The following is a 57,184-nucleotide window of genomic DNA, read 5'->3' on the forward strand; positions in this document are numbered from 1 at the left end:
CCACAGGATGGCGCCGTGAATGCCGTCGCCTTCTCGCCCGACGGGCGCCTGCTCGCGACCGGCGGCGACGGCCGGCGCGTGCATTTCCATCCGCTCGACCCGGGGCAAGTCGCGACCGCGCTGCACGAACGCGTCGGCAACGGCTTCACGGACGCGGAATGCGCGCGATACCTCAACCGCACCCCCTGTCCGCCCTGAGCCGCACTGCGTGCTAAGCTGGACGGCCATGCCGGATTCATTGCCTGCGGAGCCCGAAGAAGATGCCCAGCCTGCTGCCCCAACCCGATCCCGACGGTTTGCTCGAATACTCGGTCGTGTATACCGACCGCGCGCTCAATCACATGTCGCAGCGTTTCCAGGGCGTCATGCGCGACATCTCGCGCGTGCTGAAGAAGGTCTATGGCGCGCACGCGGCGGTCGTCGTGCCCGGCAGCGGCACCTTCGGCATGGAGGCGGTCGCGCGCCAGTTCGCGACCGGGAGGAAGTGCCTGGTGATCCGCAATGGCTGGTTCAGCTACCGCTGGACGCAGATCTTCGACATGGGCGGAATCCCGTCCGAATGCACGGTGCTGAAGGCGCGACCGGTCGCAGCCGGTCCGCAGGCAGCGTTCGCACCTGCGCCGATCGCCGAGGTCGTCGCGGCGATCCGCACGCACAAGCCTGATGTGGTGTTCGCCCCGCACGTCGAGACCGCGGCCGGCATGATCCTGCCCGACGACTATCTGCGCGCCGTCGCCGATGCCGTGCATGAGGTCGGCGGCCTGTTCGTGCTCGACTGCATCGCCTCCGGCACGATCTGGGTGGATATGGCCACGAGCGGCGTCGACATCCTGATCAGCGCGCCGCAGAAGGGTTGGAGCGCGCAGCCGTGCTGCGCCCTCGTGATGCTGGGCGAGCGCGCGCGCGCGCGGATCGAGGCGACGACCAGCACCAGCTTCGCGTGCGACCTGAAAAAGTGGCTGCAGATCATGGAAGCCTACGAGAAGGGCGGCCATGCCTACCATGCGACGATGCCGACCGATGCGCTGACCGCGCTGCGCGACGTGATGCTGGAGACCGAGGCCTACGGCTTCGACAAGGTGAAGGCGGAGCAGCAGGAGCTGGGCCGGCGCGTGCGCGCGCTGCTCGCCGCACGCGGCTTCCGCAGCGTCGCCGCACCGGGCTTCGAGGCGCCGGGCGTGGTCGTGTGCTACACGGACGACCCCGAAATCCAGTCCGCGCGGAAATTCATCGCGCAGGGCCTGCAGACCGCCGCCGGCGTGCCGCTGCAGTGCGACGAGCCGGCGGACTTCCGCAGCTTCCGCATCGGCCTGTTCGGCCTCGACAAGCTGCATGCGGTCGAGCGCAGCGTGGCCTCGCTGGAAGCAGCGCTCGACGCGATCCGCCCCGCGTAGCCGACACGGCCTGACACGACCGCCGCTGTATCCCTGCCTGCCCGGGGAACTCTCCGAGTTCCTCGGTTACAATTCCTTCCGCATATAACGGGGGAATTGCATGCGGTTCGGAAAGGCAGGATCGAGGGGTTTCGGCGTTGCGCCGGTGGCGCTCGTCATCGTTCTGGTGGCCGCACTCGGCGGCTACTTCTTCGCCACGCGCGACCGGACGGGCGCGGACGCCGAGGCCGGCAACGTGCCCTTCGAGGTCGTGGACGGCGCCCCGCGCGAGCTCGACGGATCGCCCGCCCTCGCGCTGTCGTTCAGCCTTCCGCTCGACGCCCGCGGCGATCACGACAAGTTCCTCCAGGTGCTGGAGATGCCGTCTCCCGCCCACGCGGCAGAAGGTTCGTCGGCGGGCGTGCACTACGAAGAAGAGGAAGACGGAAGCACGACGGCCGGGGTCAGCAACGCGAGCAGCCGCGAGCCGGTCGACACGGTGACCGAGGGCGGCACGCCGGTCGCGGGCGCCTGGGTCGTCGGCGAAAACCCGCGACTGCTGTTCTTCCCGCACGTCAAGCCGCAGACCCGCTACGTCGTGCGCGTGTTGGCCGGCCTGCCGGCGAAGGACGGCAGCAAGCTCGATGCGGAAGCGCGCTTCTCGATCCGCATGGGCACGGTCGCCCCGGCGTTCTACTTCGCCAGCCGCGGCATGGTGCTGCCTGCCGGGCAGAACGGCGGCCTGCCGGTCACGACCGTGAACGTGCCCGAAGTCGACATCCAGTTCCTCAAGGTCAAGCCGGAGCACCTGTCCGAATTCCTCGACCAGGTCGTGGCCGGTCCGGCCGGCCAGCCGACCCGCGACGCGTCCGCCGACGCGGAAGGCGGCGAAGCCGACGACGAGGAAAGCTACTACTACGGCGATGCGGGCACCCGCCTCAAGGGCGCCGTCGACGGCTGGCAACTCGACCAGCTGCACCGCCTCACGACCAGCGCCTTCATCGGGCGCTTCGTCACCGAACAGAAGTCCGATCGGCGCCGCGTAACCTTCATTCCCGTCGAGGACATCCCCGCGCTGCGCGAACCGGGCGTCTACGTCGCGGTGATGTCGCAGCCGAACCGCTTCCGCCACGAGTTCCAGACCACCTATTTCTACGTCAGCGATCTCGGCCTGCACGTGCGCCAGTACGCCGCCGGAGCCGACGCCTACGTGAGTTCGCTGGCCAGCGGCAAGGCCGTGAGCGGCGCCGAGCTGAGCTGGATCGACGGCGAAGGCAAGACCCTGGCGCGCGGCGAGACCGACGGCGACGGGCGGGCGAACTTCGCCGAACGCCCCAAAGGCGCGCGCGTGCTGACGGCACGCAAGGGCGAGCACCTGTCGCTGATCGCCCTCAAGGAGCCGGCGCTCGACCTCGGCGAGTTCGACATCGCCGGCACGCCCTTCGTCCCGGTGCGCCTGTTCGCCTACAGCGGACGCAACCTGTACCGCCCGGGCGAGCGCTTCGACGTGTCGGTGATCGCCCGCGACGCCGACGGACGCGCCGTGCCGCCGCAGCCGATCCAGGCCGCGCTGCGCCGGCCGGACGGCAAGCTGCAATGGACGCGGACGTGGAAGCCGCTCGAACTCGATCCCGGCTACTACACCCAGGCGATCGAGCTGCCGATCGACGCCGCGACCGGCTCGTGGGCGCTGGAATTGCGCACCGACCCTGCGGCCAGCACGGCGGCGGCGGTGATGCGCTTCGGCGTCGAGGAATTCCTGCCGGAACGGATGAAGCTCGACCTGACCAGCACCGAGGCCAGTCTCGCGGACGGTGCGAGCTGGCGCATCGACGTCAGCGGGCGCTACCTGTACGGCACCCCCGCCGCCGGCAACAGCCTCGTCGGCGTCGTGAACACCGAGCGCAACCGCAATCCGCTCGCACACAAGCTGCCCGGCTTCGTATTCGGCGATGCGGACGAGGATACGGTCAAATCGCGCACCGAGCTGTCGGAAACCGCGCTCGACGACGCGGGCAAGGCGAGCATCGACGTGGATCTCGAACCGGTCGCCGGCCGGCGCTCGCCCTTCACCGTGCGCGCCACCATCGGCCTGCTCGAGAGCGGCGGCCGGCCGGTCATCCGCAGCATCGAGCGCGTGCATTGGCCCGCGCCGGTGCTGGTCGGCGTCCGCCCGCTGTTCGTCGGCGCCTATGCGCGCGAAGGCGCCGCGGCGGAGTTCGAAGTGGTGCGCGCCGACACCGCCGCCACCCTCAAGGCGGGCACCGCGCTGCCGGTGCGGCTGTTCCGCGAGAACCGCAACTACTACTGGCGCTTCGACGACCAGCGCGGCTGGAATTCGGGTTTCACCGAAACCGATGAGCTGGTGTCGACCACGCAGGTGTCCATGCCCGCCGGCGGCCGCGGCAAGCTCGCGCTGCCGGTCAAGTACGGCCGCTACCGGCTCGAGGTGTTCGACCCGGAAACGCAGCAGACCGCACGCTACCGCTTCTACGCCGGCTGGTACGCTCAGGACGACGAAACCCGGGGCGTGCGCCCGGACCTCGTCGCGCTGAAGCTGGACAAGGCGGGCTACGCCGACGGTGAAACGGCGCGCCTGACGATCACCCCGCCGCATGCCGGCGAGGCGCTCGTGACCGTCGAGGGCGACAGGGCGCTGTGGGTGCGCCGCCTCTCGGTCGGCGCCGACGGCACGACGATCGACATCCCCGTCGACAAGGAATGGAAGCGCCACGACCTGTATGTGTCGGTCATGGTGCTGCGGCCGGGCAGCAGCGGCGACACGGTCACGCCGGCGCGCGCGCTGGGCCTGATTCACCTGCCGCTCGAACGCAGCCAGCGCAAGCTCGACGTGGCGCTCGAAGCGCCACAGAAGATGAAGCCCGAGCAGCCGCTGAAGGTTCGCGTGAAGGTGCCGGAGGCCAAGGGCCAGAAGGCGATGGTCACGCTGTCCGCGGTCGATGCCGGCATCCTCAACATCACCGCGTTCAAGAGCCCCGACCCGTTCGGCTTCTTCTTCGCCAAGCTGCGCTACGGCGCCGACGCGCATGACGTGTACGGGCGCCTGATCGAGAAGATGGCGGGCGACAAGGGACGGCTCAAGTTCGGCGGCGACGCGGCGCCCAAGCCGACCAAGAGCCTGCCCAAGAAGGTGCGCCTGGTCGATCTCTTCAGCGGCCCGGTCGCGCTCGACGACAAGGGCGAGGCGGAGATCTCGCTGCCGGTGCCGGACTTCAACGGCAGCCTGCGCCTGATGGCGGTGGCGACCAGCGGCGAACGCTTCGGCATGCAGGAGGCCGAGGTCGTCGTCGCGGCGCCGTTGGTCGTCGAACTCGCGACCCCGCGCTTCCTGTCGGTCGGCGACAGCGCCGTGCTCGCGATGGACGTGCAGAACCTCTCCGGCGCCGCCCAGGACGTGCGCATCAGCGTGACCAACGGCGACGGCCTTGTGATCCAGGCCGGCGAGCAGCGCATTGCGCTCAAGGACCAGCAGAAGCGCATCCTGCGCATCCCCGTCGAAGCCGGGACGGCGCTGGGACTCACGGAGGTGCGCGTGCATGTCGAAAGCGAGGCGCTGAAGCTCGACCGCAGCTTCCCGCTGCAGGTGCAGGCACCGACGCCGCGTCAATCGGTGATGAAGCGCGTCGTCGTCGCACCGGGCGAAACGGTGGAATTGCGCGACGCCGAACTGGGCGGATTCCTGAAGCACAGCGTCGCGGCGACGCTGGCAGTATCCGACAAGGCACCGATCGACGTGCGCGGCGCCGTGCGCGGACTGCTGACCTACCCCTACGGCTGCGCCGAGCAGACGACGAGCACGGCATATCCGCACGTATTCATCGACGAGACGGCCGCGAAGCAGTTCGGCCTGAAGCCCTACACGCAGGCCCAGCGCGCCGAAATGCTCGAAAAGGCGATCGGGCGGCTGGCCGGGATGCAGGCGCCGAACGGCGGCTTCAGCCTGTGGGGCAACGTCGGCAACTACGAGTACTGGTTGTCGGCCTACGTCACGAACTTCCTGCTCGACGCGCGCGAACAGGGCTTCAACGTCCCGCCCGAGATGGAGAAGCGCGCCGTCGAGTTCCTGCTGAAGGGCCTGCAGGAAGGCGTCGCCGGCCTGCCGCGCGAAGCGGTGAGATACAGCGCCGATTCGGTGTGGGCCGACCACCGCTACGCCGGATCGGGCCGCTTCGCGGTGCTCGCCTACGGCGCCTACGTCCTCGCCCGGCAGGGCAAGGCCCCGCTAGCGACGCTGCGGCAGCTGCACGAGTCGCAGGCCGCGGCGCACTCGGGCCTCGGCCTGGTGCACCTCGGCATCGCACTGAAGCTCATGGGCGACGAGGCGCGCGCAACGAGCGCGGTCGAAGCCGGCATCCGGAAGAACCGTCCGGACAATTACTGGTGGGGCGACTACGGCAGCACCCTGCGCGACTGGGCGCTGATGTACGTGCTGCTCGAGAAGCACGGCCTCAAGCCCGAAGGCCGCGAGAACCTCGTGAACCTCGTCGCCGGCGAGCTGGAGCGCGGCCGCCACCATTACCACAGCACCCAGGAGAAACTCGCACTGTTCCTGCTCGGCCGCAGCTTCGTGACCGGAGCCGGCGGCAACTGGACGGCCGAAACGGCCAGCGGCGGCAGGACGCAGGCGATCGGCGGCAAGGGCACGCAGTTCCTGTCCCTGTCCGCCGAGGACGTCGCCGGCGGCGTCCGCCTCACCAATACCCATCAGGAAAAGCTCTTCGCCGAGTTCAATCTCGCGGGCAACCCCGCGGCGATGCCCGCGGCACGGCGCGATGCCTTCGACCTCAGGCGCGAGTGGTACACGCCGGACGGGCAGCCGCTCGGCAAGCGTCCGCTGCGCGTCGGCGAGACACTGGTCGTCCGCGTGCGCGTCAGCACAGCCGGCCGCCACGCCAACGGCCTGGTCGTCGACTACGTGCCGGCCGGGGTCGAGATCGAGAACGCCAACATCGTGCAGGGCGAGCAGTCGGCGATCAGCATCGGCGGGATCGACCCGCGCCAGGCGATGCAGGACGGCGCGATCCAGCACGTCGAGTTCCGCGACGACCGCTTCGTCGTCGCCGCGCGGCTGCGGGGCGAGATGAACTTCTTCTACCGCGTGCGCGTCGTCACGCCGGGACGCTTCGTCGTGCCGCCGACCTACGCCGAGGACATGTACCAGCCGCACATCTACGGCATCGCCGGAGGCGAGGAAACGCTGCAGATCAGCGACGGACACGGCGACGGAGCCGGCAGCGGGCAATGAGCCGCCGCCTGCGCCTTGCGCTCGCGGCGGCGCTGGCCCTGCTGCTGCTGGCGGACCAGCTCTTCCCGCCGCCCCTCCCCGGGCGCGCGGCACCGCATGCGCAGGTGGTGCTGGCGCGCGACGGCACCCCGTTGCGCGCCTTCCCCGACCGCACCCACATCTGGCGCCATCCCGTCCGTAAGGACGAGGTGTCGCCACGCTACCTCGAGGCCGTGATCGCCTACGAGGACCGCTTCTTCCACTGGCATCCCGGCGTGAATCCGCTGGCGCTGCTGCGCGCCGCGGGGCAGTGGGCCACCAGCGGCCGCGTCGTCTCGGGCGGCTCGACGCTGACGATGCAGGTCGCGCGCATCCTCGAGCCGACGCCGCACACGCTGCGCGGCAAACTGCGCCAGATGGTGCGCGCGCTGCAGCTGGAACTGCGGCTGTCCAAGCACGAGATCCTCGAGCTCTACCTCGGCTACGCGCCGATGGGCGGCGTGCTCGAAGGGGTCGAGGCGGCCAGCCGGGCCTATCTCGGCAAACCGGCGGCACGCCTGACGGAATCCGAGGCCGCGCTGCTGACGGTGCTGCCGCAGGCCCCTTCGCTGCTGCGCCCGGACCGCTATCCCGAACGCGCGCGGGCGGCGCGCGACAAGGTGCTGGCGCGCATGGCGCCGCACTGGGGCGCCGACGTCGTGCGCGAGGCGCGCCAGGAACCGGTGATCGCGCAGACGGTGCGCGAACCGCTGCTCGCGCCGCTGTTCGCCGAGCGCGTGCGCCGCGAGCACCCCCGTCAGCTGCGCGTGGAGACGACCCTGGATGCGGGCATGCAGGGCATGGTCGAACAGCTCCTCGCGTCGCGGCTGTCGGTGCTGCCGCCGCGCGTGTCGATGGCGGCGCTGGTGGTCGACAATGCGACGCTGGAAGTGCTCGCGTACGCGGGCTCCGCCGACTTCGCCGACGAAAGCCGCTTCGCGCACGTGGACATGGTGCGGGCGATGCGCTCGCCCGGCTCGACGCTGAAGCCTTTCCTGTACGGACTGGCGCTCGACGAGGGCCTGATCCACTCCGAATCGCTGCTGGCCGACGTGCCGCAATCCTTTTCCGGCTACCAGCCGGGCAACTTCCAGGCGAACTTCAGCGGCCCGGTCGGCGTGTCGCAGGCGCTGCAGAAGTCGCTGAACGTGCCGGCCGTGGAGGTGCTGGACCATCTCGGGCCGCAGCGCTTCGTCGCGCAGCTGCGCCGTGGCGGCCTCAGGCTCGAGCTGCCGCGGGGCGCCGGGCCCAACCTGAGCGTGATCCTGGGCGGCGCCGCGACGAGCCTGGAAGGCCTGGTCGGCGCCTATACCTCGTTCGCGCGCGGCGGCATCGCCGCCCGGCCGCGCTACGCGCAGGACGCCCCGCTCGAGGAGACGCGCATGATGAGCGCGGGCGCGGCCTTCATCGTACGCGACATCCTCGAATCGGGCGGACCGCTGGCGCGCGCGGTCGAAGGCGGCGTCGGGGTGCGCCGCGGCATCGCCTTCAAGACCGGGACGAGCTTCGGCTTCCGCGACGCCTGGTCGGTCGGCGTCAGCGACCGCCTGACGGTGGGCGTGTGGGTCGGCCGACCCGACGGCACGCCCAACCCGGGCTTCTTCGGCGCGAACATCGCCGCGCCGCTGCTGATCGACGTGTTCGCCGCGGTCGATGGCGCGCCGCCCGGACCGCGCGTCCCGCCCGAGGGGGTATCGCAGGCGAAGATCTGCTGGCCGCTGGGCACCTGGAGCGCGGACCTCCCGCCCGGACTGTGCCACGAACAGCGCACCGCCTGGATCCTCAACGGCGCCGCGCCGCCGACCTTTCCCGACCGCCTGCGCGGCGGCACGCCGCGTTACACGGACTACCGCGACGCGGAAAGCGGCCTGCGGGTGCGTGCCGGCTGCGCGCCGGGCGAGATGCGCGCGGTGGAGATGGCGCGCTGGCCGGCCGCGCTCGAACCCTGGCTGGACAGCGGAACGCGGCGGCACGCCCTGCCCCCCGCATGGGCGCCGGCGTGCAGGGACGCCGTCGCGCCCGAGGCGGGACTGAAGATCGTCGGCGTCACCGACGGCGAGACGATACGCCGCGCCGGCACCGGCCCCGCCCCCGAGCTGCGGCTGGAGGCCCGCGGCGGGCAGGACAGCCTGACCTGGCTGGTGAACGGCGTGCAGGTCGGGCGCGTGGCGGCCGGCCGCTCGCTGCTGTGGCAGTTTCCTGTCGCCGGCCCGCACCGGATCACCGCGATGGACGACGCGGGCCGCTTCGACAGCGTGGAGATCAGCGTGCGCTAGCGAGGCGCTGGGTCAGCCGTGCGCGCGCTGCGCGAAGTACGCGAGGTTCATGCGCGGGTTGAGGTATTCGACGACCGGGCGCGGCAGCGCGCGTGGCTTGAGCACCGAATCGATGGTGACCTCGTCGGAGTCGACGAGGCTCAGCACCAGCGCATCGCGGCGCGGCACACCCGGTTCATACACCAGCACGGTCGGCTTGAGCGTGTTGCCCGGCGTGACTGCCACAACGATCGCGATCGAGCCGGTCGACAGGCGCACGAAGGAGCCTGGCGGGTACACGCCCAGCTCCTTGATGAAGGCCGACAGCATCAAGGCGTCGAAGTGCGCCGATTCGCGCGCGTACATGTGTGACAGGGCTTCGGCCGGCGTCAGGGCCTCGGCGAGCGAGGGCGGGTTGCACAGGTTGTCGTAGCGGTTGGCGATCGCGACCATGCGCGCGAGCGGGTTGATGTCCGGGCCCTTGCGCCCGGCCGGAAAGCCGCTGCCGTCTACGCTTTCATGGTGGTCGCGGATGATCGCGCGCACCGGCACGGAGACGTGCTTGCCGACGATCTGCAGGCCGTATTCGCCGTGCAGGCGGTACAGCGATTCCTCCGGACGGCTGCGCTCCTTTGCGCGCAGCACGATGGGGCTGATGCGGCTGGCGCCGATGTCGTGCAGCAGCGCACCCATGCCCGCCGCTTCGAAGACTTCGCGCTTGAGGCCCAGCCCCTTCGCGAGGATCATCGTCAGGATCATGACGTTGAGCGAATGCTGGTGCGTGGCGTCGTCGCGCTTGCGCGAGGCGACCAGCATCACGGTCGCACCGGCATCCTCGAGGAAGGTGGACGCGAGTTCGCCGACCATCACCCCAGCCTGCGCAGTCGCGCCGGCGGGATCGCGCAGCAGGTCGGCGAGGAGGTTGCGGGTCGAGTCCACACAGGTGCCGTAGGCCTTCTCGCAGCTCTGGATGCGGTCGCGGTGTTCGAGCATGCGCGCGGCGCGGCGGCGCTTGGCTTCGATCTGCGCCTGGTCCTCGGCTTCGGGCGCGGGCGGCGGGGCGGACGGGACCTCGCCGCCGGGCGGCAACGGATCCGCTTCCGAGCGTGCCGGATCGTACGCGATCTTGCGCAGGCCCAGCTCGCGTAGCGTCGCGAGCTGCTTCTCGCTGGTGATGCGGAAGGAATTGACCATGAACGGATGGTCAAGCCAAGGCAGATCCAGCGACACGAACATGCCCACCTGCAGTTGTTCGACGCCGACTTTCGGCAGTGAGTCCGGCATCTCTTCAGAACGGGTGAGGGATGGGTGAGCGGCTGCTACCGCCAGCCGGATGCGGGGCGGCGGCGGCCGGAAGCCGGCCGCGCACCTTGCCCGCATGATAAACCCATTTTTACAAATGGGTTTCGCGGGGTGCCTACTTCAGCGCAGCGAGCGCCGCCGCGTAGTCGGGTTCGTCCTTGATCTCGCCGACGAGCTGCGAGTGCAGCACCTTGTTGTCGGCATCGAGCACGACGACGGCACGCGCGGTGACGCCCGCTAGCGGGCCGGAGGCGATCTCGACGCCGTAGTCCTTCATGAAGTTGCGCCCGCGCATGGTCGACAGCGTGACGACGTTCTCCAGCCCTTCGGCGACGCAGAAGCGCTTCGACGCGAAGGGCAGGTCGGCGGAGACGATCAGCACGACGGTGTTGTCGAGCTTGCCGGCTTCGGCGTTGAACTTGCGCGTCGAGGTCGCGCAAGTCGGGGTATCGAGACTGGGGACGATGTTGAGGACCTTGCGCTTGCCGGCGTAGTCGGCGAGCGTCACGTCCTTGAGGTCTGCGCCGACCAGCGACAGCGGCGGGGCGCTGTCGCCCTTCTGCAGGAATTTGCCGGCGACTTCGATCGGGTTGCCACCCAGGGTCACGGTGCTCATAGGTACGTCTCCTCCGTTGAGATGTCGGGGCCGGCGGCGGGCGCCGGGCTTATCGGATCAGTCTAGTCGGGAATTCCGCGCAGGGGAACCGCGCGGACGGAGGGGTCTTCGCGGGAGGCGGCCGGGGGGCACACCTCCCGCATGCCGCGGCTCAGGGACGGCCCGAGCGGCCGGCCTTGACTTCGTCGTACCAGAACTCGTGGTGCTCCCTGGCCCAGGTCTCGTCGACGTAGCCAGTCTTCATCGACTGGTAGGCACCTTCGACGCCTATCGTGCCCATGTAGATATGGCCCAGCGACAGGGCGATCAGGACGATCGCGCCGACGCCGTGGACGATGTTCGCGAGCTGCATGGTCGCGCGCGTCTGGCCGAAGTTGGGGAAGTCCATCACGAGGCCGGAGCCGGCGACGATCAGGCCGAGGAAGGTCACGCCGATCCAGAACCAGGTCTTCTCGCCGAAGTTGAAGCGCCCCGAAGGCACGTGCTCGCCGCTGGCGATGCCGCCGGCCTTGCGGATCCACACGCTGTCGACCGCCTGCCACACGTTGTCGCGCAGGAAGGCGACGATCATCAGCAGCGTGAACACACCGAACACCGGGCCGATGTAGTTGTGCACGGTCTTGCCCGCCCACAACAATCCGCCGAGCACCGCATTGCCGAACACCGGCTCGATGAAGTGCTTGCCGAACAGGATCAGCACGCCGGTGATCCCGAGCACGACGAAGCTGATCGCGGTGCCCCAGTGCACGACGCGCTCGAAGGTGCTGAAGCGCTGCATCCTGCGCCCGGTCGGCGCGCCGTGCAGCTTCACCGCGCCCTTCACCGCGAAGAACAGCCCGATCGCGGTGGGCACGACCAGCAGCAGGACGCCGCCCCAGAACGTGATCGGGCCGTTGCGCCACTGGCGCCACGCCTGGCCTTCGGTCTGGATCAGCACGCCGGTTTCGGGGCCGCGCACGGTGGTGAAGTGCGCCTCGCCCGAGCGCACCTCGCGCCACACCGGTGCGTTGTTGAGCGGCTGCGCCTGCTGGCGCTCGACCTGCGCGGCGGCCGGAGCGGCCTGCGCCAGCACCGACCCGCTGCCCAGCATGAACAGCCATGCCACCAGCGCCAGCAGCCCGAAGCCGCTGCGCCGTCCGAGGATTGTGCTCATGGCCGCCTCCTCATTCGACACGCTTGTATTCATTCTGCGCGCGGACGCGGTTGCGCTGGGCCTGCTCCCAGGCGCCCTTGTCGCCCTTGAACGTTCCGCCCTCCCACGGCCGCGTGTCGGCCTTGCCGGCATACTTGCCCTGCTCGAACTTGCCGACCTGCGGCTGCTCGCTGCAGCCGGCGAGGAAGGCGGCCGCGAGCGCGGCAGCGATCACGTACGGAATGCGCGTTGTCATTTCGCCTCCTCCTTGTCCTTGCCGTAGGCGGTCATCCATCCCCAGGCCTCGACACCCTTGCCACGGCGCAGGACGCGGTCGCGGAAGATGTCCGAGAGTTCGGTCGCGTCGCCCGCGAGCAGCGCCTTGGTCGAGCACATCTCGGCGCACAGCGGCAGCTTGCCTTCGGCCAGCCGGTTGCGGCCGTACTTGTCGAACTCGGCCTGCGAGCCGTTCTCCTCGGGCCCGCCGGCGCAGAAGGTGCATTTGTCCATCTTGCCGCGCGCGCCGAAGGCCGCCGGGCCGTTGGGGAACTGCGGCGCACCGAAGGGACAGGCGTAGAAGCAGTAGCCGCAGCCGATGCAGCCGTCCTTGTCGTGCAGGACGACGCCTTCCTCGGTCTGGTAGATCACGTTGGTCGGGCACACCGCGATGCACGGCGCGTCCGAACAGTGCATGCAGGCGACCGACATCGAGCGCTCGCCCGGCACCCCGTCGTTGATCGTGACGACGCGCCGGCGATTCACGCCCCACGGCACCTCGTGCTCGTTCTTGCAGGCGGTGACGCAGCCGTTGCACTCGATGCAGCGCTCGGCGTCACACAGGAATTTCATGCGTGCCATCTAATTATTCCTCCTAGGCCTTCCGCCGGGCCGCCCCAAGGACGGCCGCAGCCCCCTTGGGGGGCAGCGAACAAAGTGAGCGTGGGGGTCGTCATCTATGCCTTGGATACGCGGCACAGGGTGGTCTTGGTTTCCTGCATCATCGTCACCGAGTCGTAGCCGTAGGTCGTCGCGGTATTGACCGCCTCGCCGCGCACGATCGGGGCCGCCCCCTCGGGGTAGAACTTCAGCATGTCCTCGCCCTGCCACCAGCCGGAGAAGTGGAAGGGCAGGAACACCGTGCCCGGCGCAACGCGCTGCGTGACCTGGGCGCGCACTTTCAGCTTGGCCTTGGTCGGCGATTCGACCCAGATGTAGTCGCCGTTGCGGAAGCCGGCGTCGTTGGCGTCCTTGGGGTTTACCTCGGCGAACATCTCCTGCTGCAGCTCGGCGAGCCAAGGGTTGGAACGCGTTTCCTCGCCACCACCCTCGTACTCGACGAGACGCCCCGAGGTCATGATCAACGGGTAGTCCTTCGAGATGTCCTTGACCTTCTCCTGCAGCGACTTGTACAGCGTCGGCAGGCGCCAGAACTTCATCTTGTCGTCGTGCGTGGGGTACTTCTCGACCAGATCCGGGCGCGGCGAGTAGATCGGCTCGCGGTGCAGCGGCACCGGATCGGGGAAGTTCCACACCAGCGCGCGCGCCTTGGCGTTGCCGAAGGGGTGCATGCCGTGGTTCTTCATCGCGACACGGATGATGCCGCCCGAGAGGTCGGTCTTCCAGTTCTTGCCTTCGGCGGCGGCCTTCTCGGCGTCGGTGAGCTCGTCCCACCAGCCGAGCTTCTTCAGCAGCACGTCGTCGAACTCGGGATAGCCCATCTGCAGCTCGGCGCCCTTGGAGGCGGAGCCTTCCTCGGCGAGCAGCGACACGCCGTCGCGCTCGACGCCGAAGTTGGCGCGGAAGTTGCCGCCGCCGTCCATCACGTGCTTCGACGTGTCGTACAGGTTGGGCGTGCCGGGGTGCTTGAGTTCCGGCGTGCCGTAGCACGGCCAGGGCAGGCCGAAGTATTCGCCGTCGCACGGGCCGCCGTTGGCGCGCAGCGTCTTCACGTCAAAGGTCGCCATGTTCTGCATGTGCAGCTTCAGCCGCTCGGGCGACTGGCCGCTGTAGCCGATCGTGAAGGTGCCGCGGTTAATCTCGCGCAGGATGTCCTCGGGTACCGGCTCTTCCCAGCCCTGCTTGTCCTTCACCAGCGGGATGTTCTTCACCAGCTCGTCGGCGAAGCCGAACTTCTTCGCGAAGGCGTACATGATGGTGTGGTCGGGCTTGGACTCGAACAGCGGCTCGATGACCTTCTCGCGCCACTGCAGCGAACGGTTCGACGCGGTAGCCGAGCCGGAGGTCTCGAACTGCGTGCACGCCGGCAGCAGATACACGCCGTCCTTCCTGACCATCGCCGCCATCGACGCGGTGGCCGACGGGTAGGGGTCGATGACGACCAGCGTGTCGAGCTTCTTCATCGCCTCGACCATTTCGGCGCCGCGCGTCTGCGAGTTCGGCGCGTGGCCCCAGTAGACCACCGCGCGCAGGTTGCCGCCGGGCTGGTCGATCGCGTCCGGGTTCTCAAGCACGCCGTCGATCCAGCGCGACACCGTGATGCCGGATTTGGTCATCAGGTCTTCCGACGCGTAGCGCGCCTTGACCCACTCGTAATCGACGCCCCACACCTTGCACCAGTGCTTCCACGAGCCCGCGGCGAGGCCGTAGTAGCCGGGCAGCGAGTCGGGGTTGGGGCCGACGTCGGTCGCGCCCTGCACGTTGTCGTGGCCGCGGAAGATGTTCGTTCCGCCGCCCGCGACGCCGACGTTGCCGAGCACCAGCTGCAGGATGCACATCGCGCGCACGTTGGCGTTGCCGACGGTGTGCTGGGTCTGGCCCATGCACCACACGACCGTCGAGGGGCGGTTCTTCGCCAGCGTCTCGGCGACCGTACGCACCTGCTCCTCGGGAATGCCGGTGACTTCCTGCACCTTGTCCGGCGTCCACTTCGCGACTTCCTCGCGCACCTTGTCGAGGCCGTACACGCGCTGGCGGATGTATTCCTGATCCTCCCAGCCGTTCTGGAAAATGTGGTACAGCATGCCCCAGATGAAGGAGATGTCGGTGCCCGAGCGGATGCGCACGTAGTAGTCGGCCTTCGCCGCGGTGCGCGTGAAGCGCGGATCGACGACGACCATCTTCGCGCCGTTCTCCTTGGCGTGCAGGATGTGCAGCAGCGACACCGGATGCGCCTCGGCCGCGTTGGAGCCGATGAACAGCATCGCCTTCGCGTTCTGCATGTCGTTGTAGGAGTTCGTCATCGCGCCGTAACCCCAGGTGTTGGCGACGCCGGCGACGGTGGTCGAGTGGCAGATGCGCGCCTGGTGGTCCATGTTGTTCGTGCCGAAGAAGGACACGAACTTGCGCAGCAGATAGGCCTGCTCGTTGCTGTGCTTCGACGAGCCGATCCAGTACACGGCATCCGGGCCGGACTCCGTGCGGATCTTCAGCAGGCGGTCGCCGACTTCCTGGATCGCCTGGTCCCACGTGATCTTCTGGTACTTGCCGTCGACGAGCTTCATCGGGTATTTCAGGCGGTGCTCGCCGTGGCCGTGCTCGCGGATCGAGGCGCCCTTGGCGCAGTGCGCGCCGAGGTTGATCGGCGAGTCGAACACCGGCTCCTGGCGGATCCACACGCCGTTCTTGACCACGGCGTCGATCGCGCAGCCGACCGAGCAGTGCGTGCACACGGTGCGCCGCACGCTCGTGTCGCCGGCCGCGCCCGCCGCTTCGGGGCTCGCCGCGTCGGCGCTGCCGATCAGGTTGTAGGGCAGCTGCGCGGCCAGCGCGCCGGCGCCCACGCCGAGGCCCGAGCGCTTGAGGAAGGTGCGCCGGTCCATGGTCTGGCCGAAGTGCCGTGCCGCCGAGCTGCGCAGCTGACGGGCGGCGCCCGTCGCCTGGGTGGATTTCCTCGTAAGCATCGCCTGTCCCCCGCCTAGATGCGCGCAGTGCGGTAGTAGTTGCGCGCGTGCTCGCTGACGCCGCGCTCCGCCCCGGTGTCGCCCGCCGCCTGCGCGAGCGGGGCGGCGACCGCGGCCGGCTTGCCGGCAACCGTCGCGACGGCCGCTGCGGCAGCGGCGCCGCCGGCGCCGAGGGTCAGCAGGAAATGACGGCGCTGCAGGCCGGATTTCTTGTCTTCCATGGTCCTTCTCCCGTATCGGATCGCTCGGCCGGCCCAGCGGACCGGAGGCGACCTACTCCATTGCGAAAGCTTCGCTCTCGATGTCGAAAAACGCCCGCATCAGTGCACCGGCGCGGGCATAGAACCGTGCCTGCGGCGCCGCGGCGAGGGCGTCGGCGAGGCGCACGTACCAGGGCTGCAGGTGACGGATGAAAAAGCGGCGCTGCCGCGCGAGGCCGGCCTCGTCGGGGCCGGTGAGCACGAGGTGGCGCATGACCTCGGCGAGCGCGGCGATGTGGTCCTCGGTCTCGGCGACGCCGGGACGGCGCGCGAGGCCGAGTTCGGCGAGATCGTCGCGCAGCTCGGCGAGCGGCTCCTCCATCAGGAAGCCCGCGAGGTAGAAGGACCCGAAGAGCATCACGTCGGGCCGCCCGATGCCGTAGAACAGGGCGTCGTATTCGGCATGCACGGCGGCCGCGTCGCTGCCCGCGGCGATCTCGCCGAGCCCCGTCCAGGCGGCCGCGAACGGCGTGTCGCCCGTGCCGAGCACGCGCGCCGAGGCGACCAGCGCGCCGAGCAGCGGGGCCTCCGGCGCGGCGAAGAAGAGATTGCCCAGCAGCGCATAGTGGTGCGCGCGCGCGCGGTCCTCGTCGCTGAGCACCGGTACGTCGTCGGGCGCCGGCTGCTGCGGCTGGAAGATCGTGGCAGGGGCGTTCATTCGGTCATGTCCCAGGCTTTGGTGCCGTTCTCGTTTTCCATCAGGTCGATCACGCGGCAATCGGCGCACATCTGCAGGCGCCTGCGCTGCGCCTCGGCGGCGAACATCGAGTGGCCGGCAAGGCGCGCAAGCATCGTGTCGATGATCGGCTTCGCGCCCATCGCCGCGCCGCAGCGCACGCAATGGAAGATCTCGGCCTCCTTCAGCGGCACCACGCGGCGCGCCGCGTCGTCGAGCAGCAGGCGCGGCGTGAGCGCGATGGCGTTCTCGGGACAGGCGTTCGCGCATAGTCCGCACTGCACGCAGCTCTTCTCGAGAAAGCCGAGGCGCATCGCGTCCGTCGCGGCACTCAAGGCCCCGGTCGGACAGGTGCCGACGCAGGCCATGCACAGCGTGCAGGCATCGCTGACCGCGACGGCGCCGAAGGGGGCGCCGGCCCGCAGCGCGATTTCAACGACCGGCACGGGTGCCAGCGCGTGCAGGTGGCGCAACGCGAGGTCCAGCGTGTCGCGCTTGCGCGCCACGAGGCGGAAAGTCGCCGGGCGGCTCACGCCCTGCGCGGGCGTCCAGTCCCACAGCGCGGATTCGAGTTCGGGCCAGTCGCCGGCGTCGATCACGCGGACGTGCTCGCCGCCGTAGCCGAGGCCGGAGAGGATCGCCTGCGCATGCGCGGCCTGCGCGCGCAGCGGCGCCGCGTCGTGCGTGCCGGCCGCGAGCACGGCGACCTGGCAGGCGCCGAGCGCGAGACTGCCGAGCATCAGGTCGAGGCCCACCGCGTCGGCGCTCCAGGTTTCGAGCGGAATCACGCGCGCCGGTAGCCCCTTGCCGCGGCGCGCGAGCCGCTCGATCAGCGCGCGACCGGCCTCCGCCGAATGGAACAGCAGCGCGGGCGCCTCGCCGCCGGCGTCGCCGTACTCCCTATAGCGCGTCAGCACCGTCTTCACGCGCAGGCCGAGGTCCTCGACGCGCGGATACTGCGACGCGAGCGCACCCGTCGGACACACCGTGGAACAGGTGCCGCAGCCCTGGCACAGGTAAGGATCGACGCGTACCGTGTCGCCCGCCGACGTGATCGCCTCGGCCGAACAGGACTCGATGCAGGCCGTGCAGCCGATCTTGCGCGAGCGGCTGTGCGCGCACAGCTTGGGGTCGAGCGCGACGTAGCGCGGCTTCTCGAATTCGCCAATGAGATCGCCCAGCGCCTGCGCCGCGAGCGCCTGGTCGAGCGGGTCGCGCCCCGGCGCGGCGTAGCCCTGCGGCGGCGAGACGCGCTGGATGAGCGGGTCGGGCGAGAGGTCCAGCACGAGGTCGAAGCGCCCTTCGCGGCGCGTGTCGGTGCGCGCAAAATCGATCGCGCCGACCGTGCCGCAGGCGCTCACGCACGCGCGGTGCGAGCGGCAGCGCGCCGCGTCGACCTGGTAGTCCCAGCCGATCGCGCCCTCGGGACAGGCGCGGATGCAGGCGTTGCAGCGCACGCACAGGTCGAGGTCGATGGGGTTGTGCTGCGACCACACGGCGTCGAAGGCGCCGAGGTGGCCGGAGAGCGTCACGCCCGCGCCGGACCACACCGGATAGCGCCGTTCGGTCGGCAGTTCGGCATCGCCGCTCGTGCCGGTGAGCAGCACGGACACGCCGAAGCGCACCGCCAGCCGCTCGGCCCAGCCCAGCGCCGCGCCCGCCTCGCCGACGATCAGCAGGCGATTGCCCGCCGCGAGCGTCACGCCCGCGACCGGCTCCGGCTCGGGCAGCATCGCCGCGGCGATCAGCGCCGCCATCTTGGGCGTCGCGCCCTGGCCTTCGGCGGACCAGCCGGCGTTCTCGCGCAGGTTGAAGAAATCGATGCGCATCATCGGCCGCTCCGCCGCCACTTCGGCGAACAGCGCAGCCTCCTGCGTACAGCCGACGAGCACGTCGCCGCACGCGAGCGCAGACTCGAACTCGCCGATCTCACGCCGGCACAGTTCGTGATGGACTTTGAGCGGCACCGTGCTGCCCGCCGCGAGGGCTTTTTCATCGACCGCGAAACTGCGATTGCAGTCGCACAGCCTGAGCTGTCTCTCCACTTTGGATGGTCTGCCTGGCTGATTGAGGTGAACCAGGCCAAGCAGAGGACGTACCAGTGAAATGGTAGTAAAAGGACGCAGGAATCCCTGATTTACCGTAGAGAAAAGCCCGAAACCGGGTCAGCCGCGACAAAAAGTCGCAGCGTCCCCAAAATGTCGCATTTGCTACGCGCGATCCGCGGGCGTCGGGCCGCCGCTGCCGGGCTGCGCGGATGCTTCACCGTGCCTGCTCGGCGTCGCTCCGGCCGACGGTGCGCCGGGCGCCCCCTCCGCCGCCTGCGCATCCGACGTCGCCGCGGCAGGCGACTGACCGGCATCGGCATCGCCCACGGCCTGCGAAGCTGCAGGCTGCGCGGCGCTCTCCTGCGCATCCTCTTCCTTGAGCAGCATCTCGAACTGGCCCAACTTCTGCAGCATGTCGGCCGGGATCGGATCGCTGCCCGAGTAGTCGTCGATGTAGATGTCGAGCTTGTCCATGCGCTCGAAGTGGAAGTGCGGATCGCTGAAGAGCTTGCGCAGCGCCGCGCGGCGCAGCGACTCGCTGACCTCCTTCTTCATGAAGGCGCTGAAGTCCGCCGCGAGATCCAGGCTGTCGATGGGCGGCAGCGCGGCCTCCGCGGGCGAAGCCGGGGATCCGGCGTCCGCGGTCGGCGCCGCGGTCGGCGCCGCGGCGGGCGCGGCGCGGCCTTGCGCGGCCGGGGTCGCCGGCACCACCGGGGCCACGGGCTCGGCGGCGGCAGCGTCGCCGCGCTTCAGCCGCGACCAGCGTTCGAGGAACCGGCTCACGACTGCTCCCGGTCCTGCGCCAGCGGGTCGTTGCGGCGCACCTTCTTGCGCGGTGCCGGCTTGTAGTGCAGGTTCACGAACGCACCGACCCAGTCGGCGATCTCGCGCGGCATCGCGACCCCATCGACCTGCTCGCCCGAGTCGAGCAGGCGCGCCGCCTCGCCGTAGCTCACGGTGACGACGAGCGGCTTCACGACGCCGTCCTCCTTGCGCCACATCACGAACACCTTGGGCACCGGTGAGCTCAGGTTGAGGAAGTAGTTGTCCGCCTCGTCGCGGAACAGCTCCAGCGCAAAACCGCCGACGAGGTACTGGTCGCGGTCGGTCTCGGCGACCAGCTGACGCGTCGCCGCCGGGTTGTCGCCGAAGGCCGGCACGACGCCGACGGCCTCCCAGGCCTCGTCCGCCCAGCGGCTCTGCAGGCGGCGGCGCTCCATGATGACGGCGACGGGAAAGCGGTCCATGCGGCGAACTCCGGGTGACTCGGTCTCTCATAGGATAGGCGATGCGGCCACGGCGGGCGAACCGCGCGGCCGGCGCCTGCGGCTAGAATACCCCCTCGAACCTACCCGTCCACCTCCATGCCCCCAGCCCCCGCCACGCCACGCCGTCCGCTGCTGAGCCACGCGAGCCACCCGCTGACGGTGACGATCCCGGCCGTCGACGAGAACGGCGAACAGGTGCCGACGCAGATCGCCGGCGAGTTTCCGCTGACGATCTATGTCGACCGCCGCGAGATCGTCACGCTGATGACGCTGGGCGCCGCGCCCGAGGCGCTGACGATCGGCTGGCTGCGCAACCAGCGCCTGGTCGCGAGCCTCGACGACATCGAGGCGGTGCAGGTCGACTGGGAGGTCAATGCCGTCGCAGTGAAGACGCGCAACGGTCTCGTGGACGCCGACGAGCGCCTCGGCAGCCGCACCGTCACCACCGGCTGCGGCCAGGGCACGGTGTTCGGCGGGCTGATGGACGAGATCGACGCGATCCGCCTGCCGGCCGAGCGCACGCTCACGCAGGCGACGCTGTACGCGCTGATGGACGCGGTGCGCCACCACGAATCGATCTACAAGCAGGCCGGCGCCGTGCATGGCTGCGCGCTCGCACGCCCCACGGCGGACGGCTGCGACATCCTCATGTTCGTCGAGGACGTCGGCCGCCACAACGCCGTGGACGCCATCGCCGGGCAGATGTGGCTGGACGGACTCGACGGCGGCGACAAGATCTTCTACACCACCGGCCGGCTCACCTCCGAGATGGTCATCAAGACCGCGCAGATGGGCATCCCCTTCCTCGTCTCGCGCTCCGGCCTCACGCAGATGGGCTGGGAGATCGCGCGCCGAATCGGCCTCACGATGATCGGCCGCGCGCAGGGCAAGCACTACCTACTATTCACCGGCGAGGAGCGATTCACGCGATGAGCACGCGCGAAAAAATCACCGGCGTCATCCTCGCCGGCGGGCAGGGACGGCGCATGGGCAGCGTCGACAAGGGTCTTGTCGAGCTGCGCGGGCGGCCGATGGTGGCTCACGTGATCGAGCGTTTCGGCCCGCAGGTCGACGAGCTGATCATCAACGCCAACCAGAACGCCGAACGCTACGCCGCCTTCGGCCATCCCGTCTTCCCCGACGACATCGGCGGCTTCGCCGGCCCGCTCGCCGGACTGCACGCGGCCCTGTCGCGCGCGCAGCATCCGCTCGTCGCGACCGCGCCCTGCGACTCGCCCTTCCTGCCGGCGGATCTCGTCGCACGCCTGTATCGCGGCCTCGCGCAAGCCGGCGCCGAGCTCGCCGTCGCGCGCACCTTCGACCAGCCGCACCCGGTGTTCTGCCTGTGCCGGCGCGACGTGCTGCCGCACCTCGACGAATTCCTCGCCGGCGGCGGCCGCAAGATCGACTTCTGGTATGCGACGCTGAAGGTCGTCGAAGTGCGCTTCGACGACGAGGAAGACGCGTTCCGCAACATCAACACCCGCGACGAGCTCGACGACGTCGGACGATGAGCGCACCCGAGCCGCCAGTCATCGAACACCTTGCGCCGCAGAGCCCCTGCCTCACCGCGAAGCAGGCGGCGGCCTACCTGCACCTCAACGAGAAGAAGCTGTACGAGCTCGCCAACAGCGGCGAAGTCCCGGCCGCGCGCGTCGGCGGCAAGTGGCTCTTTCCGCGCCGCCTGCTCGACGACTGGCTGCTCGAACAGGCGCACGGCGGCGTGCTCATCGACCGCCTGCTGATCGCCGGCGGCGACGACGCCTTGCTCGCCGCGGCGGTGCGCACACTGGCCGTCGAACTCGGCGCCGAAGCCTTCGTCGCCTACAGCCCGACCGCAACTCTGCCCGGCCTCGAACAGCTCGCCCGCCGCCGCGCCGACATCTCCGTCGTGCACTGGGGCGACGCGCAGCACAGCGCCACCCTGCACGCCACGCTGCTGCGCGCCCATCCCGGTCACGCCCGCTGGACGCTGGTGCGCATCGGCCAGCGCGAGCAGGGCGTGCTGCTGCGCCCCGGACTGGGCATCGACCAGCTCGAAACGCTCGCCGCCTTCGACGTGCGCTGGGCGATGCGCGAAGCCGGTTCCGGCGCCGCACACTTCCTCGCCTCGGCCCTCAAGGCGCGCGGCCTGCACGCGGAAGACTGCAGCGCCGTCGCGACGATCGCCGGCGAACGCGAAGCCGCGGCACTCCTCGTGCGCGACGCCGCCGACTGCACCCCCGGCACGCGCGCGACCGCGAGCGAATTCGGCCTCGACTTCCTGCCGCTGGGCTGGGAAGCGCTCGACCTCGCGCTGCCGAAGGAGATCTACTTCCGCCACCTCTTCCAGCGCCTGCTCGCGCGCCTCGGCAGCGCCGAGATCCGCGATCTCGCGCAGCAACTGGGCGGCTACGAACTTACGGCGCTGGGACAGGTGCTGGCTGCATCCTGAACGCGTAATCCACGACGAAATCCGCCACCGCCTGCGGATCGTTGATGTCGAGTTGCGGCAGCGCCGTGTCGAGTGCGACGTCGGTCGCGACCGCGACGATGTGCGGGTCCTGCAGGTAGAACGGCGCCTCGCGCACCGCGGTGCGGCGCACCTCGATCTTGGGGATCGGCGCGCGCTTGAAGCCCTCGACCAGCACGAGGTCACAGGGCGAGAGTTTCTGCAGCAGTTCTTCCAGCGGCAGCTCGGGGTCGCCGCGCAGCTCGTGCATCAACGACCAGCGCCGCCCCGAGCTGACCAGCACCTCGCGGCAGCCGGCGTTGCGGTGGCGCCACGAGTCCTTGCCCTCGTGGTCGATGTCGAAGCTGTGATGCGCATGCTTGATCAGCGACACGTCGAGGCCGCGCCCGCACAGCACCGCGACGACCTTCTCGATCAGCGAAGTCTTGCCGCTGCCGGACCATCCGGCGAATCCGATCACTTTCAATGCTCTGTCCTGTCTCATGGGCGTCGGCGCGCGCTCACGCGACCGACTCGCCCCACTCCGCGCACTTGCGCTCCAGCGTCTTGCGCGACACCCCCAGCCGCCGTGCCGCCTCCGACTTGTTCCCGCCGCACGCATCCAGCATGCGCAGGATGTGGCGCTTCTCGACCTCGTCGAGCGGCAGGTCCATGCCGCCCGCGAGCACGTCGCCGCGTGTCCCCAGCGCCTCCACCGGGAAGCCGCCGAGGATCAGCGAGCGCTCGATGAAGTTGCGCAGCTCGCGCACATTGCCCGGCCAGCCATAGGCCTCGAGGCGCGCGAACAGCGTGTTCGACAGCGCCAGCGCCGGAACGCCCAGCTGCGCGGTCAGCTGCCGCATGAAGTGGCGCACCAGATCGGGGATGTCCTCGGCGCGCTCGCGCAGCGGCGGGCTCACGATCTCGACCACCGCGAGGCGGAAGTACAGGTCCTGGCGGAAGCGCCCCGCGGCGACCTCGGCGGCGAGATCGCGGTTCGACGCGGCGATGATGCGCACATCCACCGGCACCTCGCGTTCCGAGCCGACCGGCCGCAGCTTGCGCTCCTCGAGCACGCGCAGCAGGCGCGTCTGCAGCGCGAGCGGCAGCTCGCTGATCTCGTCGAGGAACAGCGTGCCGCCGTGAGCATAATAGAACAGCCCGTTGCGCGTCTCGGTCGCGCCGGTGAACGCGCCCTTCACGTGGCCGAAGAGTTCGCTCTCGATCAGCCCGGCCGCGATCGCCGGGCAGTTCACCGGCACGAAGGGGCGCTGCGCGCGCGGACTCATGCGATGCAGCGCGCGCGCGGCGACTTCCTTGCCGGTGCCCGATTCGCCGAGCAGCAGCACGGTGCTGGGCATCTGCGCGACGCGGCGCAGCACGGCGCGCAAGCTCTCCATCGCCGCCGATTGCCCGACCAGGCCTTCGACGTCGGCCGCCAGGCCCGCGAGTTCGCGCCGCAGGATGAAGTTCTCGCGCGCGAGGTGGGCGCGCTGGAAGCAGTTCTTGATCGCGTTGAGGATCTGGTCGACGCGGAAGGGCTTGAGGATGAAGTCCGACGCGCCGCCGCGCAGCGCGTTGATCGCGGTGTCGAGATCGGCGAAGGCGGTGATCAGGATCACGTCGCCGGCGAAGCCCGATTCGCGCAGTTCGTGCAGCCAGTCGAGGCCGGACTTGCCCGGCAGCGCGATGTCGAGGATCAGCAGGTCGAAGTGCAGCCGCGCCATCAGGCGCATCGCATGCTCGGCATCCGGCGCCGTCTCGACGAGACCGCAGCGCGGTTTCAGCGCGCGCGCGAGAAAGCTGCGCATCCCTTCCTCGTCATCGACGATGAGGACCGAATGCGCCTGCCAGTTGAATTCCGGCGTGCCGGCGGGCCCGGCTGCTCCCCCCTCGCGCTCGTGCCGCATCGCTGTCCTTTTCATGGGCGTGGCTCGGTACGCACGGCCGCGCCGCACGCAGTTACATTTTGATAATAACCGAGTCGGTCGGGACGTTGTCCCTACTATGACTCACCAGCGCCGCAAAAACCCCGGGGCGCTCGGGGATTCGTCGTAACGCGGCTCGCGCCTCAGCCACAGCGCGAACTCCGTGCCCTCGCCGGGCCGGCTGTCGACCGTGATGCGGCCGCCGTAGCGCTCGACGATCGTGTAGCTGATCGACAGGCCCAGGCCGGTGCCGCTGCCCTTCTTGGTCGTGAAGAAGGGATCGAAGATGTGCGACAGATCCTCCGGCGCGATGCCATGCCCGGTGTCGCGCACGCGGATCACCGCGCCGACGCTCGCGCCGTCCTCGCTCCAGTCCGCCGTCGTGAGGTTCAGGCGCCCGCCGTCGGGCATCGCCTGCACCGCATTGACGATCAGGTTGATCAGCACCTGCTGCAGCTCGCTGCGGTTGATCTCGATGCGCGCGCTCGCCGCGAAGTCGGTCGCGACCTCGAGCGCGCGACGGTCGAAGCCGTGCTGCGTCAGGAACAGGCAGTCCGCAACCACCTCGTTCACGTCCACCGCCTCGGCATAGCCCGCGAACTCGCCCGGACGCGCGAACTGCAACAGCTTCGTTACGATCTGGCGGATGCGGTCGGTCTGCTCGTGGATCAGGCGGATCTCCTGGCGCACCGGCTCGGCGGCCGGCCCCAGCAGGTCGCGCAGCACGTCGAGGTTGCCCTGGATCACCGCGACCGGATTGTTGATCTCGTGCGCGACCCCCGCCGTCAGCTCGCCGATCGCCGCGAGCTTCTCGCTCATCACCAGCTGCTGCTGCGCGCGCCGCAGCGTCTCGTTGGCCTCGCTCAGCTCCACGGTGCGCTCGGCGACCTTGCGGTCGAGCTCCTCGGCCCAGCGCTGCAGCTCCTCGCGCTTGGCGGACAGCGTGTCGAGGAGGTGGTCGAACTCGCCCGCCAGCCGCCCCAACTCGTCGCGGCTCGCGACCTCACCGACGCGCGCGTCCGCTTCGCCCTGTTCGACGCGCTGGATCACCGCGTTCATGCGCTCGATCGGCCGGAACACGCTGCGCGCCCAGCGCAGGCTGAGCGCCGCCCCGGCCGCACTGATCAGGACGAACAACACGAACAGCGCGCCCATCGCCATGCGGCCGGCGTCGCGGAAAGGCTCCTCGAGGAAGCCCACGTACAGCATCCCGACGCGCTCGCCGCGGCCATCGGCGATCGGCTCGTAGCCCGAAACATAATCGTCGTTCACGACAAAGGCCGCCCCCAGCCACGTCTCGCCGCGCCCCAGCACACGCTCGCGCACCGCCTGCGACACGCGCGTGCCGAGCGCCCGCGTGTCGCCGAACAGGCGCACATTGGTGGCGATGCGGGTGTCGTCGAGGAACAGGGTGGCGGTCCCGCGGCTGCCGAGCGGCAGCGAGCCGTCGCGATAGACGATGGCGTTGATGCGGTCGACCATCTCCAGATTGCCGTTGAGCAGGACGCCGCCCTCGAGCACCCCCACGAGGTTGCCCTTTTCGTCATGCACCGGTGCGGCGGCGTGGATCACCAGTCCCCGATCCTCCGCCGTTCGCGCATCGGGTGCCGCCGCGCGCGTTTCCACGAGCGGCAACCAGGCGCGCTCGCGCAGGGCCGGGGACACATATTGGAGCGCGTCGGCGGAGAATCGTTCGACCGTCGTCAGCGCCGATCCGTGCAGCGCCGCGGCGACGACCGGCCAGTCCAGGCGCGGGATCGCAACGCCCGCCAGCGGCTGCGACGCCGCCAGCGGACGGCCCTCGCGATCGAGCAGCAGCAGGAAGTCCAGCCGCCGCCCGGGCGCGAGTTCAGCGAGCAGCGACGACAGTGCGGCCGGCGTCGCGCCAAGCCTGGCGACGAGCCGGTGCGATTCGGCCAGCGCCTGCACGTCGTAGCCGACGCCGCTGCGCACGCGGTCGAAATACTCGTGCGCGGTGACGAGATCGGAGCTGATCTTGAAGTTGAGCAGGCGCTCGTAGGCCTCGTAGCCCCAGGTCCACACCAGCCCCAGCAGCACCGGCACGCCCACCACCAGCGGCGCGAGCACCAGCACAAGCAGCTTGGCGCGCACCGAGCTGCGCAGGCGGTCGGTCCAGCGCGGGCGCGCTTGCCGAGACATCAGCCCACGCTCCGCGCGGAGCCCGCACAGGAAAGCGCTGTTCCTCCCCCTTCAAGGGGGAGGTTAGGAGGGGGATGGGTTTCTGCCACGCGTGCTTGACCCATCCCCACCCCAACCCTCCCCTTGAAGGGGAGGGAGTGACCGGGCAGCACTCAATTTGACTCGCGTAATTGCGTGCTGAGTTATTAGCCGCGGACCATCATCTCGCGCAGGCGCGCGACACGTTCCTGCGTCGACGGGTGGGTCGAGAACAGTCCGCGCAGGCCGCCGCCCGACAGCGGGTTCATGATCATCATCTGCGCGGTCTCGGGATGCGCATCGGCGGCGTGCATCGGAATGCCGCGCGCGTAGGCGTCGATCTTCGCCAGCGCGCTCGCGAGCGCCTCGGGATCGCCCGAGATCTCCGCGCCGCCGCGGTCCGCGCCGAACTCGCGGGTGCGCGAGATCGCCATCTGGATGATCATCGCCGCCAGCGGCGCGAGGATCATCACGAGGATGCCCAGCACGGGGTTGGTCCGCTCGCCGTCGCGATTGCCGCCGAAGAACATGCCGAACTGCGCCAGCATCGAGATCGCACCGGCCACCGTCGCCGACATCGTCGAGATCAGGATGTCGCGGTTCTTCACGTGCGCGAGTTCGTGCGCCATCACGCCGCGCAGCTCGCGCTCCGACAGCATGCGGACGATGCCCGTGGTCGCCGCGACGGCCGCGTGGTCCGGGTTGCGCCCGGTGGCGAACGCGTTGGGCTGCTCCTCGTCGATGAGGTATACCTTGGGCATCGGCAGGCCGGCGCGCTGCGCGAGGCCGCGCACCATGTTGTACAGGTAGGGCGAGCTGGTCTCGTCGACCTGGCGCGCGTTGTACATGCGCAGCACCATCTTGTCGGAGAACCAGTAGGCCCACACGTTCATCGCGCCGCCGAACACCAGCGCCATCAGCATGCCCTGCTTGCCGCCGAGCATGGCACCCACGGCACCGAACAGGGCGACGATACCTGCCATGAGGATCGAGGTCTTGAGCCAGTTGCCGAACATGTGCGTAATTCCTTCCTCAGTGATTGGGGTTGTGTGCCCCCTATGTGGGGCCGAACACCACGGCTTCAATGCAGGGCGGGGAATTATCCCCGCGCGCCTTCAGCTCCCGCTGCCGAAGCGTTCGCCTGCACTGACCGGGAATCCGCGCAGAAATTCCCCGGCGGGCATGCGCCGGCTGCCCGGCTTCTGCAATTCGACGAGGCGCAGTGCCCCTTCGCCGCAGGCGACGACGACCCCGGACTCGTCCGCCGACAACACCGTGCCCGGCGCGCCGGCTCCGGCGACGGGCTCCGCGCGCCAGATCTTCACGGCGACGTCGCGCAGCGTGCCGACCGCGCCCGGGAAGGGATTGAAGGCACGCACCGCGCGCCCGATCGCCACCGCCGGACGCCGCCAGTCGATCGCCGCCTCCGCCTTGCCGATCTTCGCCGCGTAGGTCACGCCGGCCTCGGGCTGCGGCTCGGCGTGCAGCGTGCCCTGCGGCAGCGCGCGCAACGCCTCGACGACCATCTCGGCGCCCAGCGCGGCGAGGCGGTCGTGCAGCGTCGCCGTCGTGTCGTCGGGGCCGATCGCCAGTGCGCGCTTCATCAGCATCGCGCCGGTATCGAGGCCCTCATCCATCTGCATGATCGTGATGCCGGTCTCGGCATCGCCCGCCTCGATCGCACGATGGATCGGTGCCGCCCCGCGCCAGCGCGGCAGCAGCGAGGCATGGATGTTGATGCAGCCCAGGCGCGGCAGCTCCAGCACCGCGGGCGGCAGCAGCAGGCCGTAGGCCGCGACGACGAGGATGTCCGGCGCGCACGCGGCGAGCGCCGCACGCTGCTCCTCGGTGCGCAGCTTCTCCGGCTGGTCGACGGCGATGCCGTGCGCGAGCGCAACCTGCTTCACCGGGCTCGCTGTGAGCTTCATGCCCCGCCCGGCAGGGCGGTCCGGCTGGGTCAGCACCAGCGGCACCGCGAAACCCGCGGCGAGGATCGCCTCCAGCGCCGCAGCGGCGAATTCGGGCGTGCCCGCGAAGGCGACGCGGAGCGAGGTACGCAAGGGGGCGGCCGCGCTCACGCGGTGATCCGCGCTTTCTTCGCCAGCCGCGTCTTGATGCGGTTGAGCTTGAGCGGCGACAGGTATTCGACGAAGACCTTGCCTTCGAGGTGGTCGAGTTCGTGCTGGATGCACACCGAGAGCAGGCCGTCGGCCTCCAGCTCGAAGGGCTTGCCGTCGGCGTCGAGCGCCTTCACGCGCACGTGCTCGGCGCGACGCACACTCTCGTAGATGCCGGGCACCGAGAGGCAGCCTTCCTCGCCGATATGCTCGCCGGACTTCTCGAGAATCTCGGCGTTGATGAACACGCGCAGGTCGGAGCGGTCCTCGCTGATGTCGATCACCACCACCCGCTTGTGCACGTCGACCTGCGTCGCGGCGAGCCCGATGCCGGGCGCCTCGTACATGGTCTCGGCCATGTCCTTGACGAGTTGGCGAATCGAATCGTCTACGTGTGCGACCGGGGCGGCGCGCGTGTGCAAACGGGGGTCGGGATAGCGAAGGATCGGTAATAGCGCCATAAATGCTTGCCGGGTTAAGTCATTACGTGCAGAATTTCAAGTGCTTTGGCATGCTGTCGGGGTCGCCCCGGCATTCGAATCGAGTCTGCGGATTGGATCCCTCGACCGGCGGAACGCGTTCCGGTAGCGGAAAATCCGGTCCGTTCCAATCGGAAGCGAGCGATGACCCGCATTATATTCCCTCTCCTCTTCAGCGTAGCGACCCTTCTCGGCGCGCCCGCGCTCGCGGCACCGGCCGCCATCGCCGACGATGCCCCCGACAGCCACACCGTCGTGCGCGGCGACACCCTGTGGGGAATTTCGGGCAAGTTCCTCAAGGAACCCTGGCGCTGGCCCGAAGTGTGGCGCCTCAATCGCGACCAGATCCGCAACCCGCACCTCATCTATCCGGGCCAGATCATCGTGCTCGACCGCAGCGGCCCCTACCTGTCGATCGGCCGCCGCGTCGGCGACCAGAAGCTGCAGCCGCAGGTCTATCACGAGGACCTCAAGGACGCCGTCGCAAGCATCCCGATGCAGGACATCGAGCCCTTCCTGACCAAGCCGCTGGTCGTCGACGAGGCGCGTCTGGCCGACGCCGGCACCGTGGTCGCGACCGAGACCAGCCGCGTGTACATGGGCCCCGGCGACACGATCTTCGCCAAGAACATCAAGGAAGACCACAAGGTGTGGCAGGTGCTGCGCCCGGCCAAGCCGCTCACCGACCCGGTCACCCGCGAAGTGCTCGGCTACGAGGCCATGTATCTCGGCTCCGCCCGCGTCACCGAGAACGGCACACCGGCCACGCTCGAGATCCTCAGCGCGGTCGAGGAGATCGGCACCGGCGACCGCCTGGTCGTCACCGACAAGCCGGATATCTTCTCGTACATGCCGCACGCACCGGAACAGGAGGTCGCCGGCCGCCTGATCGGTATCTATCGTGGCGTCGCCGAAACCGGCCGCAACCACGTCGTGACGCTCAGCGTCGGCACCCGCGAAGGCATCGAGCGCGGCCACGTGCTCGCGCTGCACCGCAACCGCGGCTCGGTCGTCTACAAGGACGACGACGGCAACAAGGAAACCTACAACCTGCCCGAGAAGCGTTATGGCCTCGCCTTCGTGTTCCGCGTGTTCGACCGCGTCTCCTACGCGCTGGTGATGGAGACCGACGGCCAGGTCACGGTCGGCGACAGCGTGCGCAAGCCCTGACATCAGCGGTGGAGGACGATCTCGCCGCTTGGCTGCGGCTGACCCTCCTCCCCGGCATCGGCCCCGAACGCCAGCGCAGCCTGCTCGCAGCGTTCGGCCTGCCCGGGCAAGTGTTCGCCGCCGGGCGCAGCGCGATCGCCGCGGTGGCCGGCGCGGACACCGCCGATCTCCTCTTCGCCGCGCCCGACGAGGCGCGCCTCGCCGCAGCCCTCGCATGGGCCGCGGAACCGGGCAACCACATCCTCACCCTCGGCGACGCCGCCTATCCGCGCGGCCTGCTCGAGATTCCCGACCCGCCGGTGCTGCTGTACGTGAAGGGCGATCCGGCGCTGCTCGCCGGCACCGCGCTGGCGATCGTCGGCGCGCGCTCGGCAACGCCGGGCGGCGTCGCCAACGCCCAGGCCTTTGCCGAACATCTCGCCGGCGCGGGCCTCACGATCGTCAGCGGGCTCGCGCTCGGCATCGACGCCGCGGCCCACCGCGGCGCGCTCAACCAGGCCGACGGCAAGACCGTCGCGGTCATCGGCACCGGCGCAGACCGCGTCTATCCCGCCCGCCACCAGGCGCTCGCACGCGAAATCGCCGAGCGCGGCGTCATCGTCAGCGAACTGCCGCTCGGCACGCCCGCGCTGCCGCACAACTTCCCGCGCCGCAACCGCCTCATCGCCGGTCTCGCGCGCGGCGTGCTGGTCGTCGAGGCGGCCGTGGGCAGCGGCTCGCTGATCACCGCGCGGCTCGCGTCCGAGTGCGGGCGCGAGGTGTTCGCGATCCCCGGCTCCATCCATTCCCCGCTCGCGCGCGGCTGCCACCGCCTGATCCGTGACGGCGCCAAGCTGGTCGAGACCGCCGCCGACGTGCTCGACGAACTCGCCTGGGGCGGGACCGCAAGGCCGCCCGCGCAACCGGCCACGCGCAGCGCGGCACGGGGACGCAGGCGCGCCGCGGAGGACGCTTCACAGGCCCTGTTCCCCCCGCCTGTGCCGGATGCGGAGCTGCCGCCCGAGCAGGCCGCGGTGCTCGATGCCCTCGGCCACGACCCGCTCGATGTCGACACCCTGGCCGCACGCAGCGGCTTGACGCTCGATGCGCTCTACGCCATTCTGCTGTCACTGGAGCTCGACGGGCGGATCAGCCGACTCCCCGGCGGGCGCTTCCAGCGCCATTGACCAGACGGTGTGCCGCCATGTTCGACATCTTTGTATACCTCTTCGAGAACTACGTTCACGCCGCCGCCTGCCCCGAAATCGACCAGCTCGCGCGCAAGCTCTCGGCGGCCGGTTTCGAGGAGGATGAAATCACCGAAGCCCTCGACTGGCTGTCGGGCCTGCGTAGCATTTCCGACACCTCGCCGCTCGCGACGACGCCCGCAGCGGGTGCGTTCCGCGTGTATGCGGCCGAGGAAGAGCTGCGGCTCAGCATCGAATGCCGTGGCTTCATTGCCTTCCTCGAGAATGCCGGCGCCCTCGACGCCGGAACGCGCGAAATCATCATCGAGCGCACACTGGCGCTGAGCAGTTTCGGCGTCAGCCTCGCCCGGCTCAAGGTGATCGTGCTGATGGTGCTGTGGCAGCGCGAGCTGCCGCTCGACAGCCTGATCGTCGACGAACTGCTCGGGGAAGAGGCGGACGAAGGCGCGCTTGCGAAGCACTAGGCGCATCCGCGGCGCTTGCACCCTTGACGGCGGCCTGCTTATCATGCGCCGCTCGATCACCCCATACACGAGAACCCGCAGGGTTTTCCAAGGCGGCCAAGCGGCATGAGCAAGCAACTGATCATCGCGGAGAAACCTTCGGTCGCGCAGGACATCGCCCGCGCGCTGGGCGGTTTCACGAAGGAAAAGGACTACTTCGAGTCCGACGAGTATGTGCTCTCATCGGCCGTCGGCCACCTGCTCGAACTGGTGGTGCCCGAGGAGTTCGAGGTCAAGCGCGGCAAATGGACCTTTGCGCACCTGCCGGTGATCCCGCCGCAGTTCGCGCTAAAACCCATCGAGAAGACCGACGACCGCCTGAAGCTGCTGACGCGGCTGATCAAGCGCAAGGACGTCACCGGCCTGATCAACGCCTGTGACGCGGGGCGCGAGGGCGAGCTGATCTTCAATTTCATCGCGCAGCACGCCAAGAGCGACAAGCCGGTGCGCCGGCTGTGGCTGCAGTCGATGACCGCGACGGCGATCCGCGAGGGCTTCGCCCACCTGCGCTCGGCGCAGGAGGTCGAGGGCCTGCGCTCGGCGGCGGTGTGCCGCGCCGAGAGCGACTGGCTGATCGGCATCAACGGCACGCGCGCGATGACCGCGTTCAACTCCAAGACCGGCGGCTTCCACCTCACCACGGTCGGGCGCGTGCAGACGCCGACGCTCGCGATCGTGGTCGAGCGCGAGCAGAAGATCCGCCAGTTCAAGCCGCGCGACTACTGGGAACTGGAAGCCTCCTTCGGCTGCCAGGCCGGCAGCTACGCGGGCCGCTGGTTCGACGAGAAGTTCAAGAAGCCCGAAGGCGACGAGCACGCGACCGCCTTCCGCCTGTGGGACAAGGCGCGCGCCGAGGCAATCAAGGCGAAGTGCGACGGCAAGCCGGGCACCGTCACGGAGGAATCCAAGCCGTCGACGCAGCTCTCGCCGCTGCTGTTCGACCTCACCAGCCTGCAGCGCGAGGCCAACGGCCGCTTCGGCTTCTCGGCGCGCGTGACGCTGCAGATCGCCCAGGCGCTGTACGAAAAGCACAAGGCGCTGACCTATCCGCGTACCGATGCGCGCGCGCTGCCGGAGGACTACCTCGGCACCGTCAAGGACGTGATGCGCGCGCTGCCCGACGACTACGCGCCGTTCGCGAACGAGATCGCCAAGCAGGGCTGGGTGAAGCCCAACAAGCGCATCTTCAACAACGCGAAGATCTCCGACCACTTCGCGATCATCCCGACCGGCACCGTGCCCAAGAGCCTGTCGGAAGCCGAGCACAAGATCTACGACCTGGTCACGCGCCGCTTCCTGTCGGTGTTCTACCCGGCGGCCGAATACCGCATCACGACCCGCATCACGCGCGTCGAGAACGAGGCCTTCAAGACCGAGGGCAAGGTGCTCGTGAATCCGGGCTGGCTCGCCGTGTACGGCAAGGAGGCGGTCAAGGAAGACGAGGATGGCGGCGGCGCGCAGCTGTGCGCGGTGCAGCCGAACGAGACCGTGTCGACCGACGACATCCTCGTGAAATCGCTCGTGACCAAGCCGCCCGCACGCTACAACGAAGCGACCCTGCTGTCGGCGATGGAAGGCGCGGGCAAGATGGTCGACGACGAGGAACTGCGCGCGGCGATGGCCGAACGCGGCCTCGGCACGCCGGCGACCCGCGCGCAGATCATCGAGGGCCTGATCGCCGAGCAGTACATCCACCGCGAGGGGCGCGAACTGATCCCCAGCGCGAAAGCCTTCTCGCTGATCACGCTGCTGAAGGGCCTCGACGTGTCCGCGCTGACCTCGCCGGAACTGACCGGCGAATGGGAGCACAAGCTCGCGCAGATGGAGCGCGGCCAGCTGTCGCGCCCCGAGTTCATGCGCGAGATCGCCGAGATGGCGCGCGAGGTCGTCGAGCGCGCCAAGCGCTACGAGTCCGACACCGTGCCGGGCGACTTCGCGACGCTCGGCGCGCCGTGCCCCAAGTGCGGCAGTGTGGTGAAGGAGAACTACAAGAAGTTCGCCTGCCAGGCCTGCGACTGGAGCGCGTGGAAGATCGTCGCCGGGCGGCAGTTCGAGATCCACGAGATCGAGACGCTGCTGCGCGAGGGCAAGGTCGGACCGCTGACGGGCTTCCGCAGCAAGATGGGACGGCTCTTCAACGCCGAGATCCGCCTCAACGACGACAAGCAGCCGGAGTTCGATTTCGGCCAGCCGAAGGACGACGGCGAGGGCGCGGAGCCGGTCGATTTCTCCGGCCAGGAGCCGCTCGGCGCGTGCCCGAAGTGTGCGGCGCCGGTGTACGAGCACGGCATGGCCTACGTGTGCGCCAAGTCGGTGGGGCCGGAGAAGTCCTGCGATTTCCGCTCGGGCAAGGTGATCCTGCAGCAGCCGGTCGAGCGCGAGCAGATGACCAAGCTGCTTGCCGACGGCCGCACCGAACTGCTCAAGGGTTTCGTGTCGACGCGCACCAAGCGCAAGTTCTCGGCCTTCCTCGTGCGCGGCGCGGACGGCAAGGTGGGCTTCGAGTTCGAGCCGAAGGCACCCAAGGCCGGCGCGAAGGCCAAGGCCGGCGACGGCGCCGCCAAGGACGGCGCGGCGGCGGCCGAGACGGCCGACAAGGCCAAACCGGCAGCACGCAAGACCAGTCCGCGGGCGCGCAAGGGCGTCTGAGCCCGCCTCCGCAACGGCTCGCGCGTCAGCGCGCGACGCGGCCGAGCAGGCTGCCGCTTTCGCCGGCAGGATCGCCGACCAGCACGAAGCCGCGCAGCGCCCCTGCGCGGTCGTGGAACAGCGCCCGCACGCCGCGGGCGGTGGCCGATTCGTGCCATTCGCCGGCGACCGGGGGCGGTTCGCAGAGCGCGACGGCGCAGCACTCCAGGTTCAGGCGCCGCACGCGCGCCTTCCAGCGCATGCGCGCACCGTGTCCCGCGAGCACGTCGACAAGCACCTGCGCGCCGGCTTCGATGTCGTCGCCGAGGGCGAACACGCGCCCGTCGAATTCCGCGCAGCCGCCCAGGGCGTGAATCGCCTCGGCCGAGCTGCGCAGGGCGGCATCGACGACGATGCCCGCCGCGACGTCCAGTCCCGCCGCCCGCGCGAGCTGCACGCGCGGCCGGGTGCCCAGCGCGGCGACGACCACATCGACGGTGAGCGGCTTGCCGCCCAGCGTCGTGACGTGGAGTTCGCCCATGCCCTGGTCGATGCGCTGCACGCCGTCCTCGATGCGAATGCGCACGCCGGCGGTGACCAGCGCGTTGGCGATGCGTTCCGCACACAGGGCGGGAACGCTGCCGCCCAGCAATTTCGGGTCCGACTCCAGCAGGGTCACTTCGCAGCCGCCGCGCTTCAGACTTTCCGCCAGCTCGCAGCCGCGGATGCCGCCGCCAATGACCGCGACGCGCCCGCGCCCCGCGAGTTCGGAACGCAGATAGGCGTATTCGGCGAGGCTGCCGACAGTGAGGACGGACGCGGCGGCGCTGCCGCGCACGTTCGCCGGGCGGACCGAGTCCGCACCGGTCGCGAGCACCAGCTGCGACCAGGCCTGCTCTGGCTGCGCAGGGTTGTCGGTGCGCAGGACGCGGCTTACCGGATCGATCGCGAGCACGCGGCGGTGGGGCGTGATCGTGGCCTCGAAGCGATAGGCCATCTGCTCGGCGGTCGCGACCACCAGTTCGTCCGCGTCACGCCGGTGCGCGAGCCCTGCCGGGAGCTGGTCCTTGGAGTAGGCCGCGGCCTCGTCCGCGCCGATCAGGTGGATCTCGCGCTGGCGGTCGCGCTGGCGCAACGCGCGCAAGAGCGCGTAGCCGGCGAAGCCGGTGCCGACGATCACGAGCGGTGCATCCACGGTACTCCCCCGGGGAAGGCATGGTTTCAACCTAGCCGCCAACGCGCGGGACGGCGCGGCAATCGTTCACGCCGGCCTGCGCCGGCAGGCGTGCTTCAGGCCTACCTCAGGCAAGCTCCAGCGGCGCCACGCGGCCGATCGGGCGCACGCCGGGCAGGTCGCTCTCGAGGATGGCGGTGCGCAGGACGTCGATCGCGCCGCTGCGCGGGTAGGTGACGCGCCACGCAAGCGCGACGCGGCGCGAGGGTTCGGGGTCGGAGAAGGGACGCACCGCGACCAGCGCGTTCTGCGTCGGCAGGTCGTCGGCGGCGGTGCTGGGCAGCACCGTGACGCCGAGGCCGGTCGCGACCATGTGGCGGATCGTCTCCAGCGAGCTGCCTTCCAGCGTGCGTTGCAGGCCGCTGACGTTGCGGCAGTGCGGACACACTTCGAGCACCTGGTCGCGGAAGCAGTTGCCGGCGCCGAGCAGCAGCAGCTGGTCGTCGGCGAGCTTTTCGGGGTCGATGTGCGCGAGCGCCGTCCACGGGTGCGTCGCCGGCATCAGCACGCGGAAGGGTTCGTCATACACGGGCTGGGCGACGATGCCCGCTTCGTCGAAGGGCAGCGACAGCACGATGACGTCGAGTTCGCCGCGCTTGAGCGCCTCGAGGAGCCGCGTCGTGTAGTTCTCGTGGATGATCAGCGGCATGCGCGGTGCGAGCTTGTGCACGCGCGGGATCAGGCGCGGCAGCAGGTAGGGCGCGATGGTGTAGATCACCCCCAGGCGCAGCGGCCCGGACAGCGGATCCTTGCCGGCCGCGGCGATCTCGGGGATCTGCGCCGCTTCCATCAGCACCTTCTCGGCCTGGGCGACGATGCGCTGGCCGGTGGAGGTGATCTTGACCTCGGTCGCGCTGCGCTCGAAGAGCTGCACGCCGAGCTCGTCCTCGACCTTCTTGATCGCGACCGAAAGCGTGGGCTGGCTGACGTGGCACTTCTCGGCGGCGCGGCCGAAGTGGCGCTCGTGGGCGAGGGCGATGAGATAGCGGAGATCGGTGAGGGTCATGGGGGTGCCTGAGCAATGGCATGCGCCGAAGATGTTACTCCGCATGGGCACTTCGGGACACCTCCGGCAACCCGCGCGGTGCCGCTGCCGCTTATACTTCAATTTGTATCAATGTCCCGCCCGACGGGGCTTCAAACAATAACGAACTATGACTTTCCGCCTATCTTTGCGCGCCGTCGCCGCGGCTTCGATTGCCGCGTGCGCTTCCGTCGCGGCAGCCCAATCCGGCATCGGACCGGACGACTCACCGGATCCGCAGCTTCCGGAATCGAGCTATTTCGACTCCCTTCCGGTGGTGCTGACGGTTTCGCGCATGCCGCGACCGCAGAACGAGACGCCTGCGGCGATCACCGTGCTCGATCGCGAGACGATCCGCGCGACCGGCTACCGCAGCCTGGATCGCCTGCTGCGCCTCGTGCCGGGCATGCTGGTCGCGAAGGAACGCGGCAGCGAGCAGTGGGTCAGCTATCACGGCCCGAACCGCGATACCCCGCAGGAGCTGCAGATCCTCATCGACGGCCGCTCGGTGAGCGCGTCGTATTTCGGCAGCTTCGGGCGCAATTCCTTCCCGCTGGCGATCGAGGACATCGAGCGCATCGAGGTCGTGCGTGGCACCGACGCGGCCTCGTACGGCACGAATGCCTTCATGGGCGTGGTGAACATCATCACGCGCCACACCGCCGAGGAGCGCGGCGCGACGGTCTCGGTCGCGGGCGGCACGGGCGAGTATTCGGAGGTCAGCGGCCGCGTCGTCACGCGCTCGGGTCCGCTGGGCCTGCGCATCACCGCGCAGCACCTGCGCGACGAGGGGGTGCACGACCTGAACGACAGTCGCAACCGCCACCGCGTGAGCCTGCGCAGCGATCTGCAGCTGGGCGAGCACGACGAGCTGACCCTGCTCGCCGGCCTCACCGACATCGAGCGCGGAACGGGCTACGCGAACACACCGTTCAATTCCCATCCCGAGCGCGACATGGACACGCGCGAGCACTTCGGCCACCTGCGCTGGCGTCATGCCGCCAGCCCGGACGAGGAGTTCCTGCTGTCCGGCTACTACGCCTACGAGCGTACGCGCAACGAGTGGGCGGTCAACACCGGGCCGCTCCAGGCGATCCTCGGCCCCGCCACGATTCCGGTGAACGACAGCTTCACGACGCGGCGGCAGAACCTCGAATTCCAGCACAACGTCTCGCCCCGACAGGGCCTGAGGCTGAGCTGGGGGGCGGAGTGGCGGCGCGACCGCGTCCATGCGCCGTTCATTTTCTTCGGCCGCTCCGACCCGACCGAGGAAAGCCACCGGCTGTTCGCGAACGTCGAATGGCGGGCGGCGCCGCAGTGGCAGTGGAACTTCGGTGCGATGGCGGAGCGCTTCCAGCACGACCGTACCCGCCTGTCGCCGCGCGTGTTCCTCAACTGGCTGCCGGACGAATCGACGACCTGGCGCGCCGGTTACGCGCGTGCGTGGCGCAATCCGGGAGTCTTCGGCCGCTACAGCGACGTGCGCATCTTCCATCCGACGCTCGGCCTCCTGCTGCAGCATCGCTTCATCCCCAATACGGACATCGACCCGGCGCGCCTCGACAGCTTCGAGATCGGATATGCGCGCCGCTTCCCGGGCCTGCACGGCAGCCTCGACGTGCGCGTGTTCCACGAACGCATCCACGACCAGATCGTGCGCGAGCAAGCCGACGTTCCGATCGAGAATCCGTTCCAGGGACTCGTACAGCGCCTCCTGCCGCCGTCGCAGTGGGCAAACGGGCATGGTACGGTGCGCATCGAAGGCGTCGAGACGCAGTTCGACTTCAGTCCCTGGCGCGACGGCACGCTGCTGCTGCGCCACACGCTGATGCGCGCGCGCGCGGAGGATGCGGGCACCGAAGACAGTGTCGTGCCGTATTCGGCGAGCATCACCTGGATGCAGCACATGGGCGCGTGGCAGAGCGCGCTGACGTTGCTGCGCGTCGGGCCGGTGCGCGCCGGCAACGGCTTCTCGCCGACCTATCGCTACACCGTGCCGGACTACACGACGCTGGACGCGAGCATCGCGCGCGAGTTCCGCCTCGATGGCGGACAGGCGCTCGAAGTGCGGCTGACGGGGCTCAACCTGCTCGGGCGCCACCAGGAGCTGGCGAATTTCCCGGTGCAGCAGGCCTCCGGCGACGACGACCCGGTCAATCGTCTCGAACCGATCGTGATGTTGAGCGTCTCGGCGAACTTCTGACGCATTTGGCTACACGCCGGACTTGAGTCCGGCGCGCTTCGCCCCCAATCTGTGTTGCATGCTGCGGCCGGGAACACCGGTGGCCGCTGTGCGTCTACGCGACGGATTGATGACAACTCAGGGGAAAAGCACAACATGCGCAAGACGATTCTTGTCACCGCCCTGGCGATGGGCCTCGGCTCCGCCTTCATCGATGGCCTCGCGGTGCCCGCGGCGCTCGCCGCGGGCCCGGTACCGACGGCACAGGCGGCCCAGCTCAACCGCTTCGGCCTGCCCGATTTCGGCGATCTGGTCGAGCAGGTCGGCCCCGCGGTCGTGAACATCGCCGTGACGCAGAAGGAAAAGACGCGCCCGATGGGCGAGGACGCCCAGGGTCTGTCGCCCGACGACCCGTTCTACGACTTCCTGCGCCGCTTCGGCGTGCCGACGCCGGGCATGCCCGGCCAGCCGGGGCACGGCAACCGCGGGCCGCGCGCGCAGCGCGGCGTGGGCTCGGGTTTCATCGTCAGCAGCGACGGCTACGTGCTCACCAATGCGCATGTCGTCGGCGAGGGCGAGTCGGAAGTCACCATCAAGCTGATCGACAAGCGCGAGTTCAAGGCCAAGGTGGTGGGCACCGACAAGCGCACCGACATCGCGCTGCTGAAGATCGACGCCACCGGGCTGCCGACCGTGCGCACCGGCGATGCGGAACGCTCCCGCGTCGGCGAATGGGTCGTGGCCGTGGGCTCGCCCTTCGGCTTCGACAACACGGTGACGGCCGGCATCATCTCGGCGAAGGCGCGCCGCCTGCCGGACGAGAACTACGTGCCCTTCATCCAGACCGACGTCGCGATCAACCCCGGCAACTCGGGCGGGCCGCTGTTCAACCTCGCCGGCGAGGTGATCGGCATCAACTCGCAGATCTACTCGCGCTCGGGTGGTTTCATGGGCATCTCGTTCGCGATCCCGATCGACGTCGCGCTCAAGGTCAAGGACCAGATCGTCAAGTACGGCCGCGTCCAGCGCGGCAAGCTGGGCGTGACGATCCAGGGGCTGGACAAGGAGCTGGCGCAGTCCTTCGGCCTCGCCGAGCCGCGCGGCGCGCTGATCGCGAGCGTGGAGCCCGACAGCGCCGGCGACAAGGCGGGCCTGAAGCCAGGCGACGTGGTGCTGGGTGTCGACGGCACGAACGTCGGCGAGTCGGGCGATCTGCCGCGCATCATCGGCGACAAGCGCCCCGGCACGAGCATCAAGCTGGAGATCTGGCGCGAGGGCAAGAGCCGCACGGTGAACGCGACGCTGGGCGAGATGAACCCCGAGACCCTGGCCGAGGTGCCGAGCGGCGGGGGCGACGGCAAGCGCGGCGAGGATGCCGGCGGCAAGCTGGGCCTGGCCGGCCGGGCGCTCACGACAGAGGAGGCGGCGCAGCTCGGCGTGCGCGGCGGCCTGCTGGTCGAGCGCGTGAATGGGCCGGCGGCCCAGGCGGGCCTGCAGCAGGGCGACATCGTGCTGGCCGTGAACAACCAGCCGGTGACCACGGTGCAGGCCTTCCGCCAGATGATGGAGAAGGTCGGCAACCGCTTCGCGCTGCTCGTGCAGCGCGGCGGCACGCGCATCTTCGTGCCGATCCGCACCGGCAGCTGAGCGCCGCGCAAGTCCGTGCCATCCCGCACGCGCCGCGGCGGCGGACCCTCAGTCCGCCGGCCGCGGCCGGCTTGCGCATCCGGCCTGTGTGACCTGGGTCACACGCGCCTTCGCCGTGGAATAAATCCCGATAGACTGCTGTTCATATTCGCGCAGGATCATCGCGTGCCGGTGCACCTGTGCCCGGCCGCCGCTTACGCGGTTTTTTCCAACCACCTGAAACGAGAGAACGAACAATGAAGAAACTCCTCACCCATGCCGCCGCCGGCCTCCTCGCCCTGTCCCTCGCCGGCCTCGCCTCGGCGCAGATGAAGCCCGAGGACGCGATCAAGTTCCGCCAGTCCGGCTACACCTTCATGGCGTGGAACATGGGCAAGATCAAGGCGCAGGCCGTCGATGGCACGACGCCGTTCAACAAGGACCAGGTCGCTGCGGCCGCCAACGCCATCGCCGCGGTTGCGAACTCGGGGATGGGCGCCCTGTACCTGCCGGGCACCGACAAGGGCAAGGGCTGGAAGGACACGCGCGTGAAGCCGGAGCTCTTCACCGACAAGGAGGAAGTCGGCAAGATCGCAAAGAACTTCGTCGAGCAGGCCAACAAGCTGCAGCAGGTAGCGCTGGCCGGCGACCAGGCCGCGATCAAGACCCAGTTCGGCGAGATGGGCAAGGCGTGCAAGGCCTGTCACGACAAGTTCCGCATCGAGGAGTAAATCCTCGGCGGATGTATGTGAAGGCCGGTCGACCGCTTTGTTCCTCCCCCTTCAAGGGGGAGGTTAGGAGGGAGATGGGTTTCTGTCGCGGCTGCATAACCCATCCCCACCCCAGCCCGGGAGTCTCCGCTTCGCTCCGCCGTTCCGCAGGCGCGGAGCAGTGCTCCACGAAACCCCTGCTCCACCCCCTTGAAGGGGAGGGAGCGACTGTGCAGCACTCACGGTTCAGGCCGGCTGTGCCGCCGGGCGCAGCACCGGCGCCTCGCGGATCGGCAGATTGACGACGGCAGCCATCGCGGCGAGCGCCATGTCCGCATACCACATCCACGAGAAGTCGCCGAAGCGCGTGATCGCGATGCCGCCCAGCCACGCGCCGAGGAACCCGCCGATCTGGTGCGACAGCAGCGTCAGCCCGAACAGCGTGCCGAGGTAGCGGATGCCGAACAGCTTGCCAACGATGGCCGCGGTCGGCGGCACGGTCGCGAGCCAGGTGAAGCCGAGGCCGGCGGCGAAGAGGTAGAAGGTCAGCGCGGTCTTCGGCGCCATCAGGTAGATCGCGACGAGCAGCGCGCGCGAGGCGTACATCGCCGCAAGGATGTGCTTGCTGCGGTAGCGCGACACCGAGGCGCCGGCGTACAGGCTGCCGACGATGTTCGACAGGCCGATGATCGCCAGCGACCAGCTCGCGACCGTCGGCGGCAGGCCGCACAGGTCGACTTCGCCGGGAAGGTGGGTGACGAGGAAGGCGATGTGGAAGCCGCAGGTGAAGAAGCCGGCGTGCAGCAGCAGGTAGCTGCGGTCGCCCATCGCCTGGCGCACGGTGCGCCACAGGCCGGCATCCTCGTGCGCGGCGTGGTGGTGCGTGGCGTGCTTGGGATCGACGAGCACGCGCACGAGCGGCAGCGCGGCGAGCGTCATCAGTGCGAGCGACCACATCGCGCCCATCCAGCCGATGCTCTGGATCAGCTTCTGCAGCACCGGCGCAAACACGAACTGGCCGAAGGAGCCGCCGGCGTTGATGACGCCGGAGGCGGTGCCGCGCGCCTCGACCGGCAGGCGCTGCGCCGCGGCGCCGATCAGCACCGAGAAGCTGCCCGCGCCCGAGCCCATCGCCGACAGCAACCCCAGCGACACCACCAGCCCGAAGCCCGAACCCATGAAGGGGGTCAGCGCGCTGCCGAACGCGAGCACGAGGAGGCCCGCGACGAGCACCTTCGCGGCGCCATAGCGGTCCGCGAAGGCGCCGGCGACGGGCTGGATCGCGCCCCACATGAACTGGCCGACGGCGAGCGCGAAGCTGATGGTGGCGATGCCCAGGCCGGTCGAGCTGTTGAGCGGCGACACGAACAGGCCCAGCGACTGGCGCGCGCCCATCGTCACCATCAGGATGCCGGCGGCCGAGAGGGTGACGATCAGCGCGGCGCGGCTGTTGAGGGATCGCAGCATGCTTGTCTTCTTTCTTTGTCGTTATGGTCGGGGTTGGGTCAGGGGGGGCACTTGCCGGCTACTTCTTGCGCACGAACAGCGTGTGCAGACTGCGGCCGAGCGCGCCATCGAGGTCGAACACGGCGGTCGTCACGGTGCCGATGCCGCCCGTGTCGATGATGGTGCGCGCGGACATGCCGAACCATTCGCCCGTCGGATGGCGGTGCATGTTGATCGTCAGGTCGACCGGCACGAAGGTCCAGTGGCGGATGTCGAGCTCGGCGCTGATGCCGTTGGCCGAGTCGAGGATCAGCAGCAGCGCCTCAATGCCGTCGGTCGGCTGGCCGGCGACGAGCGGGATGCGCGGGCGCGCCCACACCGTCGCCGGGCCGGGCTCGATGAAGCTGCCGTCGGCGAAGCGCCATTCGAGCGCATCGGCGTAGGGGAAGTAGTCGACGCCGTGGAAGAACACCTGCGCCTGCGCCTCGGGCAGCGGCGGCACCGCGAAGGGGTCCGCGACGGCGGCGGCGCTCTCGGGCTTGCGCTCGACGCGCCAGGCGTGGGCGAGCAGGACGGGCTTGCCGCGCACGAGCATCTCGCCCTGGATCAGCTCGATGCGCCGACCCGGACGCAGCACGCGCACGCGCAGCTCGCACGGCTCGACCGGCACCGGGCCGAGGATCTCGAAGGTGATGCGTGCGATGTCCAGCCCGAATTCGGACGGGAAGCGGCGCAGCGCCTGCGCGAGCAGCGCGATCGGCGGACCGCCGTGCTGGCTGTCGACCGACCACGGGCCGATCGTGGCCTCGGTGGGCTGGTAGCTGTCGTCGCCGAGCGGCAGGAAGAAGGCCTCGGGAAGCGCGATGCTCGTGTGCATGTTCAGTACCCTAGCGTATGTGACCGGAAATTTAACCGGCTATTGCGGAAACAAAAAGCCGATAATCATTGCTACTACGTCAACGATACATTGACGAATGAGATTTACAGCTGAGATTGACACATGAGCTGGCTCGCAAGCTGGGAAACCTTCGTGAAAGTCGTCGAGAGCGGCAGCATGGCCGCCGCCGCGCGGCGCCTGGACTGCACGCGCGCGCAGGTCAGCAAGCAGATCGGCGAGCTCGAGCGGCGTTTCGGCGTGCGCCTGTTCGACCGCTCGACGCGCAAGCTCTTCCTGACGCCATCCGGCGAAGTGTTCTACCAGCACGCGCTGCGTGCGCTCGAATCGGTGGAGCTGACCGAGGTCGCCGTGCGCAACCTCGGCGACGTGCCGAGCGGGCTGCTGCGCATCAGCGCGAGCGTGGTGTTCGGCCGCATCTGGCTGACGCCGCTGCTGCCGCGGCTGACCGCCCGCTATCCCGAGCTCGAGTGCGAGCTGATCCTCACCAACACGCTGATCGACCTCGCCGAGGACCGCATCGATCTCGCGCTGCGCTTCTGCAAGACGCCTCCCGAGGACGTCGTCGCCAAGCGCATCTTCACGATGGAAACGGTGATCTGCGCTGCGCCCGCCTACCTCGCCCGGCACGGCGCGCCGCGGCAGCCGCGCGAGCTCGTCGATCACCAGTGCTTCAGCTTCCTGCTGTCGGACAACCGCATCTGGCACCTGCTCGACCATACGGGCGCGGAAGTCGCGATCCCGGTGCGCGGCCGCATCCAGTTCAACGAGCCCGCGAGCATCCTCGATGCGACGCTGGCCGGGCATGGACTGGCGATCCTGCCGACCTATCTGTGCTGCAAGGAGCTGGCCGACGGGCGGCTGGTGCGCGTGCTGACCGATTACACGCCGCGCATCGACTTCGGCCGCCACCTGTACGCGTGCTACATGCCCAGCCGGGCGCGCCTGCCCAAGGTGAAGGTGCTGCTGGACGAGCTGGAGGCGCTGCTGAAGCCGGTGCCGCCGTGGGGGAGGCTCAGCGGCTGACGGCGGCCTCCGCCGGCTCGCCGCCCTTCGCTGCGTGGGCGAGACCTTCGAGCACCCACACGCCGAGCAGGCCGCCGCGCGTGGCGACGATCTTCCCGTCGCGATCGACGGCGTAGGCGAGCGGGTTGTCGAGCAGGATGCGCAAGGTTAATGGATCGAGGCGGTTCTCGTCCGTGACGACGGACAGGGTGAGGCCGCGCTGCGCGAGCATGGCGCGCGCGTCGTCATACACGCCGGCCGGAACGACGGTGCGGACCGCGACGCCGTCCTTCGCGGCCATCGCGACGAAACGCTCGATCTCGGCAAGCGACTTGCGACAGGCCATGCATCCGGGGGTCCACAGCACGACCACCGCCGGGCTGCCGGCGGCAAGCTGCACGGCGACCGGTGCGGCGGACAGGGCGGCGAGGTCGGCAGCGCGCGCCGGCATGCCCGCGACGAGGGCGAGCGCCAGCGCCGGCCACGCCAGCCGGCGCGCCCACGCACGCATGCCGACGCCGATTCCCGCAGCGATCCCCACTCCCCCCCGTCCGTTCATGTCACTCGCTCCATCACCATCCGCGTGCCTCGCACGTTCGAAAAGGATCGCCCGCCACGCCGCGGCGCTCATTGACGGGCGTCAAGCACCGCTCGCTGCGGCGGCTTTGACGCCGTCGGGCGCAGGGCTAAGATTCCATGCTTTGCGTTCCCGTACCGCCATGAAGCCCGCCCAGCATCCCACCGCCCTGCGCACCGCACAACTCCTGAATGAAGCCGGCATCGACACGCGTGTCGTCGAGTTCGAGCAGCCGACGCGCACCAGCGCGGAGGCGGCAGCGGCAATCGGCTGCACGGTCGCCGAGATCGCGAAGTCCATCGTCTTCCGCGGCAAGGACAGCGGGCAGGCAGTCGTGGTCGTCGCGAGCGGGGACAACCGCGTCAGCGAGGCGAAGGTCGCGGCCCGGGTCGGCGAAGGGCTCGCACGTGCCGACGCGGATTTCGTGCGCAGCGCGACCGGCTACGCGATCGGCGGTGTCGCGCCCCTCGGCCATGCCCAGCCAGCGAAGCTGCTGCTGGACGAGGACCTGCAGCGCTTCGACACCGTGTGGGCGGCCGCGGGCACGCCATTCTCGGTGTTCCCGCTCAGTCCGGCGCAGCTGCAGGCGCTGACCGGCGCCGCCTGGAGCGACGTGCGGCAGTAAGGCCGCGCTACCATGCGGGCGTCGTCGCGGCCGGCACGGGAGCGGGGGGCGGCAGCAGGCCGCCGGACACCGCCCACACCGCAAACCCGGCGATCGCGAGCGCGACGACCAGCGCGACCGGGCCACCGCCGCGCGCGGCCGGAATCGCCGGGTCGTCCACCGCCTTGATGCCCGTGATCATCGGCCGGATGAGGTTGTCCTTCTTTACGTGCGTGTGCCACATCACCGCGGCCACGTGCAGGCCGACCAGGCCGTACACAATCCATTCGGCCTGACGGTGCAGGCCGCTGATCCAGCCCGACAGTTCGCTCGACACCGCGTGGTAGAGCGGGCCGTAGAAGGCGATGTCGTCGTTGGCGAAGGCGCCCGCGAGCGCCTGCCCGGCCATCAGCGACAGCAATGCGACCGTCGACAGCGCCCCCAGCGGGTTGTGCCCGACGCCGCGCCAGTGTCCGCGCAGGTAGGCGCGGATTTCCGCGGGGGTGGGGAGGAACTGCGCAAAGCGCGCATAGGTCGAGCCGACCACGCCCCACACGATGCGGAACACGACGACGCCGAAGATCGCCAGGCCGATGCGGCCGTGCCATTCCATCGCGTTGCCGCCGATCTTCACGCTGACGATCGCGCTCGCGACCAGCGCCACGAGCAGCCAGTGTGCGAGGCGGGTGGGGAGATCCCACAGCAGGATGGGGTGCTTCATACCTTGCTTCCTTTCTTTGCATTTCCCTTCGCGGCAGGCACCGGTGCGACCGCCGCGCCACCTTCCCCGTAAACAGCGTGGGACGCAAGAAATTCCCCAGGGATGCGCGCGATGTGCGAGCGGACCGCTTTTTTGTTGACCCTGCTCAAATTGCGCGCAAGTAGACCGGCCTACGCCACGCGCATTTCCTATAAGTTTTATATACGCTCCCGCGGCGGGCTCGCTCCGCCGGCGGGGTTTGTCGTCTTTGCGCAATGCCGGCAGCGGATGAAGGATCGGACCATGCGACAGAACCTCTACCTGAAGGCATGCCGGATGCAGCGCCGGGCAGGCGCCGCGATCGCCGGCCTGATGCTGATCCTCGGACTGAGCGGGCCTGCCGCCGCGGCCCCGACCGAGCCCGTAGTGCAGTGGACCGCAGGCGGCCTGTCCGCCGGCACCGACAGCGCCGGCCAGGCGGCCCGCGTCGCGACCGACGCCTGGGGCAACGTCGCGGTGCTGTCCGGCCCCAGCGGCCGCGATCTCGCGCTCACGAGCTATACCCAAAACGGCATCCTGCGCTGGCGCAGCACCCTCAGCCCGGCCTCGGGCACTTTCGTCGGCGACTGGGTGGTCGCGGCGCCGAACGGCGACTTCCTGGCAGTCGGTCACAACGTGACTAGCAGCGGCAATCCGATCCAGATCACGCTCGCCCGATTCGATGCCAATGGTGCGCTGCTGTGGCGGAAGGAGCCGTCGGTTGGCTTTTTCCCGTCGGTCGGGCGGATCGTCGTCGACGTGGACGGCAACGCCTACCTCGCGGCATCAGGACGCGGCACCGGTCGATTCGTGCGGAAGTACAGTCCCACCGGCGAGCTGCTGTGGTCGCAACTGGATGCGAGTGCCGGTGGGTTCGTGATCGCCGCCTCGCTGGCACTGAGTCCGGACGGCAGCGACGTCGTCGTGACCGGCGGCGTCTCGGGTGGCGCGGTGTGGAACACCGCTGTGCATGACGCCGCCACCGGGCTGCAAAAGTGGCAGGCGACGGCGGCGGAAGGTTTGGGCTCGCTGGACGTCGTCGTCGATGCGACGCGCGTGTACGTGACCGGGCAGGGCGCCACGGGTGGCGGGACGCCCGCGCTGGCTTACTACCTCAGCGTCGTGGCCTACGACCGGGCGACCGGAAAGCGCCTGTGGCGGACCGACAGGAAACCCGCAGACAGTTCGGGCGCAGCCGGTTTGCGGATGAGCCTGGCGCCGGACGGCAGCCTGGCCGTCACGGGGCAGGCCAACCGCGGATTCCTCGACTGGTACACGGTGGCACTGGAAAAGACGGGCGCCGTGCGCTGGGAGGCGGTCCGCGATGGCGGATTGAATACCGATGAAATCCCGCGCGTGGTGCTGGTCCTGCCGGACGGCACGACCGTCGTCAGCGGCCCCGGCGGGCCCAACCTCCCCGGCGGCTACATCCCCGGCGTCACCACCGGCTACAGCTCGGGCGGCGCGCGCCTGTGGGAAGCCTTTTCGGCGATGGCGACCACATGGGCGACGGCCCTGCCGAACGGCGACGTCTGTGCCGTCGGCGGCTACGACGCGTTGATCACCTGCTGGTCGGTGCCGCCGAACGACGCGACCGAGCCTCCGCCGCCACCTCCACCGCCCCCGCTGCTCGCTCCGACCGCCCCGACGAACCTCGCGGCGAGTTCGAGCGTGCGCCGCCGGATCGATCTCGGCTGGACCAACACGGCGACCAACGCGACCTCGATCACGGTCGAACGCTGCCTGGGAGGCGGCTGCACGAATTTCGCGGGCGTCTCCGTGCTCGCGCCGACGGTCAGTCGGTGGACCGACGCGAGCGTGAAATCGAGATCGACCTATTCCTACCGGCTCCGGGCGTCCAACAGCGCCGGGACTTCCCCGTATTCGAGCACCGCGACGGCAACGGCGCGCTGAACGCGTCGCTCAACCGGCGGCTTTCTTCGCCTTCGCACGACGGACCGGCGCGGGCGCGGCAGCAGCGCCGCGCCCTTCGTCGCCGGAAGGACGCGCCCGCGCGGCCAGAAACTCCGCGAGGATGCGCGCGGTGTGCGAGCCGGACGTCGCGCACACGTCCGTGACCGGCCCCTGCGCGACGATGCGCCCGCCGCCGTCGCCGCCTTCCGGCCCGAGGTCGATCAGCCAGTCGGCCTCCGCCATGACGTCGAGGTCGTGCTCGATCGCGAGCACGGTGTGGCCGGCGTCGGCGAGGCGGTGCAGCACGCGGATCAGCTTGTCGACGTCGGCCATGTGCAGTCCCACGGTCGGCTCGTCGAGCACGTACAGCGTGTGCTTCTCGGGCGGCAGCGGGCGGCCGCCGGTCTTCGCGCTTTCTCCTGCCCTACCGCGCACTTTCGCGAGTTCCGTAACCAATTTGATGCGCTGCGCCTCGCCGCCGGAGAGCGTCGGGCTGGGCTGGCCGAGCGTCAGGTAGCCGAGGCCGACGTCCTGCAGCAGCGCCAGCGGATGTGCGATCGCCGGATGTGCGGCGAAGAAGTCGACGGCCTCGTCGACCGGCATCGCGAGCACTTCGGCGACGCTCTTGTCGCGCCAGCGCACGCTCAGCGTCTCGGGGTTGAAACGCGCGCCGCCGCAAGCATCGCAGGGCAGCTTCACGTCGGGCAGGAAGCTCATCTCGACGGTGGTCTGGCCCTGGCCCTCGCACACCGGGCAGCGTCCGGCGCCGGTGTTGAAGGAGAAGCGCGACGCGTTCCAGCCACGCGTCTTGGCCTCGAAGGTCTCGGCAAACAGCTTGCGGATCGCGTCCCAGAAGCCGACATAGGTCGCGGGGCAGGAGCGCGGCGTCTTGCCGATCGGCGTCTGGTCGACCTCGAGCACGCGGCCGACCGCCTGCCAGCCTTCGATGCGCGCGCAGCCGACCGGCTCGGCGGCGCTGGTCTGCGCTTCGCCGCGCCGGCGGGCACGCTGCGCGTCAGGGTCTCCGAGCAGCGCGTGCAGGCTGGCGTGAATGACGTCGCGCGCGAGCGTCGATTTGCCCGAACCGGACACCCCCGTGACGACCGTGAGGCGGCCGAGCGGCACGCGTGCGTCGACCGTCTGCAGGTTGTGCAGCGTCGCATCGCGCACGCCGAGGAAGGGGTGCTCGTCGGCAATCGCCAACGGCGGACGCATCGGGTGCTGCAGCGGCGCGCGGAAGCACGCGCCGGTCGCTGATTGCGGCGCGGCCATCAGGTCCGCGAGCGTGCCTTCGGCGACGACTTCGCCGCCGCGCACGCCGGCGCCGGGGCCGAGGTCGATGACGTGGTCGGCGCGGCGGATGGTGTCCTCGTCGTGCTCGACGACCAGCAGCGTGTTGCCGCGGTCGCGCAGGGCTTCGAGCGTGTCGAGCAGCATGCGGTTGTCGCGCGGGTGCAGGCCGATCGTCGGCTCGTCGAGGATGTAGCACACGCCGCGCAGGTTGGAGCCGAGCTGGGCGGCCAGCCGGATGCGCTGCGCTTCGCCGCCGGAGAGCGTCGGCGCGCCGCGATCGAGCGCGAGGTAGGCGAGGCCGACCTGCTGCAGGAAGTCGAGCCGGCCGCGGATCTCGCTGACGAGGTCGCGCCCGATGTCGGTCTCGCGCCCTGCCAGTTTCAGGCTGTCGAAGAAGCCCGACACCTTCGCAACCGGCTGCGCGGACAACTCATGGATGCCCAAGTCCCTGAAGCGCACCGCGCGCGCGACCGGGTTCAGGCGCGCGCCGTCGCAGGACGGGCAGACTTCGTCGGTGACCTGTTCCGTCTCGGCAAGGTCCAGCTCGTTCGCATCCTCGACGCGACCGATGGTGCGCTGGCCGGTGCCGTAGCAGCTCGGGCACCAGCCGTGCTTGGCGTTGTACGAGAACAGGCGCGGATCGGGTTCGGGAAAGCTGTCGCCGCAGGACGGGCAGGCGCGCAGCGTCGAGAAGGTGTGCGGCGTGGCGCCGACCTTGCCGAGTTCGAGCACCTTGACGACGCCCTTGCCGTGCTCCAACGCTTCGGTCAACTGCGTGCGCAACGCCGCCTCATGCTCGGGTCCGACCACCGCCATGCCGACCGGCAGCTCGATCGTGTGCTCGACGTAGCGGTCGAGCCGCGGCCATTTCGCGGTCGGCAGGTAGTCGCCGTCGACGCGCAGCTGTGCATAACCCTTGCCCTTGGCCCACTTCGCCAGCGCCGTGTACAGGCCCTTGCGGTTCGTGACCAGCGGCGCGAGGAGTTCGACCGACGCGCCGCGGTAGTCGCGCAGGATCTGCGCCGCGATCGCGTCGAAGCTCTGCGGCGACACCGGCACGTCGCACTTCGGGCAGTACTGCGTGCCGAGTTTGACGTACAGCAGGCGCAGGAAGGGCTGGATCTCGGTCAGCGTACCGACCGTGCTCTTGCGTCCGCCGCGGCTCACGCGCTGCTCGATCGCGACGGTCGGCGGGATACCGAACAGCGCATCGACGTCGGGGCGCGCCGCCGGCTGCACGAACTGGCGTGCGTAGGCGTTGAGCGATTCGAGGTAGCGGCGCTGGCCTTCGCCGAAGACGATGTCGAAGGCCAGCGTCGATTTGCCCGAGCCGGACAGGCCGGTGATCACCGTGAAGCGGTCGCGCGGGATCGTCAGGCTGACGTTCTTCAGGTTGTGCTCGCGCGCGTGACGGATCTCGATCGCGGGGGCGGCGACCGGGCGGTAGCGCGCGACCGGTTCGGCGAGGGCGGTGGTCGGCTTGCCGAGCGAATCGGCGTACGCCCGCATTGCCACGCCGGTGTGCGACGCGGCGCAGGCCATCGCGGTCTGCGGCGTGCCGGCCACGACCAGTTCGCCACCCGCTTCGCCGCCTTCGGGGCCCAGGTCGAGGATCCAGTCGGCGGCGAGCAGCACGTCGAGGTTGTGCTCGATGACGACCAGCGCATGGCCGGCGTCGAGCAATTTCTCGAAGGCGCGCAGCAGCGTCGCGACGTCCTCGAAATGCAGGCCCGTCGTCGGTTCGTCGAACAGGAAGAGCAGGCGCCCGCCCTGCGATTTCGACTTCGATTTCTTCCCGGACAGTTTCGCGGCTTCGGCAAGGTGCCCGGCGAGCTTCAGCCGCTGCGCTTCGCCGCCCGACAGCGTCGGCACCGGCTGGCCGAGCTTCAGGTAGTCGAGGCCGACGTCGGCGAGCGGCGCGAGCGCGGCCTGCACCGCGGGCTGATCGGCGAAGAAAGCCAGCGCTTCCGACACCGTCATCTCGAGCACGTCCGATACCGACCTGTCGCGCCACTGGAGCTCCAGCACTTCCGGGCGGTAGCGCTTGCCGTCGCAGTCCGGGCAGCGCAGATAGACGTCGGACAGGAACTGCATCTCGACGTGCTCGAAGCCCGAGCCGGTGCAGGTCGGGCAGCGGCCGGTGCCGGAGTTGAAGCTGAAGGTGCCGGGCGTGTAGCCGCGCGTCTTGGCTTCGGGCAGCGCGGCGAACAGGCTGCGGATGGCGTCCCAGGCGCCGACGTAGCTCACCGGGTTCGAGCGCGCGCTCTTGCCGATCGCCGACTGGTCCACCATCACGACGCCGGCGAGCTGGTCGAGCCCTTCGAGGCGGGAAAACGCGCCGGGCGCTTCAGTCGCCTGGCCGAAGTGCTTGGCGAGCGCGGGATAGAGGACGTCCTGAATCAGGCTGGACTTGCCGGACCCCGACACGCCGGAGACGCACACGAGCTTGCCGAGCGGAATCGCGATATCGACGTCGCGCAGGTTATGCTGGCGCGCGCCGACGAGGCGCAACACCGGATCTTCGGCGGAAACCGGGCGCAGGCGACGGCCGGCGTCGACGCGTTTCTTGCCGGCGAGGTAGGCGCCGGTCAGCGAGGCCGGGTCGGCGGCGAGCTCGGCCGGAGTCGCATAGGCGACGATCTCGCCGCCGCGTTCGCCGGGGCCGGGGCCGATGTCGAGCAGGCGGTCGGCGGCGGACATCAGCTGCGGGTCGTGTTCGACGACAACCAGCGTGTTGCCGGCGTCGCGCAGCCGCGTCATCACCGCGAGGATGCGGTCGATGTCGCGCGGGTGCAGGCCGATCGAGGGTTCGTCGAGGACGAACAGGGTGTTCACGAGCGAAGTGCCGAGCGCGGTGGTGAGGTTGATGCGCTGGACTTCGCCGCCGGAGAGCGTGCGCGACTGGCGGTCGAGCGTGAGGTAGGCGAGGCCGACGTTGGCGAGGTAGTCGAGGCGGCTGCGGATCTCGCCGAGCAGCAGTTCGGTGGCTTCATCGAGGCCGGACGGGAGTTCGACGCGGGCGATGAAGTCGCGGACGCGGCTCACCGGTTGGGCCATCAGTTCGTGGATGGCGAGGCCGGGGCGTGCACTGGCGATTTCGGGGCTTCGATCCGCCGCCGCGGAGGCTTCCGCGAAATAGGGGACGAAATAGGGGACAGACCCCAATTTGAGATTCATAAATTGGGGTCTGTCCCCTATTTCGCCTATTTCGCTACCCGCTTTCTTCTCGCCCAGACGCCACAACAGCGCTTCCGGTTTCAGCCGCGCGCCCTTGCACGCGGGGCATTCCGTGTAGCTGCGATAACGCGACAGCAGCACGCGGATGTGCATCTTGTAGGCCTTGCTCTCCAGCCAGTCGAAGAAATGGCGCACGCCGTACCACTTGCGCGGCCACGACGACTCCCAGCTCTTCCACTCGGGGTCGCCCTCGAGCACCCATTGCCGGTGTTCGGGCGGCAGCTCGCGGAAGGGGACGTCCATCGCGACACCGTACTTCTTCGCCATCTTCGCGAGGTCGTCCTGGCATTCGCGGTAGCTCGCGGTCTGCCACGGTTTGACCGCGCCTTCGGCGAGCGTCTTCGACTCGTCGGGAACGACGAGCGAGAAATCGACGCCGATCACGCGGCCGAAGCCGCGGCAGGTGTCGCAGGCGCCGATCGGGGAGTTGAACGAGAACAGGCCGGGCGTCGGATCGGAGTAGTGGATGTCGCAGTCGGCGCAGTGCAGGTCGCGCGAGAAGCGCCACACGGTCTCGCCACCCTCCCCCTGTGCGCGCACCGCGAGCCGGCCATGGCCGTGCGTCATCGCTGTTTCGACCGCCTCGATGACGCGGCTGCGCTCGGCGTTCGAGAAGCGGAAACGGTCCTGCACGACGTGCAGCAGATCGCCACTGTCGGTCGATTCGCGCGCGTGAATGCGCGTGTAGCCCTGCTGGTTGAGGAGTTGCGTGACTTCCTCTTCCGTGAAGTTCTTCGGCACCGGCACCGCGAAGGTCAGTACCAGGCGCGGATCCTCGTCCGTGCAGCGTTCGGCGAGCGCCGCATGCACGCTGTCCGGGTCGTCACGCCGCACCGGCTTGCCGCAACCGCGGCAGTAGAGCCGCGCCGCACGGGCGTAGAGCAGCTTGAAGTGGTCGGTCAGCTCGGTCATCGTGCCGACCGTCGAGCGCGAGGTGCGCACCGGGTTGGTCTGGTCGATCGCGATCGCCGGCGGCACGCCTTCGATGCGGTCGACCTGCGGCTTGTCCATGCGGTCGAGGAACTGCCGCGCGTACGGCGAGAAAGTCTCGACGTAGCGGCGCTGGCCTTCGGCGTACAGCGTGTCGAAGACCAGCGAAGATTTGCCGGAGCCCGAGACTCCGGTGACGACCGTCAGCTCGTTCAGCGCGATGTCGAGCGAGAGATTCTTGAGGTTGTTCTGGCGCGCGCCGAAGATGCGGATGCGGTCGGACATCGTTTATTTTTCTTCCTTGCGCGTCGCGTCCTTTGTGGCGTCGACCGCATCCTTGCCGGCCTCCTTGAGCTTCTCGGCGGTCGCGCGTGCGGCGTCTGCGGCCTTCTGCGCGGCCTCGGTCGTCGCCTCCTTGACCTCGACCGCCGTCTCCTTCGCGCTCTGACTGACTTCCCCGGCGACTTCCTTGCCTTTCTCGACGCCCTCCTTCGCGGATTCGGTCACCGCCTGCGCGGCGGCGCTTGCTGCCTCACCGGCTTTCTGCACGGCTTCGCCCGCCTTCTCGGCGGACTCCTTGGCCGCCTGCACGGCTTCGTCGCCCGCAGTGCGGGCCTTTTCCGATGGGGTCTCACGATTGCACGCGGCCATTCCGGCCGACAGGCTCGCAATCAGCACGACAAACAGGGCCTTTTTCATTCTTTTGCTCCTTGCTGACAGGGTGCTCTCAAGATATCGCCCGCCGCCGAAAGTTCAAGGCGAATGCGGTCCGGAAAAGACGAAGGGCCCGCACTTGGCGGGCCCTTCCGGTCGCGACGCGGTCCGCGCGGATTACTTCACGCGGTTCTTGTACTCGTCGGTGCGGGTGTCGATTTCGATCTTGTCACCGATCTCGACGAAGGCCGGCACCGGCAGTTCGAAGCCGGTCGCGAGCTTGGCGGGCTTCATCACCTTGCCCGAGGTATCGCCCTTCACGGCGGGTTCAGTGTAGACCACTTCACGCACCACAGAGTTCGGCAGATCGACCGAGATCGCCTTGCCGTTGTAGAACACCACTTCGCACTGCAGGCCGTCTTCGAGGTACTTCAGCGCGTCGGTCATGTTCTCGGCTTCGACTTCGTACTGCTCGTAGTCGGCATCCATGAACACGTACATCGGATCGGCGAAGTACGAGAAGGTCACTTCCTTCTTGTCGAGCTGGACGACTTCGAACTTGTCGTCGGCCTTGTACACCGACTCCGACGGGGCGCCGGTGAGCAGGTTCTTGAGCTTCATCTTCACGACCGCTGAGTTGCGGCCGGACTTGTTGTATTCGGCCTTCTGCACGACCAGCGGGTCGCTGCCAACCATGATGACGTTGCCGGAGCGGAGTTCCTGTGCGGTTTTCATGCTGTTTCCTGGTGTAGATCGGGCGCGGACATTTTGGCCGCACATTGTAATAAACCGGCTATTTTACCGTTAGTTCTGCAAATTGCACCAGTACCGACGCGAGATCCTGCCGGCTCGCGAGATCCTCCGACCAGCGGCGCGTATGTGGCGCCAGCCGTGGCAGCGCCGCATCGAACGCGGGCCACGCGGCGGCCAGGCTCCCCTCGCCGTTCCACGCCTTCCACAACGCACGCGTCGCATCCGCCGCGCTGTCGTCGAGTCCGGCGAGGTAGCGGTCGAGGAAGGCGTCGAGCTTGTCGTGATGCACCGCCTCGTCCTGCTCGTAGATGTGCCACACGAAAGGCTGCGCCGCCCACTGCGCGCGCACGAAGGAATCCTCGCCGCGCACGAAGTTGAGCTCGCACGCCCACAGCAGGCGGTCGTAGTCGGCGGCGTCGAGGAAGGGCAGGATCGCGGCCGTCAAGCCGCCCGCCACCAAGATCTCGTCCGCCGGCGCGTCCGTACGCCCAAAGAAGCGCAGCACGTCGCCCAGCACGCGGCCTTCCGGCACCAGCAGCAGGGTCGGGCGCGGCGCGGCGGCCCACAGGCGCAGCAGTTCCGGCAGCTGCGGCTGCTCGTAGGCGAACAGCGACACGAGGCGCGCGCCGTCCGGCACCGCCGGGATGCCAAGGCCGGCGAGCCAGTCGTGGCACGCGGCCGCATCGGCCTGGAAGCGCTCGCGCGCCGCGATCAGGCCCCGTTCGCGCAACAGGCCGCCGCTGCGTGCGGTGAAGCCCGGAAAGCAGAAACGCTTGGTCAGCGGCAGGCGCGGATGCGGCGAGCTCAGGCCGTGACACCCCTCGACCCAGTCCTCGGCCGACAGGTATTCGAGATTGATCCACTGCGGCCGCGGCGTAGCGGCTGCCATCGCCGCGACGTAGGACGCAGGCGGCTCGCAGGCGAAGGCCTCGACGACCGCACGCGCCGGCTGCACGTCGGGAAAGGGCTCGCACCAGCGGCGCACTTCGACGCCCTGTGCGCACAGCGAATCGCCCGCTGCTGCTGCGGCCGGACACAGGCGCGCGAAGGTCGTCCAGTCGTCCACCCACAGCCTCACCGAGCACCCATGGTCATGCGCCAATGCCTTGGCCAGCCGCCAGCAGACGCCGATATCCCCGAAATTATCCACAACCCGGCAGAAGATGTCCCAGTCGAACACGGACGGGGCGTCGGAAGGGCTCATGGCAGTGGACAAGTGCGGGAAAAGGACGGGAATGCTTTGTGGGAAAAGGGCTGGACCGGAACGGACCGGAAAACAGGACACAATCGACACACAGGTGAACCCGGGGCTTATCTACGGACTTTTACCGTCGCGGAGTGCCCGCAGGCACTGGCGAAGCCGGACTTATCCACAGAAAACGCCTCACTATATATATCTTTATCTTTTAATTAAAACCAAATACTAAAAGCACAACCCCGGACGCCTGCAGGAGTGACGGGGTGCGCCTTTGGCTACTCCCGGCCAGCCGACAAGGACGCGTTTTACACATGAAGTCCGGTCGGGCACCCTGTTCCTCCCCGTCCGGCACCGCCGGGATGCCAAGGCCGGCGAGCCAGTCGTGGCACGCGGCCGCATCGGCCTGGAAGCGCTCGCGCGCCGCGATCAGGCCCCGTTCGCGCAACAGGCCGCCGCTGCGTGCGGTGA

Annotated in this window: 45 protein-coding genes and 1 pseudogene (1 of these 46 cut by a window edge); 17 read left to right on the plus strand and 29 right to left on the minus strand. The window is 69.2% G+C overall.

The features are described 5' to 3' along the window. The 4 genes from GPA27_RS06675 to pbpC all read left to right on the plus strand — a co-directional run. On the plus strand, positions 1 to 198 hold the end of the coding sequence (locus GPA27_RS06675; protein WP_169138788.1) for a WD40 repeat domain-containing protein. It extends 2,061 nt beyond the left edge of the window; the window shows 198 of its 2,259 coding nt (coding positions 2,062-2,259); the start codon falls outside the window, past its left edge; its stop codon occupies positions 196 to 198. Positions 199 to 260: 62 nt separating this feature from the next. Next, a complete protein-coding gene (locus tag GPA27_RS06680; RefSeq protein WP_169138790.1) occupies positions 261 to 1,394 on the plus strand; it encodes an aminotransferase class V-fold PLP-dependent enzyme in 1,134 nt (377 codons plus the stop codon). Positions 1,395 to 1,494: 100 nt separating this feature from the next. Beyond that, positions 1,495 to 6,639 (plus strand): alpha-2-macroglobulin family protein, encoded by a 5,145-nt coding sequence (locus GPA27_RS06685; protein WP_169138792.1) that lies wholly within the window; start codon positions 1,495 to 1,497, stop codon positions 6,637 to 6,639. Next, positions 6,636 to 8,933: a penicillin-binding protein 1C gene (gene pbpC, locus GPA27_RS06690; protein WP_169138794.1), complete on the plus strand. Its 2,298-nt coding sequence runs from the start codon at positions 6,636 to 6,638 to the stop codon at positions 8,931 to 8,933. Before GPA27_RS06685 ends, pbpC begins: the two co-directional genes overlap by 4 nt. Before the next feature lie 12 nt (positions 8,934 to 8,945). Here pbpC and GPA27_RS06695 read toward each other — a convergent pair whose 3' ends face one another. The 11 genes from GPA27_RS06695 to GPA27_RS06745 all read right to left on the minus strand — a co-directional run bounded on the left by GPA27_RS06695 (position 8,946) and on the right by GPA27_RS06745 (position 20,053). Further along, positions 8,946 to 10,196 carry an HD-GYP domain-containing protein gene (locus GPA27_RS06695; RefSeq protein ID WP_169138796.1) on the minus strand — a complete coding sequence of 417 codons (1,251 nt, stop codon included), beginning with the start codon at positions 10,194 to 10,196 and terminating at the stop codon, positions 8,946 to 8,948. A gap of 133 nt (positions 10,197 to 10,329) precedes the next feature. Continuing rightward, positions 10,330 to 10,830 (minus strand): thiol peroxidase, encoded by a 501-nt coding sequence (tpx, locus tag GPA27_RS06700; protein ID WP_169138797.1) that lies wholly within the window; start codon positions 10,828 to 10,830, stop codon positions 10,330 to 10,332. A 151-nt stretch (positions 10,831 to 10,981) separates the two neighbouring features. Further along, positions 10,982 to 11,983 carry a formate dehydrogenase subunit gamma gene (locus tag GPA27_RS06705; RefSeq protein ID WP_169138799.1) on the minus strand — a complete coding sequence of 334 codons (1,002 nt, stop codon included), beginning with the start codon at positions 11,981 to 11,983 and terminating at the stop codon, positions 10,982 to 10,984. Positions 11,984 to 11,993: 10 nt separating this feature from the next. Next, the gene (locus GPA27_RS06710) at positions 11,994 to 12,218 is read right to left on the minus strand and encodes a hypothetical protein (RefSeq protein WP_169138801.1); all 225 of its coding nucleotides are present in this window, start codon (positions 12,216 to 12,218) and stop codon (positions 11,994 to 11,996) included. Continuing rightward, a complete protein-coding gene (fdh3B, locus tag GPA27_RS06715) occupies positions 12,215 to 12,820 on the minus strand; it encodes a formate dehydrogenase FDH3 subunit beta (protein ID WP_169138803.1) in 606 nt (201 codons plus the stop codon). The genes GPA27_RS06710 and fdh3B overlap by 4 nt, the downstream gene beginning before the upstream one ends. A 95-nt stretch (positions 12,821 to 12,915) precedes the next feature. Further along, positions 12,916 to 15,822 carry a molybdopterin-dependent oxidoreductase gene (locus GPA27_RS06720; RefSeq protein ID WP_169138805.1) on the minus strand — a complete coding sequence of 969 codons (2,907 nt, stop codon included), beginning with the start codon at positions 15,820 to 15,822 and terminating at the stop codon, positions 12,916 to 12,918. Between the two features lie 14 nt (positions 15,823 to 15,836). Next, complete coding sequence (locus tag GPA27_RS06725) at positions 15,837 to 16,043, minus strand: hypothetical protein (RefSeq protein ID WP_169138807.1); 207 nt, start codon at positions 16,041 to 16,043, stop codon at positions 15,837 to 15,839. A gap of 52 nt (positions 16,044 to 16,095) precedes the next feature. Continuing rightward, a complete protein-coding gene (locus GPA27_RS06730) occupies positions 16,096 to 16,740 on the minus strand; it encodes a TorD/DmsD family molecular chaperone (RefSeq protein WP_169138809.1) in 645 nt (214 codons plus the stop codon). Next, on the minus strand, positions 16,737 to 18,803 hold the full coding sequence (locus GPA27_RS06735; RefSeq protein ID WP_169138811.1) for a 4Fe-4S binding protein: 2,067 nt from the start codon (positions 18,801 to 18,803) through the stop codon (positions 16,737 to 16,739). Before GPA27_RS06735 ends, GPA27_RS06730 begins: the two co-directional genes overlap by 4 nt. Positions 18,804 to 18,968: 165 nt before the next feature. Beyond that, positions 18,969 to 19,589: a DUF3306 domain-containing protein gene (locus tag GPA27_RS06740; RefSeq protein ID WP_169138813.1), complete on the minus strand. Its 621-nt coding sequence runs from the start codon at positions 19,587 to 19,589 to the stop codon at positions 18,969 to 18,971. Continuing rightward, positions 19,586 to 20,053: a DUF3305 domain-containing protein gene (locus tag GPA27_RS06745; RefSeq protein WP_169138815.1), complete on the minus strand. Its 468-nt coding sequence runs from the start codon at positions 20,051 to 20,053 to the stop codon at positions 19,586 to 19,588. Before GPA27_RS06745 ends, GPA27_RS06740 begins: the two co-directional genes overlap by 4 nt. Positions 20,054 to 20,170: 117 nt before the next feature. On the opposite strand from GPA27_RS06745, the gene GPA27_RS06750 reads away from it, so the two are divergent. Genes GPA27_RS06750 through GPA27_RS06760 form a run of 3 tightly spaced genes read left to right on the plus strand, consistent with a single transcriptional unit; the run spans position 20,171 to position 22,508 of the window. After that, a complete protein-coding gene (locus tag GPA27_RS06750) occupies positions 20,171 to 21,007 on the plus strand; it encodes a formate dehydrogenase accessory sulfurtransferase FdhD (RefSeq protein ID WP_169138817.1) in 837 nt (278 codons plus the stop codon). Beyond that, positions 21,004 to 21,588 carry a molybdenum cofactor guanylyltransferase MobA gene (gene mobA / locus GPA27_RS06755; protein WP_169138819.1) on the plus strand — a complete coding sequence of 195 codons (585 nt, stop codon included), beginning with the start codon at positions 21,004 to 21,006 and terminating at the stop codon, positions 21,586 to 21,588. Before GPA27_RS06750 ends, mobA begins: the two co-directional genes overlap by 4 nt. Then, the gene (locus GPA27_RS06760; protein ID WP_169138821.1) at positions 21,585 to 22,508 is read left to right on the plus strand and encodes a substrate-binding domain-containing protein; all 924 of its coding nucleotides are present in this window, start codon (positions 21,585 to 21,587) and stop codon (positions 22,506 to 22,508) included. The genes mobA and GPA27_RS06760 overlap by 4 nt, the downstream gene beginning before the upstream one ends. Here the strand turns inward: GPA27_RS06760 and mobB are convergent. The 6 genes from mobB to def all read right to left on the minus strand — a co-directional run bounded on the left by mobB (position 22,474) and on the right by def (position 29,189). Next, the gene (gene mobB, locus GPA27_RS06765) at positions 22,474 to 22,992 is read right to left on the minus strand and encodes a molybdopterin-guanine dinucleotide biosynthesis protein B (RefSeq protein WP_169138823.1); all 519 of its coding nucleotides are present in this window, start codon (positions 22,990 to 22,992) and stop codon (positions 22,474 to 22,476) included. The two genes, GPA27_RS06760 and mobB, sit on opposite strands and share 35 nt — an antisense overlap. Before the next feature lie 34 nt (positions 22,993 to 23,026). After that, entirely contained in the window at positions 23,027 to 24,415 is a 1,389-nt protein-coding gene (locus GPA27_RS06770) for a sigma-54-dependent transcriptional regulator (protein ID WP_169138879.1), read from the minus strand. 102 nt (positions 24,416 to 24,517) lie between these two features. Next, entirely contained in the window at positions 24,518 to 26,593 is a 2,076-nt protein-coding gene (locus tag GPA27_RS06775) for a sensor histidine kinase (protein ID WP_169138825.1), read from the minus strand. A gap of 185 nt (positions 26,594 to 26,778) precedes the next feature. Next, positions 26,779 to 27,627 carry a zinc metalloprotease HtpX gene (gene htpX, locus GPA27_RS06780; RefSeq protein WP_169138827.1) on the minus strand — a complete coding sequence of 283 codons (849 nt, stop codon included), beginning with the start codon at positions 27,625 to 27,627 and terminating at the stop codon, positions 26,779 to 26,781. Positions 27,628 to 27,726: 99 nt separating this feature from the next. After that, complete coding sequence (gene fmt, locus GPA27_RS06785; RefSeq protein ID WP_169138829.1) at positions 27,727 to 28,689, minus strand: methionyl-tRNA formyltransferase; 963 nt, start codon at positions 28,687 to 28,689, stop codon at positions 27,727 to 27,729. After that, a complete protein-coding gene (def, locus tag GPA27_RS06790) occupies positions 28,686 to 29,189 on the minus strand; it encodes a peptide deformylase (protein ID WP_169138831.1) in 504 nt (167 codons plus the stop codon). The genes fmt and def overlap by 4 nt, the downstream gene beginning before the upstream one ends. 162 nt (positions 29,190 to 29,351) lie before the next feature. Between def and GPA27_RS06795 the strand changes: the two genes are divergently transcribed. From GPA27_RS06795 to GPA27_RS06810, 4 genes are all read left to right on the plus strand, one after another. Further along, complete coding sequence (locus tag GPA27_RS06795; RefSeq protein ID WP_169138833.1) at positions 29,352 to 30,377, plus strand: LysM peptidoglycan-binding domain-containing protein; 1,026 nt, start codon at positions 29,352 to 29,354, stop codon at positions 30,375 to 30,377. 8 nt (positions 30,378 to 30,385) lie between these two features. Beyond that, positions 30,386 to 31,543, plus strand: a complete 1,158-nt coding sequence (dprA, locus tag GPA27_RS06800; RefSeq protein WP_256222822.1) for a DNA-processing protein DprA — start codon at positions 30,386 to 30,388, stop codon at positions 31,541 to 31,543. Between the two features lie 17 nt (positions 31,544 to 31,560). Then, the gene (locus GPA27_RS06805; RefSeq protein WP_169138835.1) at positions 31,561 to 32,028 is read left to right on the plus strand and encodes a Smg family protein; all 468 of its coding nucleotides are present in this window, start codon (positions 31,561 to 31,563) and stop codon (positions 32,026 to 32,028) included. 105 nt (positions 32,029 to 32,133) lie between these two features. After that, complete coding sequence (locus tag GPA27_RS06810; protein WP_169138837.1) at positions 32,134 to 34,716, plus strand: DNA topoisomerase III; 2,583 nt, start codon at positions 32,134 to 32,136, stop codon at positions 34,714 to 34,716. A 25-nt stretch (positions 34,717 to 34,741) separates the two neighbouring features. Here GPA27_RS06810 and GPA27_RS06815 read toward each other — a convergent pair whose 3' ends face one another. Together GPA27_RS06815 and GPA27_RS06820 are read right to left on the minus strand one after the other, a co-directional pair. After that, a complete protein-coding gene (locus GPA27_RS06815) occupies positions 34,742 to 35,890 on the minus strand; it encodes an FAD-dependent oxidoreductase (protein ID WP_169138839.1) in 1,149 nt (382 codons plus the stop codon). Positions 35,891 to 35,996: 106 nt separating this feature from the next. Beyond that, complete coding sequence (locus tag GPA27_RS06820) at positions 35,997 to 36,935, minus strand: hydrogen peroxide-inducible genes activator (protein ID WP_169138841.1); 939 nt, start codon at positions 36,933 to 36,935, stop codon at positions 35,997 to 35,999. Between the two features lie 148 nt (positions 36,936 to 37,083). Between GPA27_RS06820 and GPA27_RS06825 the strand changes: the two genes are divergently transcribed. Both GPA27_RS06825 and GPA27_RS06830 read left to right on the plus strand, forming a co-directional pair. Further along, the gene (locus GPA27_RS06825) at positions 37,084 to 39,156 is read left to right on the plus strand and encodes a TonB-dependent receptor plug domain-containing protein (RefSeq protein ID WP_169138843.1); all 2,073 of its coding nucleotides are present in this window, start codon (positions 37,084 to 37,086) and stop codon (positions 39,154 to 39,156) included. A gap of 135 nt (positions 39,157 to 39,291) precedes the next feature. Then, complete coding sequence (locus tag GPA27_RS06830) at positions 39,292 to 40,782, plus strand: DegQ family serine endoprotease (RefSeq protein WP_169138845.1); 1,491 nt, start codon at positions 39,292 to 39,294, stop codon at positions 40,780 to 40,782. Between the two features lie 48 nt (positions 40,783 to 40,830). Here GPA27_RS06830 and GPA27_RS06835 read toward each other — a convergent pair whose 3' ends face one another. Next, positions 40,831 to 41,019, minus strand: a complete 189-nt coding sequence (locus tag GPA27_RS06835) for a hypothetical protein (RefSeq protein ID WP_169138847.1) — start codon at positions 41,017 to 41,019, stop codon at positions 40,831 to 40,833. On the opposite strand from GPA27_RS06835, the gene GPA27_RS06840 reads away from it, so the two are divergent. Next, positions 41,019 to 41,492, plus strand: coding sequence for a c-type cytochrome (locus tag GPA27_RS06840; protein WP_169138849.1), 474 nt, complete (start codon positions 41,019 to 41,021; stop codon positions 41,490 to 41,492). The two genes, GPA27_RS06835 and GPA27_RS06840, sit on opposite strands and share 1 nt — an antisense overlap. Before the next feature lie 225 nt (positions 41,493 to 41,717). Here GPA27_RS06840 and GPA27_RS06845 read toward each other — a convergent pair whose 3' ends face one another. Continuing rightward, on the minus strand, positions 41,718 to 42,938 hold the full coding sequence (locus GPA27_RS06845; RefSeq protein WP_169138851.1) for an MFS transporter: 1,221 nt from the start codon (positions 42,936 to 42,938) through the stop codon (positions 41,718 to 41,720). Positions 42,939 to 42,996: 58 nt separating this feature from the next. Next, entirely contained in the window at positions 42,997 to 43,794 is a 798-nt protein-coding gene (locus tag GPA27_RS06850) for a thioesterase family protein (protein WP_246260977.1), read from the minus strand. A gap of 123 nt (positions 43,795 to 43,917) precedes the next feature. Here GPA27_RS06850 and GPA27_RS06855 point away from each other — a divergent pair, with 123 nt between their 5' ends. Further along, positions 43,918 to 44,838: a LysR family transcriptional regulator gene (locus GPA27_RS06855; RefSeq protein ID WP_169138853.1), complete on the plus strand. Its 921-nt coding sequence runs from the start codon at positions 43,918 to 43,920 to the stop codon at positions 44,836 to 44,838. On the opposite strand, the gene GPA27_RS06860 is transcribed toward GPA27_RS06855, so the two are convergent. Continuing rightward, entirely contained in the window at positions 44,828 to 45,376 is a 549-nt protein-coding gene (locus tag GPA27_RS06860; protein ID WP_169138855.1) for a thioredoxin domain-containing protein, read from the minus strand. The genes GPA27_RS06855 and GPA27_RS06860 overlap by 11 nt on opposite strands. Before the next feature lie 160 nt (positions 45,377 to 45,536). Here GPA27_RS06860 and GPA27_RS06865 point away from each other — a divergent pair, with 160 nt between their 5' ends. Further along, positions 45,537 to 46,019 (plus strand): YbaK/EbsC family protein, encoded by a 483-nt coding sequence (locus GPA27_RS06865; protein ID WP_169138857.1) that lies wholly within the window; start codon positions 45,537 to 45,539, stop codon positions 46,017 to 46,019. 7 nt (positions 46,020 to 46,026) lie between these two features. Here the strand turns inward: GPA27_RS06865 and GPA27_RS06870 are convergent, their stop codons facing one another. Beyond that, the gene (locus tag GPA27_RS06870; protein WP_169138859.1) at positions 46,027 to 46,719 is read right to left on the minus strand and encodes a cytochrome b/b6 domain-containing protein; all 693 of its coding nucleotides are present in this window, start codon (positions 46,717 to 46,719) and stop codon (positions 46,027 to 46,029) included. 282 nt (positions 46,720 to 47,001) lie between these two features. On the opposite strand from GPA27_RS06870, the gene GPA27_RS06875 reads away from it, so the two are divergent. Then, complete coding sequence (locus GPA27_RS06875; protein ID WP_169138861.1) at positions 47,002 to 48,651, plus strand: outer membrane protein assembly factor BamB family protein; 1,650 nt, start codon at positions 47,002 to 47,004, stop codon at positions 48,649 to 48,651. A 9-nt stretch (positions 48,652 to 48,660) separates the two neighbouring features. Here the strand turns inward: GPA27_RS06875 and GPA27_RS06880 are convergent, their stop codons facing one another. From GPA27_RS06880 to GPA27_RS06900, 5 genes and pseudogenes are all read right to left on the minus strand, one after another. Further along, on the minus strand, positions 48,661 to 54,396 hold the full coding sequence (locus tag GPA27_RS06880) for an excinuclease ABC subunit UvrA (RefSeq protein WP_169138863.1): 5,736 nt from the start codon (positions 54,394 to 54,396) through the stop codon (positions 48,661 to 48,663). A gap of 3 nt (positions 54,397 to 54,399) precedes the next feature. Then, entirely contained in the window at positions 54,400 to 54,810 is a 411-nt protein-coding gene (locus GPA27_RS06885; RefSeq protein ID WP_169138865.1) for a hypothetical protein, read from the minus strand. A gap of 132 nt (positions 54,811 to 54,942) precedes the next feature. Continuing rightward, complete coding sequence (efp, locus tag GPA27_RS06890; protein WP_169138867.1) at positions 54,943 to 55,500, minus strand: elongation factor P; 558 nt, start codon at positions 55,498 to 55,500, stop codon at positions 54,943 to 54,945. 58 nt (positions 55,501 to 55,558) lie between these two features. After that, positions 55,559 to 56,722 carry an elongation factor P maturation arginine rhamnosyltransferase EarP gene (earP, locus tag GPA27_RS06895; protein WP_169138869.1) on the minus strand — a complete coding sequence of 388 codons (1,164 nt, stop codon included), beginning with the start codon at positions 56,720 to 56,722 and terminating at the stop codon, positions 55,559 to 55,561. A 202-nt stretch (positions 56,723 to 56,924) separates the two neighbouring features. Next, positions 56,925 to 57,184: pseudogene (locus GPA27_RS06900) on the minus strand (hypothetical protein); the annotation flags it as partial.

Source organism: Aromatoleum toluolicum (genome assembly GCF_012911005.2).
In the GTDB taxonomy this organism is placed as follows: Bacteria; Pseudomonadota; Gammaproteobacteria; order Burkholderiales; family Rhodocyclaceae; genus Aromatoleum; species Aromatoleum toluolicum.

What these genes read in the sequence shown, in the direction of transcription:
- GPA27_RS06680 (WP_169138790.1), top strand. Translation starts at nt 261, where the DNA reads ATGCCCAGCCTGCTGCCCCAACCCGATCCCGACGGTTTGCTCGAATAC.
- GPA27_RS06685 (WP_169138792.1), top strand. Translation starts at nt 1,495, where the DNA reads ATGCGGTTCGGAAAGGCAGGATCGAGGGGTTTCGGCGTTGCGCCGGTG.
- pbpC (WP_169138794.1), top strand. Translation starts at nt 6,636, where the DNA reads ATGAGCCGCCGCCTGCGCCTTGCGCTCGCGGCGGCGCTGGCCCTGCTG.
- GPA27_RS06695 (WP_169138796.1), bottom strand. Translation starts at nt 10,196, where the DNA reads ATGCCGGACTCACTGCCGAAAGTCGGCGTCGAACAACTGCAGGTGGGC.
- tpx (WP_169138797.1), bottom strand. Translation starts at nt 10,830, where the DNA reads ATGAGCACCGTGACCCTGGGTGGCAACCCGATCGAAGTCGCCGGCAAA.
- GPA27_RS06705 (WP_169138799.1), bottom strand. Translation starts at nt 11,983, where the DNA reads ATGAGCACAATCCTCGGACGGCGCAGCGGCTTCGGGCTGCTGGCGCTG.
- GPA27_RS06710 (WP_169138801.1), bottom strand. Translation starts at nt 12,218, where the DNA reads ATGACAACGCGCATTCCGTACGTGATCGCTGCCGCGCTCGCGGCCGCC.
- fdh3B (WP_169138803.1), bottom strand. Translation starts at nt 12,820, where the DNA reads ATGGCACGCATGAAATTCCTGTGTGACGCCGAGCGCTGCATCGAGTGC.
- GPA27_RS06720 (WP_169138805.1), bottom strand. Translation starts at nt 15,822, where the DNA reads ATGCTTACGAGGAAATCCACCCAGGCGACGGGCGCCGCCCGTCAGCTG.
- GPA27_RS06725 (WP_169138807.1), bottom strand. Translation starts at nt 16,043, where the DNA reads ATGGAAGACAAGAAATCCGGCCTGCAGCGCCGTCATTTCCTGCTGACC.
- GPA27_RS06730 (WP_169138809.1), bottom strand. Translation starts at nt 16,740, where the DNA reads ATGAACGCCCCTGCCACGATCTTCCAGCCGCAGCAGCCGGCGCCCGAC.
- GPA27_RS06745 (WP_169138815.1), bottom strand. Translation starts at nt 20,053, where the DNA reads ATGGACCGCTTTCCCGTCGCCGTCATCATGGAGCGCCGCCGCCTGCAG.
- GPA27_RS06750 (WP_169138817.1), top strand. Translation starts at nt 20,171, where the DNA reads ATGCCCCCAGCCCCCGCCACGCCACGCCGTCCGCTGCTGAGCCACGCG.
- mobA (WP_169138819.1), top strand. Translation starts at nt 21,004, where the DNA reads ATGAGCACGCGCGAAAAAATCACCGGCGTCATCCTCGCCGGCGGGCAG.
- GPA27_RS06760 (WP_169138821.1), top strand. Translation starts at nt 21,585, where the DNA reads ATGAGCGCACCCGAGCCGCCAGTCATCGAACACCTTGCGCCGCAGAGC.
- GPA27_RS06770 (WP_169138879.1), bottom strand. Translation starts at nt 24,415, where the DNA reads ATGCGGCACGAGCGCGAGGGGGGAGCAGCCGGGCCCGCCGGCACGCCG.
- GPA27_RS06775 (WP_169138825.1), bottom strand. Translation starts at nt 26,593, where the DNA reads ATGTCTCGGCAAGCGCGCCCGCGCTGGACCGACCGCCTGCGCAGCTCG.
- htpX (WP_169138827.1), bottom strand. Translation starts at nt 27,627, where the DNA reads ATGTTCGGCAACTGGCTCAAGACCTCGATCCTCATGGCAGGTATCGTC.
- def (WP_169138831.1), bottom strand. Translation starts at nt 29,189, where the DNA reads ATGGCGCTATTACCGATCCTTCGCTATCCCGACCCCCGTTTGCACACG.
- GPA27_RS06795 (WP_169138833.1), top strand. Translation starts at nt 29,352, where the DNA reads ATGACCCGCATTATATTCCCTCTCCTCTTCAGCGTAGCGACCCTTCTC.
- GPA27_RS06805 (WP_169138835.1), top strand. Translation starts at nt 31,561, where the DNA reads ATGTTCGACATCTTTGTATACCTCTTCGAGAACTACGTTCACGCCGCC.
- GPA27_RS06810 (WP_169138837.1), top strand. Translation starts at nt 32,134, where the DNA reads ATGAGCAAGCAACTGATCATCGCGGAGAAACCTTCGGTCGCGCAGGAC.
- GPA27_RS06820 (WP_169138841.1), bottom strand. Translation starts at nt 36,935, where the DNA reads ATGACCCTCACCGATCTCCGCTATCTCATCGCCCTCGCCCACGAGCGC.
- GPA27_RS06825 (WP_169138843.1), top strand. Translation starts at nt 37,084, where the DNA reads ATGACTTTCCGCCTATCTTTGCGCGCCGTCGCCGCGGCTTCGATTGCC.
- GPA27_RS06830 (WP_169138845.1), top strand. Translation starts at nt 39,292, where the DNA reads ATGCGCAAGACGATTCTTGTCACCGCCCTGGCGATGGGCCTCGGCTCC.
- GPA27_RS06840 (WP_169138849.1), top strand. Translation starts at nt 41,019, where the DNA reads ATGAAGAAACTCCTCACCCATGCCGCCGCCGGCCTCCTCGCCCTGTCC.
- GPA27_RS06845 (WP_169138851.1), bottom strand. Translation starts at nt 42,938, where the DNA reads ATGCTGCGATCCCTCAACAGCCGCGCCGCGCTGATCGTCACCCTCTCG.
- GPA27_RS06850 (WP_246260977.1), bottom strand. Translation starts at nt 43,794, where the DNA reads ATGCACACGAGCATCGCGCTTCCCGAGGCCTTCTTCCTGCCGCTCGGC.
- GPA27_RS06855 (WP_169138853.1), top strand. Translation starts at nt 43,918, where the DNA reads ATGAGCTGGCTCGCAAGCTGGGAAACCTTCGTGAAAGTCGTCGAGAGC.
- GPA27_RS06860 (WP_169138855.1), bottom strand. Translation starts at nt 45,376, where the DNA reads ATGAACGGACGGGGGGGAGTGGGGATCGCTGCGGGAATCGGCGTCGGC.
- GPA27_RS06865 (WP_169138857.1), top strand. Translation starts at nt 45,537, where the DNA reads ATGAAGCCCGCCCAGCATCCCACCGCCCTGCGCACCGCACAACTCCTG.
- GPA27_RS06870 (WP_169138859.1), bottom strand. Translation starts at nt 46,719, where the DNA reads ATGAAGCACCCCATCCTGCTGTGGGATCTCCCCACCCGCCTCGCACAC.
- GPA27_RS06875 (WP_169138861.1), top strand. Translation starts at nt 47,002, where the DNA reads ATGCGACAGAACCTCTACCTGAAGGCATGCCGGATGCAGCGCCGGGCA.
- GPA27_RS06880 (WP_169138863.1), bottom strand. Translation starts at nt 54,396, where the DNA reads ATGTCCGACCGCATCCGCATCTTCGGCGCGCGCCAGAACAACCTCAAG.
- GPA27_RS06885 (WP_169138865.1), bottom strand. Translation starts at nt 54,810, where the DNA reads ATGAAAAAGGCCCTGTTTGTCGTGCTGATTGCGAGCCTGTCGGCCGGA.
- efp (WP_169138867.1), bottom strand. Translation starts at nt 55,500, where the DNA reads ATGAAAACCGCACAGGAACTCCGCTCCGGCAACGTCATCATGGTTGGC.
- earP (WP_169138869.1), bottom strand. Translation starts at nt 56,722, where the DNA reads ATGAGCCCTTCCGACGCCCCGTCCGTGTTCGACTGGGACATCTTCTGC.